At 52.9% G+C, this 56,381-nt stretch carries 56 protein-coding genes, 3 tRNA genes, 1 rRNA gene and 1 pseudogene (1 of these 61 running past the window's edge); 12 read left to right on the top strand and 49 right to left on the bottom strand.

The features are described 5' to 3' along the window. Positions 1 to 1,290: the 3' portion of a putative bifunctional diguanylate cyclase/phosphodiesterase gene (locus USF70_RS00305; protein ID WP_047061211.1), read on the top strand. 642 nt of this gene lie to the left of the window's left edge; the window shows 1,290 of its 1,932 coding nt (coding positions 643-1,932); its start codon lies off the left edge, out of view; the stop codon is at positions 1,288 to 1,290. Positions 1,291 to 1,353: 63 nt separating this feature from the next. Continuing rightward, complete coding sequence (catA, locus tag USF70_RS00300) at positions 1,354 to 2,031, top strand: type A chloramphenicol O-acetyltransferase (RefSeq protein ID WP_320735154.1); 678 nt, start codon at positions 1,354 to 1,356, stop codon at positions 2,029 to 2,031. A gap of 148 nt (positions 2,032 to 2,179) precedes the next feature. Here catA and USF70_RS00295 read toward each other — a convergent pair whose 3' ends face one another. From USF70_RS00295 to USF70_RS00240, 12 genes are all read right to left on the bottom strand, one after another. Further along, positions 2,180 to 4,012 carry an ATP-dependent nuclease gene (locus tag USF70_RS00295; RefSeq protein WP_320735153.1) on the bottom strand — a complete coding sequence of 611 codons (1,833 nt, stop codon included), beginning with the start codon at positions 4,010 to 4,012 and terminating at the stop codon, positions 2,180 to 2,182. Positions 4,013 to 4,869: 857 nt separating this feature from the next. Further along, positions 4,870 to 5,364 (bottom strand): hypothetical protein, encoded by a 495-nt coding sequence (locus USF70_RS00290; RefSeq protein ID WP_320735152.1) that lies wholly within the window; start codon positions 5,362 to 5,364, stop codon positions 4,870 to 4,872. Then, positions 5,348 to 5,680 carry an STAS-like domain-containing protein gene (locus tag USF70_RS00285; protein ID WP_048287128.1) on the bottom strand — a complete coding sequence of 111 codons (333 nt, stop codon included), beginning with the start codon at positions 5,678 to 5,680 and terminating at the stop codon, positions 5,348 to 5,350. The genes USF70_RS00290 and USF70_RS00285 overlap by 17 nt, the downstream gene beginning before the upstream one ends. Beyond that, positions 5,670 to 6,950, bottom strand: a complete 1,281-nt coding sequence (locus tag USF70_RS00280; RefSeq protein WP_320735151.1) for an ATP-binding protein — start codon at positions 6,948 to 6,950, stop codon at positions 5,670 to 5,672. The genes USF70_RS00285 and USF70_RS00280 overlap by 11 nt, the downstream gene beginning before the upstream one ends. A gap of 569 nt (positions 6,951 to 7,519) precedes the next feature. Then, positions 7,520 to 7,846: a hypothetical protein gene (locus USF70_RS00275; protein WP_023301282.1), complete on the bottom strand. Its 327-nt coding sequence runs from the start codon at positions 7,844 to 7,846 to the stop codon at positions 7,520 to 7,522. Positions 7,847 to 8,082: 236 nt separating this feature from the next. Then, on the bottom strand, positions 8,083 to 8,868 hold the full coding sequence (locus USF70_RS00270; protein ID WP_320735150.1) for a hypothetical protein: 786 nt from the start codon (positions 8,866 to 8,868) through the stop codon (positions 8,083 to 8,085). After that, positions 8,865 to 9,038, bottom strand: a complete 174-nt coding sequence (locus USF70_RS00265) for a hypothetical protein (RefSeq protein WP_320735149.1) — start codon at positions 9,036 to 9,038, stop codon at positions 8,865 to 8,867. The genes USF70_RS00270 and USF70_RS00265 overlap by 4 nt, the downstream gene beginning before the upstream one ends. 411 nt (positions 9,039 to 9,449) lie before the next feature. Further along, positions 9,450 to 11,213: a primase-like DNA-binding domain-containing protein gene (locus tag USF70_RS00260; RefSeq protein WP_040172835.1), complete on the bottom strand. Its 1,764-nt coding sequence runs from the start codon at positions 11,211 to 11,213 to the stop codon at positions 9,450 to 9,452. Then, a complete protein-coding gene (locus USF70_RS00255) occupies positions 11,210 to 11,524 on the bottom strand; it encodes a DUF4222 domain-containing protein (protein WP_320735148.1) in 315 nt (104 codons plus the stop codon). The genes USF70_RS00260 and USF70_RS00255 overlap by 4 nt, the downstream gene beginning before the upstream one ends. Before the next feature lie 10 nt (positions 11,525 to 11,534). Continuing rightward, a complete protein-coding gene (locus tag USF70_RS00250; protein WP_020686326.1) occupies positions 11,535 to 11,738 on the bottom strand; it encodes a hypothetical protein in 204 nt (67 codons plus the stop codon). Between the two features lie 115 nt (positions 11,739 to 11,853). Next, entirely contained in the window at positions 11,854 to 12,729 is an 876-nt protein-coding gene (locus tag USF70_RS00245) for a tyrosine-type recombinase/integrase (RefSeq protein WP_014830795.1), read from the bottom strand. Continuing rightward, a complete protein-coding gene (locus USF70_RS00240) occupies positions 12,722 to 12,910 on the bottom strand; it encodes a host cell division inhibitor Icd-like protein (RefSeq protein ID WP_071850044.1) in 189 nt (62 codons plus the stop codon). The genes USF70_RS00245 and USF70_RS00240 overlap by 8 nt, the downstream gene beginning before the upstream one ends. 129 nt (positions 12,911 to 13,039) lie before the next feature. On the opposite strand from USF70_RS00240, the gene USF70_RS00235 reads away from it, so the two are divergent. Beyond that, on the top strand, positions 13,040 to 13,219 hold the full coding sequence (locus USF70_RS00235; RefSeq protein WP_095455415.1) for a hypothetical protein: 180 nt from the start codon (positions 13,040 to 13,042) through the stop codon (positions 13,217 to 13,219). A 349-nt stretch (positions 13,220 to 13,568) separates the two neighbouring features. Here USF70_RS00235 and USF70_RS00230 read toward each other — a convergent pair whose 3' ends face one another. From USF70_RS00230 to proB, 8 genes are all read right to left on the bottom strand, one after another. Continuing rightward, positions 13,569 to 14,177 (bottom strand): Bro-N domain-containing protein, encoded by a 609-nt coding sequence (locus USF70_RS00230; RefSeq protein ID WP_006809971.1) that lies wholly within the window; start codon positions 14,175 to 14,177, stop codon positions 13,569 to 13,571. Positions 14,178 to 14,198: 21 nt separating this feature from the next. Continuing rightward, complete coding sequence (locus USF70_RS00225; protein ID WP_074143186.1) at positions 14,199 to 14,411, bottom strand: helix-turn-helix transcriptional regulator; 213 nt, start codon at positions 14,409 to 14,411, stop codon at positions 14,199 to 14,201. 209 nt (positions 14,412 to 14,620) lie between these two features. Then, the gene (locus USF70_RS00220; RefSeq protein WP_224787900.1) at positions 14,621 to 15,304 is read right to left on the bottom strand and encodes a hypothetical protein; all 684 of its coding nucleotides are present in this window, start codon (positions 15,302 to 15,304) and stop codon (positions 14,621 to 14,623) included. A 9-nt stretch (positions 15,305 to 15,313) separates the two neighbouring features. After that, a complete protein-coding gene (locus USF70_RS00215) occupies positions 15,314 to 15,685 on the bottom strand; it encodes a hypothetical protein (protein ID WP_248248773.1) in 372 nt (123 codons plus the stop codon). 141 nt (positions 15,686 to 15,826) lie between these two features. Further along, positions 15,827 to 17,041 (bottom strand): tyrosine-type recombinase/integrase, encoded by a 1,215-nt coding sequence (locus tag USF70_RS00210; RefSeq protein ID WP_320735147.1) that lies wholly within the window; start codon positions 17,039 to 17,041, stop codon positions 15,827 to 15,829. 166 nt (positions 17,042 to 17,207) lie between these two features. Further along, positions 17,208 to 17,283, bottom strand: a tRNA-Thr gene (locus USF70_RS00205). 111 nt (positions 17,284 to 17,394) lie between these two features. Beyond that, a complete protein-coding gene (proA, locus tag USF70_RS00200) occupies positions 17,395 to 18,648 on the bottom strand; it encodes a glutamate-5-semialdehyde dehydrogenase (protein WP_320735146.1) in 1,254 nt (417 codons plus the stop codon). 11 nt (positions 18,649 to 18,659) lie between these two features. Then, on the bottom strand, positions 18,660 to 19,763 hold the full coding sequence (proB, locus tag USF70_RS00195) for a glutamate 5-kinase (RefSeq protein WP_023310508.1): 1,104 nt from the start codon (positions 19,761 to 19,763) through the stop codon (positions 18,660 to 18,662). A 304-nt stretch (positions 19,764 to 20,067) separates the two neighbouring features. On the opposite strand from proB, the gene phoE reads away from it, so the two are divergent. After that, complete coding sequence (gene phoE, locus USF70_RS00190; protein ID WP_033144705.1) at positions 20,068 to 21,120, top strand: phosphoporin PhoE; 1,053 nt, start codon at positions 20,068 to 20,070, stop codon at positions 21,118 to 21,120. Between the two features lie 151 nt (positions 21,121 to 21,271). Here the strand turns inward: phoE and crl are convergent, their stop codons facing one another. The 3 genes from crl to gpt form a co-directional block, all read right to left on the bottom strand. After that, positions 21,272 to 21,673 carry a sigma factor-binding protein Crl gene (crl, locus tag USF70_RS00185; RefSeq protein WP_023310506.1) on the bottom strand — a complete coding sequence of 134 codons (402 nt, stop codon included), beginning with the start codon at positions 21,671 to 21,673 and terminating at the stop codon, positions 21,272 to 21,274. A 57-nt stretch (positions 21,674 to 21,730) separates the two neighbouring features. Continuing rightward, positions 21,731 to 22,975 (bottom strand): esterase FrsA, encoded by a 1,245-nt coding sequence (gene frsA, locus USF70_RS00180; RefSeq protein WP_048976530.1) that lies wholly within the window; start codon positions 22,973 to 22,975, stop codon positions 21,731 to 21,733. A gap of 104 nt (positions 22,976 to 23,079) precedes the next feature. Then, positions 23,080 to 23,538, bottom strand: coding sequence for a xanthine phosphoribosyltransferase (gene gpt / locus USF70_RS00175; RefSeq protein WP_010427903.1), 459 nt, complete (start codon positions 23,536 to 23,538; stop codon positions 23,080 to 23,082). Positions 23,539 to 23,798: 260 nt separating this feature from the next. On the opposite strand from gpt, the gene pepD reads away from it, so the two are divergent. Then, entirely contained in the window at positions 23,799 to 25,256 is a 1,458-nt protein-coding gene (gene pepD, locus USF70_RS00170; RefSeq protein WP_320735145.1) for a cytosol nonspecific dipeptidase, read from the top strand. A gap of 77 nt (positions 25,257 to 25,333) precedes the next feature. Here the strand turns inward: pepD and dinB are convergent, their stop codons facing one another. The 8 genes from dinB to USF70_RS00130 form a co-directional block, all read right to left on the bottom strand. Next, entirely contained in the window at positions 25,334 to 26,392 is a 1,059-nt protein-coding gene (gene dinB / locus USF70_RS00165; RefSeq protein WP_023334616.1) for a DNA polymerase IV, read from the bottom strand. Between the two features lie 107 nt (positions 26,393 to 26,499). Further along, the gene (gene nqrM / locus USF70_RS00160) at positions 26,500 to 26,703 is read right to left on the bottom strand and encodes a (Na+)-NQR maturation NqrM (RefSeq protein ID WP_058842155.1); all 204 of its coding nucleotides are present in this window, start codon (positions 26,701 to 26,703) and stop codon (positions 26,500 to 26,502) included. Further along, a complete protein-coding gene (gene nqrF, locus USF70_RS00155) occupies positions 26,703 to 27,926 on the bottom strand; it encodes an NADH:ubiquinone reductase (Na(+)-transporting) subunit F (RefSeq protein ID WP_048979301.1) in 1,224 nt (407 codons plus the stop codon). The genes nqrM and nqrF overlap by 1 nt, the downstream gene beginning before the upstream one ends. Positions 27,927 to 27,936: 10 nt before the next feature. Then, entirely contained in the window at positions 27,937 to 28,533 is a 597-nt protein-coding gene (gene nqrE / locus USF70_RS00150; protein ID WP_008500255.1) for an NADH:ubiquinone reductase (Na(+)-transporting) subunit E, read from the bottom strand. 6 nt (positions 28,534 to 28,539) lie between these two features. After that, complete coding sequence (locus USF70_RS00145) at positions 28,540 to 29,178, bottom strand: NADH:ubiquinone reductase (Na(+)-transporting) subunit D (RefSeq protein ID WP_014882676.1); 639 nt, start codon at positions 29,176 to 29,178, stop codon at positions 28,540 to 28,542. Continuing rightward, complete coding sequence (locus tag USF70_RS00140) at positions 29,171 to 29,965, bottom strand: Na(+)-translocating NADH-quinone reductase subunit C (RefSeq protein ID WP_033144700.1); 795 nt, start codon at positions 29,963 to 29,965, stop codon at positions 29,171 to 29,173. Before USF70_RS00140 ends, USF70_RS00145 begins: the two co-directional genes overlap by 8 nt. Next, positions 29,958 to 31,193, bottom strand: a complete 1,236-nt coding sequence (locus tag USF70_RS00135) for an NADH:ubiquinone reductase (Na(+)-transporting) subunit B (protein ID WP_246947070.1) — start codon at positions 31,191 to 31,193, stop codon at positions 29,958 to 29,960. The genes USF70_RS00140 and USF70_RS00135 overlap by 8 nt, the downstream gene beginning before the upstream one ends. 3 nt (positions 31,194 to 31,196) lie before the next feature. Further along, positions 31,197 to 32,540 (bottom strand): Na(+)-translocating NADH-quinone reductase subunit A, encoded by a 1,344-nt coding sequence (locus USF70_RS00130; RefSeq protein WP_087822954.1) that lies wholly within the window; start codon positions 32,538 to 32,540, stop codon positions 31,197 to 31,199. A gap of 298 nt (positions 32,541 to 32,838) precedes the next feature. On the opposite strand from USF70_RS00130, the gene dpaA reads away from it, so the two are divergent. Further along, the gene (gene dpaA / locus USF70_RS00125; protein WP_033144698.1) at positions 32,839 to 33,579 is read left to right on the top strand and encodes a peptidoglycan meso-diaminopimelic acid protein amidase; all 741 of its coding nucleotides are present in this window, start codon (positions 32,839 to 32,841) and stop codon (positions 33,577 to 33,579) included. Here dpaA and USF70_RS00120 read toward each other — a convergent pair. Both USF70_RS00120 and lpcA read right to left on the bottom strand, forming a co-directional pair. After that, positions 33,550 to 34,317: a class II glutamine amidotransferase gene (locus tag USF70_RS00120; RefSeq protein WP_023310496.1), complete on the bottom strand. Its 768-nt coding sequence runs from the start codon at positions 34,315 to 34,317 to the stop codon at positions 33,550 to 33,552. The genes dpaA and USF70_RS00120 overlap by 30 nt on opposite strands. A 46-nt stretch (positions 34,318 to 34,363) precedes the next feature. Beyond that, positions 34,364 to 34,942 carry a D-sedoheptulose 7-phosphate isomerase gene (gene lpcA, locus USF70_RS00115; protein ID WP_010427884.1) on the bottom strand — a complete coding sequence of 193 codons (579 nt, stop codon included), beginning with the start codon at positions 34,940 to 34,942 and terminating at the stop codon, positions 34,364 to 34,366. Positions 34,943 to 35,181: 239 nt separating this feature from the next. Here lpcA and fadE point away from each other — a divergent pair, with 239 nt between their 5' ends. Beyond that, complete coding sequence (gene fadE / locus USF70_RS00110) at positions 35,182 to 37,626, top strand: acyl-CoA dehydrogenase FadE (RefSeq protein ID WP_320735144.1); 2,445 nt, start codon at positions 35,182 to 35,184, stop codon at positions 37,624 to 37,626. Between the two features lie 108 nt (positions 37,627 to 37,734). Beyond that, on the top strand, positions 37,735 to 38,505 hold the full coding sequence (locus tag USF70_RS00105; protein WP_320735143.1) for an amidohydrolase: 771 nt from the start codon (positions 37,735 to 37,737) through the stop codon (positions 38,503 to 38,505). 51 nt (positions 38,506 to 38,556) lie between these two features. On the opposite strand, the gene USF70_RS00100 is transcribed toward USF70_RS00105, so the two are convergent. The 9 genes and pseudogenes from USF70_RS00100 to dnaQ all read right to left on the bottom strand — a co-directional run bounded on the left by USF70_RS00100 (position 38,557) and on the right by dnaQ (position 47,651). Beyond that, the gene (locus USF70_RS00100; RefSeq protein ID WP_232938595.1) at positions 38,557 to 40,158 is read right to left on the bottom strand and encodes a gamma-glutamyltransferase family protein; all 1,602 of its coding nucleotides are present in this window, start codon (positions 40,156 to 40,158) and stop codon (positions 38,557 to 38,559) included. 9 nt (positions 40,159 to 40,167) lie between these two features. Next, a complete protein-coding gene (locus USF70_RS00095) occupies positions 40,168 to 41,043 on the bottom strand; it encodes an ABC transporter permease (protein WP_029739694.1) in 876 nt (291 codons plus the stop codon). 2 nt (positions 41,044 to 41,045) lie between these two features. Then, entirely contained in the window at positions 41,046 to 41,987 is a 942-nt protein-coding gene (locus tag USF70_RS00090) for an ABC transporter permease (RefSeq protein ID WP_008500268.1), read from the bottom strand. Positions 41,988 to 42,005: 18 nt separating this feature from the next. Beyond that, positions 42,006 to 43,520 (bottom strand): ABC transporter substrate-binding protein, encoded by a 1,515-nt coding sequence (locus tag USF70_RS00085; protein ID WP_232938564.1) that lies wholly within the window; start codon positions 43,518 to 43,520, stop codon positions 42,006 to 42,008. 2 nt (positions 43,521 to 43,522) lie between these two features. Then, positions 43,523 to 44,605 (bottom strand): annotated as a pseudogene (locus tag USF70_RS00080) (ABC transporter ATP-binding protein). Then, a complete protein-coding gene (locus USF70_RS00075) occupies positions 44,602 to 45,615 on the bottom strand; it encodes an ABC transporter ATP-binding protein (protein ID WP_232938568.1) in 1,014 nt (337 codons plus the stop codon). Before USF70_RS00075 ends, USF70_RS00080 begins: the two are co-directional and overlap by 4 nt. Further along, positions 45,612 to 46,331 (bottom strand): FadR/GntR family transcriptional regulator, encoded by a 720-nt coding sequence (locus tag USF70_RS00070; protein WP_023334601.1) that lies wholly within the window; start codon positions 46,329 to 46,331, stop codon positions 45,612 to 45,614. Before USF70_RS00070 ends, USF70_RS00075 begins: the two co-directional genes overlap by 4 nt. 379 nt (positions 46,332 to 46,710) lie before the next feature. Then, positions 46,711 to 46,787, bottom strand: a tRNA-Asp gene (locus tag USF70_RS00065). A gap of 132 nt (positions 46,788 to 46,919) precedes the next feature. Then, the gene (dnaQ, locus tag USF70_RS00060; RefSeq protein WP_055703371.1) at positions 46,920 to 47,651 is read right to left on the bottom strand and encodes a DNA polymerase III subunit epsilon; all 732 of its coding nucleotides are present in this window, start codon (positions 47,649 to 47,651) and stop codon (positions 46,920 to 46,922) included. A gap of 64 nt (positions 47,652 to 47,715) precedes the next feature. Here dnaQ and rnhA point away from each other — a divergent pair, with 64 nt between their 5' ends. Further along, positions 47,716 to 48,183, top strand: a complete 468-nt coding sequence (gene rnhA, locus USF70_RS00055; protein WP_023334599.1) for a ribonuclease HI — start codon at positions 47,716 to 47,718, stop codon at positions 48,181 to 48,183. Here rnhA and USF70_RS00050 read toward each other — a convergent pair. Then, on the bottom strand, positions 48,180 to 48,899 hold the full coding sequence (locus USF70_RS00050) for a class I SAM-dependent methyltransferase (protein ID WP_023310484.1): 720 nt from the start codon (positions 48,897 to 48,899) through the stop codon (positions 48,180 to 48,182). The two genes, rnhA and USF70_RS00050, sit on opposite strands and share 4 nt — an antisense overlap. Positions 48,900 to 48,931: 32 nt before the next feature. Here USF70_RS00050 and gloB point away from each other — a divergent pair, with 32 nt between their 5' ends. Beyond that, positions 48,932 to 49,690, top strand: a complete 759-nt coding sequence (gene gloB, locus USF70_RS00045) for a hydroxyacylglutathione hydrolase (protein WP_262771911.1) — start codon at positions 48,932 to 48,934, stop codon at positions 49,688 to 49,690. Positions 49,691 to 49,758: 68 nt separating this feature from the next. Next, a complete protein-coding gene (gene mltD / locus USF70_RS00040; protein WP_032661729.1) occupies positions 49,759 to 51,123 on the top strand; it encodes a murein transglycosylase D in 1,365 nt (454 codons plus the stop codon). Positions 51,124 to 51,176: 53 nt separating this feature from the next. On the opposite strand, the gene USF70_RS00035 is transcribed toward mltD, so the two are convergent. The 3 genes from USF70_RS00035 to USF70_RS00025 form a co-directional block, all read right to left on the bottom strand. Further along, positions 51,177 to 51,950, bottom strand: coding sequence for a class I SAM-dependent methyltransferase (locus USF70_RS00035; RefSeq protein ID WP_087822945.1), 774 nt, complete (start codon positions 51,948 to 51,950; stop codon positions 51,177 to 51,179). Between the two features lie 75 nt (positions 51,951 to 52,025). Then, on the bottom strand, positions 52,026 to 52,826 hold the full coding sequence (locus tag USF70_RS00030; RefSeq protein WP_024909448.1) for an endonuclease/exonuclease/phosphatase family protein: 801 nt from the start codon (positions 52,824 to 52,826) through the stop codon (positions 52,026 to 52,028). A 136-nt stretch (positions 52,827 to 52,962) separates the two neighbouring features. Next, a complete protein-coding gene (locus USF70_RS00025; protein WP_033144686.1) occupies positions 52,963 to 54,138 on the bottom strand; it encodes an MFS transporter in 1,176 nt (391 codons plus the stop codon). 104 nt (positions 54,139 to 54,242) lie between these two features. Here USF70_RS00025 and yafC point away from each other — a divergent pair, with 104 nt between their 5' ends. Continuing rightward, positions 54,243 to 55,148, top strand: a complete 906-nt coding sequence (yafC, locus tag USF70_RS00020) for a DNA-binding transcriptional regulator YafC (protein WP_033144685.1) — start codon at positions 54,243 to 54,245, stop codon at positions 55,146 to 55,148. 29 nt (positions 55,149 to 55,177) lie between these two features. On the opposite strand, the gene dkgB is transcribed toward yafC, so the two are convergent. From dkgB to rrf, 3 genes are all read right to left on the bottom strand, one after another. After that, positions 55,178 to 55,981, bottom strand: coding sequence for a 2,5-didehydrogluconate reductase DkgB (gene dkgB / locus USF70_RS00015; RefSeq protein ID WP_320735142.1), 804 nt, complete (start codon positions 55,979 to 55,981; stop codon positions 55,178 to 55,180). 160 nt (positions 55,982 to 56,141) lie between these two features. Beyond that, positions 56,142 to 56,218 (bottom strand) — tRNA-Asp (locus tag USF70_RS00010). 55 nt (positions 56,219 to 56,273) lie between these two features. Beyond that, positions 56,274 to 56,381, bottom strand: a 5S ribosomal RNA gene (rrf, locus tag USF70_RS00005); the annotation flags it as partial.

The following is a 56,381-nucleotide window of genomic DNA, read 5'->3' as shown; positions in this document are numbered from 1 at the left end:
CTGCAAATTCAGAACTCGAAGCTGGAATATGATGTTTATCATGACTCCCTCACCGGCATGAAAAACCGCCTTTTCTTCTGGGACGATCTGAACAAAATTAATCTTCAGGCAGATAAAAACCACATCCCCGTCACGGTGATGTTATTTGATTTAGACCGCTTCAAAGAGGTCAACGATACCTATGGCCATGATGCCGGAGATTTGCTGTTGAATCAGGTATCCAGACGCCTCACCTCAATGAGCAGCGCCACTGATACCTTTTATCGTTTGGGCGGAGACGAGTTTGCCCTGCTTTCCAGTGGCCTCACTGAAGCAGCCGCCGTTTCGCGCGCCAAAGAAATCAGCGAACATATCAGCCAGCCCTATACGATTAATAACCAGCTGATAAAAATTGCTACCTGTGTGGGGATCGTTTTATCTGATAATGAACGGCGCTCTGACTACCTTTATAAATTTGCCGATCTGGCACTCTACGAAGCCAAAAAAGAGGGTTCACAACAGATAAAAGTTTTCCGTCAGTGGATGCTGCAAAAGTTACAGGAAAGCAGAACCCTTGAACATGATATGGCACTGGCGATCGATAACCATGAATTCGTTGTTTATTACCAGCCTATTGTCGATTCATTCAGCAATGAAATTTACGGCTATGAAGCGCTTATTCGCTGGATACACCCGGTGAAGGGGATACTGTCACCCGATTACTTTATTTCCGTCGCTGAGAAAACGGGGATGATCAACCAAATCGGCAAAACCGTGCTGGAGCTTGCCTGCCGGGAAGCGGTTTCCTGGGCGGTTCCGGCAAGGATCTCTGTGAACGTCTCACCCGTTCAGCTGGGCACAAAATCCTTTACGGCAATGGTACAGTCCATCCTGAAGGAGACAGGACTTCCGGCAAACCGTCTTGAATTAGAGGTTACGGAGTCATCGCTCTTCAGCGACAGCAACACGCCGATCACTATTCTCAAAAAGCTGAGAACGCTGGGTGTAAGAATTTCAATCGATGATTTCGGGACGGGTTATTCGTCGCTGTCACGGCTGAGTGAACTGAATTTCGATAAAATTAAAATCGACAAATCCTTTGTGAACCCGATATCCACGCAGGATGATGCCCTTAATATCGTTAAATTGATAACCGGCATGGCGAAGAGCCTCAATATGAGGGTTATTGCAGAAGGTGTTGAAACCGAAGCGCAGCTTGAACGTCTTCAGGCGCTTGGCTGCGATCTCGTCCAGGGATACCTGTTCGGAAAACCACAGGCTGAGATTGACAGGAAGATTAGATACGGTTGAAATGGTTGCGCGGCTTTTTCTGGCCCAAAACCCTTTAGTCTATTGATAATCATAGGTTAAACAATGAAAAAAACAGCCCCGACCTATACACCTGTTGATTTATCTCGCTGGGCCAGGAAGGAGCATTTTGAAGTATTCCAGTCATTTGCTGAGTGTACAATTAACCAAACGGTTCTGATCGACATCACCGCGCTGCGAAAACATATCAAAGAGGTCGGCTGGAAGTTTTACCCGACAATTATTTCCCTCCTCTCTAAAATCATGAACCGGCATCCGGAATTCCGTATGACCATGAAGGACAATGAGCTTGTCATATGGAATGAAATTCATCCCAGCTATACCATTTTCCACCCTGAAACAGAGACCTTTTCGTCACTGTGGAGCCACTTCGACGGCAATATTCAGCACTTCCAGAACACCTATGCGGAAGACGTTGCGCGCTATGGCAATAACCTTTCTTACTGGCCGAAGGAAGAGTCCCGGGAAAATGTCTTTTTCGTATCGTCTATTCCCTGGGTAACGTTTACGAACTTTACGATGAACATTGCGCACATGAAGAACTTCTTTTCCCCGATGTTCACGTTTGGAAAATACTACGAACAGGATGGGAAAGTGCTGTTGCCTATGGCGGTACAGGTACATCACTCGGTGTGCGATGGTTTCCATGTGGCAAGGATGTTTAATGAGCTGCAGGAGATGTGTGTTGGTTTGCCGGAATTGTCGGTGAGACTAAATGGCTGATACGCCAGAAGACTATTTTAGAAGATAATAGGAGTAAAACATGAATGCAACTAATTGTTTAATAATAGAAAAAATAAAAGAAGACAATAAGGCGCCCTCTAAAATGCCCCCATCACCATTGATTGTGAATATTGGGGGCACTTACAAGTTAGCTTGCTAATTTGGCGCAGAGCCTATCATATATGGCCAAAAACTCATCGCCATCTTGGGTAAAGAAGCTTTCCCTTAATTCGTCAAATGTTAGCGAACAAAAATGTTTATGAGTAACCTTTTTTCCTCCTAATCTTATTGTCAAAGCGTGATTTTTACATATTGCTTTTACATCACACCACTCATCTAAAATTAGTGATGAACCAGGAACCAACCTCTCTAAAGATTTTCCTGTGAAATAGTTTTCTATTTCTCTCCTTCGTAACACATTAAAATCCACATTTTCTACAAAGCCCATCTGCTCAAGTTCTTTTTTATTTGGAGATTCATGCTCTTTACTTTCCTTATCTGAATCCAACACAATAAAAAATGGCTTGTTGAATTCTTTAATAAGATCAAGCGTCACCCAGTGCTTGATACTGCTACACCCCCCAATAGGAATAGTTAAAATACCAAGCTCTTCGAAATGATTTGGGATAAGCGTTTCTTCATGGTACTTTTTACTAAGGTATTTAAATGCTGTACAATCATCTATACCTTCGAGTAAAAGTAATAATTTAGATTTCTCTATAGCCGGAAAGAAAGTGCTATCGGGTTTTATACCTAGATCATTAGCTATCTCCAAAACGTTATCTACTTCAGCATGATAACGATAGTCACCATTTTCTTTTATGACGTGATGTAAATGTCTTTTACATGATTTAGCTACTATGACTGGCGAATGTGTTGTAATGATAACCTGATATCCACTTTTGGTAATGTCAAAGAGTTTATCAAAAAGATTTTCTTGTGCTGATGGATGAAGAAAAGTTTCTGGTTCCTCAAATCCGAATATTATATTTTGATGTTCAACTTCTTCAGCAAGGCTTTCAAAATAAGCCATCATAGTGATACGTCTAAAACCATCACCGCGATTGCTAAGAGGAATAGCCCCTTTATCAGAGATTGACTCAAATGATGTGCTTATTATTTTTGACCAATCGAAATCAACTCTAGCTCTTACCTGCTCAGTTGCTGGTACTACTGCATTTATTTTAGCTGTTATTTTGTCTAATACTTTTTGTAAACGTAAGCGTATAAGTGTTTCCGATTCAGAAGTGTCAATTTCATTTTTTATTGTAGAAAGTGCTAATTCCCTAAAATAATTTTGTATTTTTGTATCACTTTCGTCTAGCGATGAGTCTGCTACAAAGTATTCAAACCTAGGCATTAATCTCTTTACTTCTGCCTCGACTTTTTTAATCCTATTTTGTCCTTGAGTAGGAACTTTATCGAATATGTAATGATATTCATAATTCATCTCAATATAATATGACAATAACTTTTCACGTTTTTCTGTATTGCTAAAAGCTTCAACATCTTTTTTAGTAGCAATGCCTTTTTCTGTTTTAATACCAGCTTCGGTACAGGCCTTTATCAGTTGGGTTTCAGTCATTCCAAAAAAATCTTTATCTCCATAACTACGTCTTTGTATTGATATTTCAGGGGAAACTTTCCCAACTTTAGTCCCATCCCAAGTTTTTCTATACAAAATCAAACCATCTTGATTAACAAATCCTTCTTTTTGAAAAGTAGTTAAAACTGTGTCGTCTATTACAATACCATCATCATTTGGTAAAAAGCATAGAGTGATTTCACAATATTTCTCAGTTTCGTTATTCAGAAATTGCGGGTAAAAAGTTCTGTTATTGATGAAGAGATCCAATGCCTTGAGAATCGTTGATTTACCCGCATCATTTTTACCTACTATGACGTTAAGTTCTTTGATAGGAACTGTTATTTCTTCTTTAATCCCACGAAATCCTTTAATGCAAACTTTTTCTAATCTCATTATTTTTTCCTCAGAGGAGCTGTGTGAGCAATAAAAAGTTAGCACATAGTCTTTTATCTTTGAATACCTGTAATTTTATATATCTATGACTTAACTCAACTTTTGCAGAAGTAAAAATTTTCTAACCTGACAAAAATCGCACTACACCGCACCCGCCTGCGGTTTTCAGATCGCAAAAATTTTTCAGTTGGGATTTTTTACAAATGATAGCGCGAGGCCTTGCCACAACTGGGGATATACAGCGAGCAGGGAACTGAAAAGAGTGAAAAGAATTTCAGCTTTTTTCAGTTTAGCTTTACTCCAACATCTTCATCAATTGAGTTAAGATATTGATAGTAAAGAGATATAAAATTTTAAGTGAGATTTTTTATGTTAACTAACGGTACACTTAAAAGTTAACAAACTGATTCTTATATATATTTTTTTCTTAAGCAGCTGAAATTTAATGAACCGAAGCCAGGAAAATTTTAGTTACTCCCGGCGAACCGTTCACTGGCTCTCTTTGGCTGCCAGTAGAAGTTCTAATGCTTTTTGTCGCTCGTCCGGTGGCAGGGCATCCATTAGCTCTTTAATCCGTCCCTGGCCGCGCAAAGCGTGGGATTAATCGTGTGTGAATTGAGGATGGTGCGATAATAGGAACAAAACAAACACCACGAAGCCATTGATAAATATGATTTTCATTGCGTTTTATTTTATGAGATACCCCCAAAAGTACCCCCAACTCATTTAACATCCTTCCCTATTAAGCAGATAAAACTGTGGGTAACAATATGTTAGATGAGGTTTGAGACAAGTTTAACCTTTCAAATTTTATACACATGTAACTCGTTTGCGCCTTGTGCACAAGGCGCTAGTTATTAAGGTAGACTATCTGGATCAGTATGTGGTGTGTTACGTTTTGATGTAAATATGGATTTGATTTTTTTCAAGTAACTATCAAAAAACCATTTTGTATAATTACCTTCAATTTCCTCTAAAACTGAATATTTCATCTCATGAAGTTCATTTTTATAATCACACTTTTTACTTAACAAATCTAAAGGTGTCGATCTGAGAGAGGATAACTTCTCATCGCATAATAATTTCTTACCAATTCTTTGTGACAAATGAGATAACTGCATTTCAATCAATGAAACACTTGAAGCCAAAAAATTATCCAACTCTAATTCTTTAGTATCTCTTGAAGAAAGCTTGTCTAAAACTTTATCAAATAGAGATTCTATTTGTTGGCAAATCTTATCCTTTTGCCTAGATATGTCATTCCGCTTGAATGCTCTATTATTGAAATAAGACGCAACAAGCCAACCAATTATAGCAATCCCAATACTTGTATAATTAACCTCTGCCTGCATCGCTCTCTGCCTTATTCAATCTTTCATCAATCAAGGTCTCGATACTCTTAATATCTTTATGAGTATAGGTCAGTTTTTTCTTAAGTTGGCTTAATGTATAGCCTTCTACTCGGATCAAACCACCAAACGCTTCATCAATAAATGAACGCCCATAACGATTATATCCAGTCAACTCAACATGAACTAAATCATACTCTTTGAGAAAGCCTGCCAGATATTTACGGAAGTTTTCCCCACAGCCAGCCCCATCGTCAGGATAGCGCCCGTAAGGTTTACTGTTGAAGTCTTTGATAACATTGATATTTTTAGTCTTCATAGCTGACCTTGATGTTCCACTGAATTAAAGTACCTGGTACTTTATGAGTTAACTCGTTAATTTTATCACCTTTCTGATTAGAAAGCTTAAACATACCTAAGTTACTGTAAATCCAGAGATTTCCATGTTCATTATTTAGTACCAAGGCTTTGATACTCTTACTCCCTTGACCATGTTTATCATTGGCAGTACCGGTTACGTCTCCAATCATAGAAATTGCTATTTTTACTGCATCAGAAACAATACCCACTTTCACTTTAGAGCGTTCTGTATAACCTAAACCTATTCTCTCAAGCTCTTCTTTAACAGCAACTTTTAGGCCTGGATATTCTGATTTAAGCGTACTCATAAACCATGTCTTCTGCATTACTGTTTCAGGTATACCAACACCTTCATCATATATAGCAAGATAAAGTTGATCATGAATTACGTGACATGCAAGCCACCATTGCTTTTCATCATTGTTTTTATGTGGATAGGCGTGTAAACCAACGTTATTTATTGCTTCCTGAACAGCATCTGCATATGTGTGTTCTGTTTCAGGTTTCATCTTGTTTTTATAAATTTCTTTCTGAATGAAATCTATAATCTCATCTCTATATTCCCCACCAACCCCACTAATAATTGGTAGATTTTCAACATTTTCGAAGACAGGTTTTATTTTTTCGCCCCGACATAAAGCGACATGACCTGAGTCTCTTAAAAGCTGATTAACCTTAAAATCTGTTGAAAATAATATTCTGTACGATAAACCTTTACGAATTGAAGTCTCAACACTGGCATAAAGGATTACTAATGCCGCCATTTTCATTGTCTTTGTATTTGTAAAATCCAAATACAATCTCTCATCAGGATTATATATTTTATTCCTAACCTCATATATCGAGCGAAGAGAGCGTACAAAAAACAGAGGCTTATCTGGTGAATATATTGAAAACTCAGATGGAAACCGAATTAAGGTATTATCTTTTTTCTTTTGAGACTTTTTTTGCTGACGAAACTGCGAATATTCTTTCCCTTGACGAGAAACTCTTCTCTGCCACCTTTCAAAGGCTAGCCTAATTTTTACATCTTTTTCCTTATTAGCCTTGTTTACCATGCGTTCCCTACCAAGATGCTGATCTTTTCGTACTACGAATGATAGTATAGTTACACCAAGATTGGTATACAGACCACACATCCAGCACAAAAAAAATCCGCTGGCAAAGCCACAAAAAAACACTTTAAAATCAAATAGATATATATGAGTGACCATAATAGCACCGTTCATAACCATCCTCAAGAATGGTCTGGTTTTGTTGTAGCCTAAAAATGCTAAAGTCTTATCGTGCCTTAAATCAGCATCGAAGTTAGAATCTCAAATTAATCCACAAATAGGTTCGTTGCTGAAAAAATGCTATCCAAGAAGAAAAGTCATTAGACTTGAAATTATTAACCATCACCTAACAACCACTCAATAAAACTCACAAATATATTCAATCATTATTCCAGATAACATTTACCGAAGAAACCAACGGTAACTTAGAAAGCTCAGCTACAGATATCTATCTGTGTTGTGCCAACGTCAACCAAATCTTAAAGCCACTTTATGGGCGAACATCTGAAGTTTTCTGAAGTGGCAGCCGTTGACACAGGCATAACAAACCATAACAGGCTGACACCTGCCCTGCTTCGCATCAGGATTAACAAAAGTTAACAGCCAAGGCTCAACAAATCTCAACGCCAGCCCTTTACACTTCTGCTGTAGTTGCTGTTCGTAGGCGTCAGGATCCGTTAGGTTGGGTTGACACTTTTCCCAGTTTCTCGCGAAAAAGTGTCAAGTTTGAGGGGCTGGGGGGTTTACAGTTTTTCGCCGTCCAGCAGGCAGAGTGACATTAAACCAGTTTTGTTCCAGTCATCCAGCGTATCGGGGTGCATTGTGGCAACGTAAGCCAGCTCAGAACGAAGAAACCGTAAAGCGCCTGCTGCACGGTCTTTGCCATAGAAGCTGTGGGTTTCTTCATCCGGCCGGAAGAGAATCAGCAATTGTTCATCGGGCTCGTGCTGAACATCAAAACCCAGCTCAGCGGCTGCTGCCTCTATTCGCTGGCCAGCATTAATATCAGCCGGCAGCTCTTTCCCGCCGTCATGCCCCCATACCCACGCGGCGGCCTGCGCCCACGTCATTGCATTGTGACGCTCACCAGCACCAGCACCAGCACCAGCACCAGCACCAGCACCAGCACCAGCAGAATTTTGTTTAACCTGCGATGCTTCGACATCCACTTTATCGCCTGAAATTACAATTTCACCGCGGGCTATCCAGCCGTAAACAGTTTGCCGGCTGACGCCCATATGCCTGGCGTAGGCTGATTTACTTAATAGCATCGTGATGTTTCCCTCCGGGCAGAAAAAAGCCGCCCTCAGGCGGCCTGCTTCTCTTCTGAATGTGTCTGCCGCTGGCTGCCTTTGAGCATCGCGCTGACATGTTCGCTTAACTGATCAAGGCCGGTCATGCGGGGCAGAACTTCTGATGGATCGTCGTTCTTCCCGTAAACGAGATTGTTATACCAGGTTCGGACAGCTGTAATTTGTGCGACGTCCTTCCTTACCGCGTCGACCAGATCGGCAACCGCGTTAATCACCTGCCCGTTCTCTGATGCAATACGGGAGAAGCCGAGACGTTTTAGCTGTTCCGTATCGAGTCCCGAACACACTGCGTGCGCCCTTAGTAAGGCGTCCGCCAGCTCCTGATGCTTTCCACTGTGCATCGACAGCAGCATTTTTTCCTGGCTGCGGCGATCCAGTCGGGCGAATGCCTGGCGCATTTCACTGTCACGCATGAATCCCTGAATATCATCAGATGCCAGTGGATTAACCGGAGCGAGCTTGTTCTTCAGGTAATCGAGAATGTTTGCGGCCTGCTCGCTTACTGCTGCCACCCCGCGGGTAAAGTCTTTGAGCGTGTCCGGGTTCCGGGCTTCACCTGCCCTGCGATTTTTTGCCTGTTCGTTCAGATCCGGATCGTTGCGGATAACGTCCAGCAAATCCGCCTCAGCTTCGGCCTGCTGCGCCGTTGTCCTCAGGCTGGTGAGTTCGCCCGCCATACCACGGAATAAAGCGGCCATCTGAGTATTTGGCGCAACAACCTTACCGGCATAACCCGCCAGCTCGATGCTGTGTTTCCCAATTTTGATTGAGTAGCTCATTGCTCTGCCTCCATTTTTGATAGCCCCGCATCAAATACCTTGCGCGCAACAGCATGGATTGACGGCGCGATCCCTATGCCCGACTTCTGGCGCTCCCTCTCCTGGATGGTTTTCAGAGCCTGAATCTGCTCCCCGTTCAGCAGAACGGGCTTAACGTTAACCTTGCTCATGATGCCCTCTGTTATAGCGATCGTTAAAGTTTCATTAATCGCAACAATCCAATAATGAATTGCGATTTATGAAACGATATTAATGAATTAGCAGGGGTCTACAACGTGAAAAGAGTGGATGCGTTTTAAAGAATTTGCCCTCAAGGTATACATGGTGTTCATAAAGGCAATAAATTGCTTATAAAACATGAGATTAACCTATGAACACCAGCCTACACTTTTGGATTTCAGGTGTACACGGTATACATCATTCTGTTTAATAAACCATCAGATGATTAATGAGAGAATGAACACCATGTACACCCTGTGTATACCTGAAAACAAGGTATACATGGCTTACTTCACTGATTTATATATAAATTATTCTCTCGATGTATACCATGTATACCTTTCCCCATATTTATCTGAACTTCATTCTTTATGACCGGCTACAGGATGCGTCTGAGGTAACCAGTCTTCCGCACTTTCCGAAAGTTCGACGTTAGTCACCATGCCACGGGCTCTCCGTTCCTTACGGTACTCGTGATTAAACTCCCTCATCGCGCTTTCCATCCCCTCTGCGAATTTATTCAGCGTCAGCGGTTTGTCGAATCCATTGGCCTCAAGGAATGCCAGATAAGCGTGATAGAGATAAATTCGCGGATAGTGAGGCGGATTGCGGTTTCCTACCATCATTCCCGCACAATCAGCCAGGCGCTCAAGGTGAGCGCAGAAGGCATATAGCGGATCTGTTTTCTGCTTTACCTCCAGTGCTTCTTCGCTATTCCGTTGCTCCAGCAGCAGCGCCCGCGCTTTTTCCGGGTTCGCAAAGTTCGCCAGCAGCCGGCGAACAACCACCGGAATTTCAGCGGATATCTTTTCTGCCAGGTCGGGATCCTTATCCTCTTCGCTGACGCGCCGGTTAAACTGGAAAATTACGCGGCGCCGGGAAACGCCGCCGGCGCGTTCGGTGAAAATCATCGGCGTGTTGTTCGTGGCCACAACCACCGCCCGCAGAACGGCGGTGTACTGGTGCTCGTGTTTCGGGTCGATCTCCACCGCATCCCCGCCGGTGATTGCCTTTATCCCGGTGCCCTCACCTGAATATTTGGGCTGATCAGGAAGCGTTATCATGCTCTTGCCGACGAACTGCGCCCGCCCGCGCGCGCTGTCGAGCGCCGCCATGTTCCCGCTGGCGGTGTTATGCGCGCCGGCCAGCATCGTGGCGATATGGGTAAAGACGCTTTTCCCGCTGCCGCCCTCCCCGGTTATCTCGAGGAACAACTGCCAGTCGTACCGGTTCGCCAGCACCATAAAGAGCGCTGCAGCGATGCGCTGCATCTTAATTGCGTCTCTATCTGATGCGTAACTTAGCCACTTATGGAAGTTCGGCGCATGGTCGCGGAGGTTTTCGCCCGGCACCGCTGGCGTATAGGTCACGCCGTTATGGTTGGTCAGCCAGTTATCCTGGCTGTGTTCGGAGAAAACGCCGGTTTCCATATCGTAGACGCCGTTTGCAAAGGGGATCAGGCTGCGCCGCGGCTCCCCCATTACCGGGATAACGATTTTCAGGGCGTCGATAACGTTGTTGATCGCGCGCTTGCTGAAGTTGGTTTTGTTCTCGTTGTAGATAGCCACCATTTCGCGGCTCAGCTCGAGCAGAGACGTTTTCTCCCAGATGCCGGCGCGGTAGACGTACACGCCTTCGCTGTTTTCATGGATCGCAATGCCGGTGTAACGCGCGGCCAGTATGAGCGCCTTTTCGTTATCAGCCAGATCGCGGAGGTTTACATCCGTCAGCGGTTTACCGATCACCATGCTTTTGCCGGCTTCCGCATCGGCTTTGAGGCGCGGCAACTGTGGCGTCCAGTCCTCCAGAAGCTGATAACCTTCAGAGTAGAATTGCGCGCGCTCCACGCCGGCCACCGCCAGCTTTGTCGCGAGAATGGTTATCTGCCGTTCGGTCAGATGCCCGCCGCGGCAAACCCGGGCATAGAGCCGGCCATCATCCACAATCCGGATATTTTCCAGCTCTGCCAGCTGCTTTTTATCCAGCACAACCGGCGGCACCGTATCGCCAATCGGGTTCATTTCCTGCCATGCTTTGGCGAACGTCCAGGCATCGGCGCCGGCAAAGATGATTGACTCCTCCATGAGATCCGCCGGCTGCTTTTTAAGGTTTGGTGCATTCTTCATTTTCTGTTCCCTCGCTCCCTGATGATTTCCCGCATAACCCGAATTCGTTCGATGCCCTGCACCCGCATAATTCGATCGATATCTCTTCCCCCGGTGCCCGGCGCAGAAGAAATAAATTCAAACTCCCGCGCCAGTCTTTCTGGCGTGCAAAAACACGGTGAGCTGTACCCTTCGCGGCAATATGTCACTCTGTCGAATCGGTAACTTTCGATAATTACCAGGTTGCCACGACTGTCCTTCCATTTATCGCCCGGCCTGATTTCAGGGTGAGCGCGGCCACCAGCAGCTAAGCCGGAATTTTTAATCGTCATATTTTTTACCTCACGCCGCTGGCGGGATTACCTGATAACCAATTTTCCTCAGAAAGCGCGCAGCACTCTCCACCGTAAAAATGATCTCGTCGTCCATAAGGGGGCGCATCGACTGAAGACCATTTGACGTGTCCACCAGATAGCGGCCGCCGGCCGGGAAACTGAAAACGTTTTTGCCGTCGGCCCGGCGAACCAGATCGTAAACAGGAGTCATAATTTCTCCTCCCCGTCCCTTAATGACTGGCTGGCAAAACAATATCGCGCGCTATTTAATGGCTCAGTTACGTGACCGCTGAACGCGCCGAGACGGCAAAATTGGATAACCATTTTCATACAGATACCTCCATGGCCAGACGGGATTGAATGGCGGAGGCCTTACTGCCTAACTGGAGGTAAGTTCGGGTAATTGCCGGGTTACTGTGCCCGAGCATTTCAGAGGCGACCAGCAAGCCCTGTTCGCCGCCGGCGGACATGAGATTAAAGGCGGCAATTTTGCGGCTGGAATAGGCGCTCAGGCGCAGACGCGTGTTTACGACGCGCGTAAACCACAGCATTACGTTGTGCAGTTTCTTCCAGATTGTCTGGCGGCTCACGCTACCTTCCAGAGACTGGCAACGGTTACTTTCAATCTGGCTGCGGGAAAATACCAGGTCATCACCGATAAGATTGCGCTCCATGCGTTCGCGCAGTCGTTTGATGATGCCCGGCGGCAGCTGTTTGGTGTCGTGCTTCACTTCAGCCTTTGCCACCAGCTCAAACACGATCGCCTGTTCTTCTTCCGTCATGCCGGCGGCCAGTTCATCGCAGCTCACGCTATCCCAGTGCATGTACCCAATGTGATCGCCAGCAAGCCGGGCAGCGTCCTTGCGCTGCTGGCGAACAATCTCGATCCCCTTCCGGGTAGCTCTGGCTTCTGCTGCTTTGGTCTGCTTCGCTACGATGATTGTTGCAATGCCGGTTTCCCAGTTGATGCACGAGTAACGGAAGTTGCACACGTCGCTGGTACGCCAGCCGGTAACGGTTGCAATATCCCACCAGAGTAAAACCCAGTCCGGCTGGGTCTGCTGGATGCGTTCGCGCAGTTTGCGCTGCTCTTCCCGTTCATAAACAGGGGTCATGGTGCGGGTGCCTTTCGTGGTAGTGGCTTTTACCACGTTTCCGCGCAGCTCGCGTGCTTTTGCTGTCAGGGTCTGGAGGTTAAACATGCTGTACCTCCTTAAGACGAAAACGACACGCCAGAATACAGACACATCCTGCAGGCGTTTTTTCGCGTGCTTCGTGTTCGGTGGAAGCAGTAACGTTGACGATCTGATTTGTGAATTCACCCAGGGTGAGAAAACGCCATGTAAATTCAGGGCGTGTTTGGGTAGACTTAGTGCAAGCCATAATGTTAGTACCTCTAACGTTGTGGTCAGACGCCCTGAAAGTGTTCCCGCACTTCGGGGCGTTGTTTTTTTTAACTTCTGTGTGTAATGTGTCATCACACATAAACACATTACATCGGGTGTAATTAACGTGTCAACACACAAAAACGAGAGACGTGGTAATCCTCCATTCCAGTTTCGGCTGGATCCAGAACTGCGAGAAATGATGGAACGGGCACAACAGCAAGATGGTGATGAATCACTAGCTGCGTGGCTGAAGAGGATCGTTCGCAAAGAACTCCAACAGCGTGGAATTGCCCCTAAAGAGTAAATAATGAAAAAAATCCTGCTTGGTCTTATCGTCTTATTAATAGCAGTATTCGCACTCAAATCATGCCTCAGCAGTGAGAGCGCTTGCGGAAGTAACGAAAAAGACGTACTGAAGCAAAGTTGCGAAAAATTACTAAACAAAAATTGATTATCGCAGGGGGCGACGGAGAGAGCCTCGCCCTTGCTACGGGTAATAATTAATTGGCTGCTTTCGGTGCGAGCGAAGCCCTGCCCCAGATGGGCATAAATGTTCTTCATGGCATTAACCTTTTCGAATTGTTTAGTGAGCTGTCGCGACAAACTTATTTTGAGTGCTCAACATCGCAAGAGCACGCAAGTTATTCACGAACTCAATTTTTTTCATCCGTTAAAGGGCGAACTTCAGTAAACGGCTCATGACCATCTTCGCCTAACAGCTCGGGCTGATACTTACGCCATAGCTGGCTCTCCTCCCGCACAAGAGCCTCTTTTACTGCCTTACACTGCTGCAACTTATACCCGCGTTTGCTGGCCTCCTGCTGATAAGCAGCCATGCGCCGGCTGAAGTCGTTCAGGAACACGAACGGCACTCCATAGAAGCCAGTTTTACGAATTGAGGGAATGACCTCACGGAATACCCAATTACTGAACTGGTGCGCAAAGGTGCCGGGAGTAGTCGCCTTACGACTACGTGAGATCAGTTTGTAGAATCCTGACTCGCAGACAGTTCGCATAGTCTGCTTTCCACCAGGGGTGGGTATTAAACACTCCCCCTTTTCATCATCATCCAGACGTCGCAAAGCAACCTTGTGATCAGTTATTTCCAGAGCTGCGCATACATCTGCCGCGACAAACCATGGCTCACCCAGTATCTTAACAATTCGTACTTTTGCATCCTCAAATTTAATGACCGAAATATCATCACTGCTGTTTTCAGGGTGAGCAAAACCCTGCCCGGCACGGGCATTTTTGATAGTCATATTAGTTTTCCCCGGGCTAAGTTACAGTTGTGGCTTTGTGGAAATTAACGCATCACGCTCTTCGATCCTCTGGCTTATCCATTCGTCAATTTCACTTTCAACAAATGCGATAGATCGGGCTCCAATTTTAACTGATTGTGGAAAGCGATTTTCTTTAAGGAGACGATAGATCCACGCTTTGCTATAGCCTGTTCGTTTCTGTACTTCTGCAAATCTAATTAATGAATAAGACATATATACCTCGTGTCGTCTAATGAAGTTCACGAGAATAATTTAATCAGAACTAGAACTATGATTGTGGAAACCGATATAAGATTGTTGGAAGGGATGACAGATAGCCTACAGGCCATAAAATCGTTTTTTTAAGTGCGTTTGGAAATGACTAAAGCATGAACGCGAGACTTTGGAAGTTGAGACCCGCGTTCACATTAACTTTGGAAATGCTAACCATCGCTTTCTGGAAATGTGACTTCCAAAGCCTCCTTTATGAGGTTTGTCATCTGTTTTTCCGTCACTACCATCCCTTGATATCCCAGAGTAGCCAGGTTCTGTGCAACCGCACGAGCAATTGCCAGTTTGTTCAGGCGCTCACCATTTCGATAGCTCTTACTTGATTTTTCGAGGGCGATAGCCATACCTGCAATCATCATCAATGCAGTGTTTTTACCGGGGAACTCCCCCCATTGATCTAGATAGACCTGATTTGTTTGTTCATTTACAGTTGGTTGCTGTAAGGGTAAAGGCCAGTTGAAATTATGTTCTGTAACCCATTTTTCAACCTCACTACGCACGAGCATACAATCACGCCGATCATGATCCATGTTATCGTAGTGGGAAATATCCCTTGCGGTTAGTTTTGAATTATCAATCGCATCCCAGAGAGATTCTTTATAAGCTTCATATTCGTGAGATTTTTCACCTGTAATATTTTCTCTTGGATTTGCGCCAACAATTAAACGTGCAGAGTCACTAAGAGAGATGCTATCTCTTGAAAGATATGGAACAAGCCAACTTGGTAAATTTTTCTTTAAACCAATGTTATATTCCAATAAATTATCATGCAGATTAAGGCCTAACGTTTTCTCAATCTCTGAACGATTAAATCCTATAAAATCAAATGAATTCATAGCATCACCTTAAAATGGAATATCATCATGAAAATTGAGATCTGAAGAGCTAGAGGTTTGCTCTTGGCCATCTTGTGTCATAGATGGAGTCCATCCCTCGTAAGGAGGTTCATCCATAGTAGGGTTTGCCATAACACTGCTAAGCATTTCATAGGCACTAAAAGAAGGATCACCGAAGGTTGGTCGTCTGGTGATTCCACGAGAGTCTTGTATTAATAGACTCGGCGCGTATTCTTGTTCTTCATCAAGTTTAATGATTATCCAATTTGCGATTTGATCCCTTGTCATATCAGGGAATTTTGCCTCAATTCGAGCAATCAATTCCCTAATGCTTATAAACTGCTGTTTTTTTGCTTTGAGCTCTACTGCTGGATTAAGCATACGCCACCTCGCGTCCTCTATCTGGTGGCATTGCCAGCCCGCAGAGGTGCGCGGGTTTTCGGTGATCAGCCTAGACAATGCCTAATTATTGTTCGTCTACAGAAGTCTACTACTGTCAATTAACACTGTCTATACATACAGTTAAGCTCTTTTCCCAAACGTTCCGTGCACTACATTTTCGCCGTTTTCCAACGCCTCCATATAGTCGGCATACCACTGGAGCATTTCGCGGCGGCCATCCAGATACTGAGCGTGGTTGTACGTTCCTCGTATAGAGTTTTTGTCGACGTGTGCCAGCTGCGTTTCAATCCACGCGGTGTTGTAGCCCTGTTCGTGCAGGATGGTACTCATGGTGTGCCGGAAACCGTGCCCGGTGACTTTTCCGTTATAGCCAATCCGCTTAAAGACTTGGTTTATGCTGGCTTCACTCATTGTTTTTCGCGGATCGTTACGGCCTGGGAACACAAGCGGGTAATTGCCTGTTAGCTCTTGGATCTGACCAATAAGCGTAAGAGCTTGCCTGGACAATGGCACCACATGAGGGCGACGCATTTTCATGCGTGAGGCGGGTATTTCCCAGACCGCCTTACTGATATTGATTTCATCCCAAAATGCCCCACGGAGTTCGCCGGGACGCAATCCGGTGATAATCAGCAAACGAGCAGCCAAAACTACTAACTCGCTTCCTGAATATCCTGACAACGCATTGAAGAAATCAGGCAATTCTTTAGGTGTGAGGAAAGGAAAATGATTGGACTCGTGCCCTTGCATCGCGCTGGTGAGATCCGGGGCGGGGTTATACTCAGCTCGACCGGTGACTATTGCGTAACGGAAAACTTCCCCACAGCGCTGCCTAACTTTTCTTGCCTTTTCGGTAGCGCCGCGCCCCTCAATGCGCCGTAGCACATTCAACAGTTCAAGCGGTTTGATTTCGGCTATTGGTTTTTTGCCAATGTATGGGAACACATCTTTATTGAAGGCTTCGAGGATGTCTGAAGCATAACCAGCAGACCATTTTTTTAGTTTGCTGCTGTGCCATTCATGGGCAATATCTTTGAAGGTGTTGTTTAACTGAATTTCACGGGCAATCTTCTCCTCCCGTTTCGCTTCCATAGGATCGATACCCCCAGCGATACCCCTTTTCGCTTCTTCACGTTTTGCCCGAGCATCGGCCAATGTGACTTCAGGATACACACCAAGCGCTAACAGCTTCTCTTTGCCGGCTACACGATACTTGAGCCGCCAGTATTTGCCGCCATTAGGTTTAATCAGGAGATACAAACCACCACCATCAGCCAGCTTGTAAGGCTTATCTTTAGGTTTGGCGGCATCCACCTGCCGGGCGTTTAGTTTCACTTGGGGGTACCTCCTCTAGACCGAACAGCATATACCCCCATAAGTACCCCCAAACGACCGTAGATTTCAGGGAACTTTAGTAGACGTAGAAATACTGAAAGGGGCTGTAAAGCGCAGAGTATAAGGGGTTTCAGTGAACTTTAGTAGACTTGGGGAGACGTTAGAATGGTGCCGATAATAGGAGTCGAACCTACGACCTTCGCATTACGAATGCGCTGCTCTACCAACTGAGCTATATCGGCCCTGAGAGGCCGGTTACGAGCGTAACCACGGGGCAAAAGGTTAGATCTATCCGGGTGATGCGTCAATGCCCTTTTGAATCAAACGGCTATTTTTGCATCACCCGTGATTATTTACGCACGAATCGTATCGTCACCGAAGCCGATCCACTTGTACGTGGTCAGCGCTTCCAGCCCCATCGGGCCGCGCGCGTGCAGTTTCTGCGTGCTGACCGCCACCTCAGCGCCGAGGCCGAACTGGCCGCCGTCGGTGAAGCGGGTGGAGGCATTCACATATACCGCTGAAGAATCCACTTCTTTCACGAAGCGATCGGCATTGCGCAGGGTACGCGTCAGGATCGCGTCAGAATGCTGCGTGCCGTGTTCACGAATGTGCGCAATGGCGTCGTCGAGATCGGCAACGATTTTCACGTTCAGATCCAGTGACAGGAACTCATCGTCGTACTGCTCCGCTTTGACGGGAACAACGTTAGCCGAGCCATCCTTCAGCAGTGCGAGCGCGCTGGCATCAGCATGCAGCGTCACGCCGCTCTCTGCCATCTGTTTGCTCAGGGCCGGCAGGAAGCTGTTCGCAATATCCTGATGCACCAGCAGCGTTTCTACGGTGTTACAGGTGCTTGGACGCTGGGTTTTCGCGTTAACGATTATCTTCAGCGCCGGTTCAATCTCCGCGCTGTCGTCCACCACGATATGGCACACGCCGATACCGCCAGTGATCACCGGAATCGTCGACTGCTCGCGGCACAGCTTGTGCAGGCCCGCGCCACCGCGTGGGATCAGCATGTCGATATATTTGTCCATGCGCAGCATTTCGTTGACCAGCGCGCGGTCTGGGCTCTCGATCGCCTGTACGGCCCCCGCCGGTAAGCCAAACTCTTCCAGCGCCTGCTGAATGACTTTCACCGTGGCGGCGTTGGTGCGCCAGGTCTCTTTCCCACCGCGCAGAATAGCGGCGTTACCGGTTTTCAGGCACAGGGAGGCAACATCAACCGTCACGTTTGGACGAGCTTCATAAATAACGCCAATGACGCCGAGCGGCACGCGACGGCGCTCCAGGCGTAAACCGCTGTCGAGCAGCCCGCCGTCGATCACCTGCCCTACCGGGTCGGCCAGATTGCAGACCTGACGCACATCGTCGGCGATGCCTTTCAGGCGTGCCGGGTTCAGCGCCAGACGGTCGAGCATCGCTTCGCTCAAGCCGTTGCGACGCGCTTCCAGCAGATCCTGCTCGTTGGCGAGCAAAATTTCCTGAGACTGGGATTCAAGATAATCAGCGATTTTTTCCAGCACGCGGTTTTTCTCGCGGCTGGAAAGGAGCGCCAGTTTGTAAGAGGCAGCCTTCGCGGCAGCGCCCATTTGTTCCAGCATGTTCTGGCTCCTTAACGAATAATCATGTCATCGCGATGCACGGCAACCGGGCCATATTCATAGCCCAGAATGGCGTCGATCTGCTGCGAGTGGTGACCCGCGATGCGGCGCAGCGCGTCGCTGTTGTAACGGCTTACGCCGTGGGCGATGTCGCGACCTTCGAGGTTACGGATACGGATCACTTCACCACGGGAGAAGTTGCCTGTCACGCTTTTAATTCCTTTAGGAAGCAATGAACTTCCTCGTTCCAGAATCGCGGCGGTTGCCCCTTCATCGACAACGAGTTCGCCAGCAGGAGGCGCGCCAAATATCCAGCGCTTGCGGTTTTCCAGCGGGGATTCCTGGGCGTGGAAGCGGGTGCCGACGGAGATGCCTTCCATTACGTCGCCAATCACGCCGGGGCGGCTGCCCGCCGCAATGATGGTGTCGATACCGGCGCGGCATGCGACGTCAGCGGCCTGCAGCTTGGTCCCCATACCGCCCGTTCCGAGGCCTGAAACGCTGTCACCGGCGATAGCGCGCAGCGCATCGTCGATGCCTTGAACGTCGGTAATCAGCTCGGCTTCCGGATTCGAGCGCGGGTCGGCGGTGAACAGCCCCTGCTGATCGGTCAGAAGCAGTAATTTATCGGCACCGGCCAGAATCGCGGCCAGCGCCGAGAGGTTATCGTTATCACCCACTTTGATTTCAGCGGTAGCAACGGCATCGTTCTCGTTAATGACCGGAACAATGTTGTTGTCCAGCAGCGCGCGCAGGGTATCGCGGGCGTTCAGGAAGCGCTCTCTGTCTTCCATATCCGCACGCGTCAGCAGCATCTGCCCGACGTGAATGCCATAGATGGAGAACAACTGTTCCCAGAGTTGAATGAGTCGGCTTTGCCCCACGGCGGCCAGCAGCTGCTTGGAAGCGATCGTCGCGGGGAGTTCGGGGTAACCCAGGTGTTCACGCCCGGCGGCAATCGCCCCGGAGGTCACAATCACAATACGATGCCCTGCGGCATGTAGCTGAGCGCACTGACGTACAAGCTCAACAATGTGGGCGCGATTTAGGCGGCGCGATCCGCCTGTTAAAACACTGGTACCGAGTTTTACCACCAGCGTCTGGCTGTCACTCATGATTCTCTGCCGTTCAACGATAAGGGAAAGTAATGTCGAACGAACGTTTTAACAGGAGTCAGCCCCGTTGCCAACTGCCTTAGCACATCGCGAAACACTTTGTTGCGCGGGATCAGGAAGCCTAGCGGGAAATTTTGACAATTTTATTACCGAAATAATAAATCACAGTTTTTTAAAATTATTCTTAGTTTGTCATAAAAGTTTCATTCCAGAACGATAAAACCCTTCCTGTTTTTTCACGGGACTTAAGCATGAGCTTATCGTCCAGCGAATTTTTTAGCGCGTTTATAAGACAGGATCGAAAATGAAAAAGAGCACTCTGGCATTAATGGTTATGGGCGTAGTGGCTTCTGCATCCGTTCACGCAGCTGAAGTTTATAATAAAGATGGTAATAAACTGGATGTGTACGGCAAAGTGAAAGCCATGCACTACATCAGTGATGATGCCACCAAAGATGGCGATCAGACTTACGTTCGTTTCGGTTTTAAAGGCGAAACGCAGATTAACGATCAGCTGACGGGCTATGGCCGTTGGGAATCTGAATTTGCAGGTAACAAAGCCGAGAGCGACTCTACTCAGAAAACGCGTCTGGCGTTTGCGGGCCTGAAGCTGAAAAACTTTGGTTCACTGGATTATGGTCGTAACCTGGGCGCCCTGTATGACGTCGAAGCATGGACCGATATGTTCCCTGAGTTCGGCGGCGACTCTTCCGCGCAGACCGATAACTTCATGACCAAGCGTGCTACCGGCTTGGCCACCTACCGTAACACCGATTTCTTCGGCGCGGTTGACGGTCTGGATATGACGCTGCAGTACCAGGGCAAAAACGAAAACCGTGACGCCAAAAAACAGAACGGTGACGGTTTTGGTACCTCTCTGACCTATGACTTCGGCGGCAGCGATTTCGCCGTCAGCGGCGCCTACACCAACTCTGACCGCACCAATGCTCAGAACCTGCTGGCGCGTGGCCAGGGTCAGAAAGCAGAAGCCTGGGCAACCGGTCTGAAATATGATGCGAACGATATTTATCTGGCTGCAATGTATTCTGAAACCCGCAATATGACGCCAATTTCCGGCGGCTTTGCAAATAAAGCGCAGAACTTTGAAGTTGTCGCACAATATCAATTCGACTTTGGTCTGCGCCCGTCCCTGGGCTATGTCCAGTCTAAAGGCAAAGATATCGAAGGTATTGGCGACGAAGATCTGGTGAAATATATTGACGTTGGCGCGACCTATTACTTCAACAAAAATATGTCCACCTTTGTTGATTATAAAATCAACCAGATTGACGACAAAAATAAACTGGGCGTGAGCAGCGATGACATCGTTGCTGTAGGTATGACCTACCAGTTCTGATAATGTGAAATAAAAAAAACCGGCTTGATGCCGGTTTTTTTATTGTCGGGATTAATGCGGTCTGGTGCCCTCTCCCCGCCCCTCTCCCACAGGGAGAGGGAGAATTTGTAGGCCGGGTAAGGCGAAGCCGCCACCCGGCGCTGTGACACCATCAGGCAGTCAGCTTCACCGCTTCGCTGGAAAAGTCATCCGCGGGTTCGAACTTGAGATCCAGGGTGGCCAGCAGTGCGCGTGCCTTATCGTGAAACTCTTTTAGCGTATATTCCAGGCGGTCAATCACTTCCTGATCTTTAATCGTGGTCGCCTGCCAGTTGCCGTCTTTATTAAACAGGCCAAACTGGTAGCTATACGTAAAGCGTTTTTCCTCTGCTTCCATTTCCATCCACCAGCCCCAGAATTCACGTTTTTCGGGTGCAGGCTTCACGTTGACGCATACAGCCAGGCAGTCGAAAAAAAAGCGATTCTCTTCACACTGCTCTTCTCGAATATACGGGCCGAGAGCCATAAACTTCTTAATCAGTCTACTTTTCGGGTGTCCACTCGGTAACGTCATTGCGATCTCCTTTTGTGAAGCCACTGTTTTACCAAACCAGCGAAATTTAGCAATCTATTAACACAATCTCTGAGCGATCCAGCGCGTAATCTCTTTCAGTGATTTGTCGAAATTCTGATAGACCGGGCTGAACGGCACCTCAAGCAATTTGCCATCCGCAGATGACGAAGTGATTAATCGCGACTCTTCTTCCGGGCTGAACGGATCGTTTTTCCAGAACCCTGACAGCATTGGTGTTGGGCAGCGACGTCCCAGCAACCCCTGCGTTTTTAACGAGTAACGATTGAGCTCAACGCGCAGCGCTTCGTCTGATGCATCATGCATGCCAAGACGGCTGGCCAGCACATCAAGGTACATTTCAGGTACGCTCCCCTGGCGTGCAGGATCGCTGAGCAGAGCGTGTACGACCGGGCCGAGGCAGGCGACGGCTTTCAGACGAGAAGATTCAAGATAAGCCAGACGCACCGCGACGTTCGCGCCGAAACGGAAGCCAAATGCCGCCACGCGGGTGTGGTCAACCCACGGAATGTTTTCCAGCGCTTTGAGCGCATGCTGATGCAGCAGGCTGGAATCCTGAGTCAGTTTCCATTTGGATGAAAAACCAATTGAAGGCATATCAAGCGTCAGCATCGCGATCCCTTTTGGTGCGAAGTAACGCTCATACAGGCTGTAATAATCAATTTGCAGCGAATCCAGCCCCCCACACATCAGCACGGTCGGGAACGGACCTTCACCTTCAGGCATATGCAGGAACCCGGTAACGGACGCGCCCCCTGCAATGGTGAACTCAAGTTCACGCATCCGGCCCGGCAGACGTTGAGCCGCCTCCTGATAGGCGCGATTCGCCAGCGCCTGAGCCTGCTCTGCCAGTTCATCCCCTTTTAAATGTGGGTACGCGGCAATGCCGTAAAGATTAGCGGCGTGCAGCCAGTGCTTGCCGCTGCGCGTGGCATCCTCTTCCTGGCTGGCCTTTTGCTGCCAGAGCATCGCCTGTTTAGACCACTCGTAGATCCAGTTTCCACCACGGTAGCCCACCACCGTATCGTAGAGTTCGCTGTCGGTACGTTCGGCTTCACTCATCACGATACGTGCCTGCACATCGAGGATTTCACGGGGGTCGATACCGCGCCAGATCCACATCAGGCGGTTAATCATGCGATACCAGTGAGGCACGTTTTTTCCGTCTAACGCGGACTGGACGGCAGGCTGGGTACCCGGATTGAAGCGACGCACCAGCGTCGACGTTTCAGGGTGTTTGAAACGGGGTTTGAAGAGAGTCTCGGTGAGATTCGCCTGCGTCATTGCGTTGCCTCCATGAATACGTCGTATAGAGACTATTGTAACGCGTGGCAGGCCAAAAAGAACAACGCCCGACATAGTCGGGCGTGTAAAGTTACGTACTGGTATTAACGGCCTGAAATAGGCGGTACGAAGACCACGCCCATATCCCATGGCTGTTCAATCCAGGTGTCCTGCGGGATATCAATCACGTAATCGTCAACCAGCGGGCGGCCAGCAGGCTTCGCGAAGATAGTGACGAAATGCGCTTTCGGATACATTTCGCGGATAGCGACCGCAGTACCACCGGTATCTACCAGGTCATCAATAACGATGAAGCCTTCACCGTCGCCTTCCGCACGTTTCAGCACGGTCAGCTCGCGCTGGTTGTCATGGTCATAGCTGGAGATGCAAACGGTATCGACATGACGAATACCCAGCTCACGTGCCAGCAGCGCCCCCGGTACCAGACCGCCACGGCTGACGGCAATAATGCCTTTCCACTGTTCGGAAGGCATCAGACGCGCAGCCAGTTTGCGTGCGTGAATCTGCAACATGTCCCAGGTGACGACGTATTTTTCGCTCATGTGAAGTGTCCCAGCCTGTTTTTATACGGCTTAAAAAGTGTTCGAGGGGGAAATAGGTTGCGCGAGATTATAGAGATCTGACGCACTAAAAACCAGTGTTTAGCGCCCTCTGCCTGAGTTTTTACATGCTTTATGCTACCAGCCAGCAGAGAAAGTGGTATTCTCAGTTTCATCTCGCAAGCCTGACTTGTGGTAACTATTAACCTGCTAACCCTGTGACCTGCAACCCTGTTTGCAGCGCCTCGACAAGGAGACTTATCGTGTCTGAACTGTCTCAATTATCTCCGCAGCCGCTGTGGGATATTTTTGCGAAAATCTGCTCCATTCCACACCCTTCCTACCACGAAGAACAGCTTGCCGAACATATTATGGGCTGGGCGAAGGAAAAAGGTCTGCATGCTGAACGTGACCAGGTTGGCAACATTCTGATCCGCAAACCGGCTACCGCAGGCATGGAAAACCGCAAACCGGTTGTGCTGCAGGCGCACCTGGACATGGTGCCACAGAAGAACAACGACACCGTTCACGACTTCACCAAAGACCCGATTCAACCGTACATCGACGGCGACTGGGTGAAAGCACGCGGCACCACGCTGGGTGCGGATAACGGCATCGGTATGGCCTCTGCGCTGGCCGTGCTGGCCGACGACAGCGTTGAACACGGTCCGCTGGAAGTGCTGCTGACCATGACCGAAGAAGCGGGCATGGACGGCGCGTTCGGTCTGCAGGCGAACTGGCTGAAGGCGGACATCCTGATCAACACCGACTCTGAAGAAGAAGGCGAGATCTACATGGGCTGCGCGGGCGGGATTGATTTCATCTCTACCCTGCCGCTCTCGCGCGAAGCGATTCCTGCTGGCTTCCAGACCTTCAAGCTGACGCTGAAAGGGCTGAAAGGCGGCCACTCCGGCGGCGATATTCACCTGGGTCTGGGTAACGCCAACAAGCTGCTGGCGCGCTTCCTGGCAGGCCATGCTGCCGAGCTGGATCTGCGTCTGGTGGACTTCAACGGCGGTACCCTGCGTAACGCGATCCCGCGTGAAGCCTTCGCCACCGTAGCGGTTCCCGCAGCAAAAGCGGACGAGCTGAAAAAACTCTCCACCGTATATCTGGATATCCTGAAAAACGAACTGTCGGCGAAAGAGAAAAACCTGACCGTGGTGCTGGAATCCGTATCTACGGATAAAGACGCGCTGACCGCGCAGTCTCGTGACACCTTCGTTCAGCTGCTGAACGCGACGCCAAACGGCGTGATCCGCAACTCTGACGTGGCGAAAGGCGTGGTGGAAACCTCGCTGAACGTGGGCGTGGTGACCATGAGCGACGACAGCGCGGAAATCATCTGCCTGATCCGCTCGCTTATCGACAGCGGTAAAGAGTACGTGGTGAGCATGCTGGAATCTCTGGGCACGCTGGCGGGCGCGAAAACGTCTGCAAAAGGCAGCTACCCGGGCTGGCAGCCGGATGCAAGTTCTCCGGTGATGGCGCTGGTGCGTGAAACCTATCAGCGTCTGTTCAACAGCACGCCGAACATTCAGGTGATCCACGCCGGTCTGGAATGTGGTCTGTTCAAGAAACCGTATCCGGATATGGATATGGTGTCCATCGGGCCAACCATTACCGGCCCGCACTCGCCGGATGAGCAGGTTCATATCGAAAGCGTCGGTCACTACTGGACGCTGCTGACTGAGCTGCTGAAAGCGATCCCAGTTAAGTAATACCCTCACCCCAGCCCTCTCCCACAGGGAGAGGGTGAAAAACGTAGGCCCGGTAAGCGTAGCGCCACCGGGCTTTTTTACAACCCCAGAACCAGCTGGCGCTCTAGCTGCGGATCCAGCAGCGTAACGTGCAACCCCACCAGCCTCACCCCTCGCCCGCCCCGGCGCTCTTCCCATGCCTTTTTCGCCGTCGCGATAAGATCGTCTTTATTCAGACGCGGCCAGACGTGTTCCTGCGTGGTCTGCTGGAAGTCGTTGAATTTAAGCTTGATGCCCTGACGGGCAATGAGCAGATCCGGCTTCACCTTGCTTAAGCGTCGTTCCAGCTCCGGGTAAAGCTGTTCCGTGATAATGGTTTCGCATTCGGACCAGTCATGAATATCTTCAATGAGGGTGCGCTCAACGCCGACGGATTTCCGCAGCCGCTCGCTGTTCACATCGCGATCGTCAATTCCCTGGCTGCGCTCCCACAGCACGCGGCCAAACTTCCCGAAGCGCTTGAGCAGCATAGCGAGATCGCTTCGCTGCACGTCTTCGCAGGTCCGTAGCCCCATGCTTTCCAGCTTTGCGGCGGAGACTTTTCCCACGCCGGGTATTTTGCCGAGCGGCAGCGTTTTCAAAAACGCCGGCACCTCGTCAGGCGTGATGACGTACTGACCGTTGGGCTTATTTAAATCGGAGGCAATTTTGGCGAGGAATTTAACGGGCGCGACGCCCGCCGATGCCGTCAGATTCAGCTCGTTGAAAATCGTCTGGCGGATCTCCTGCGCCATCAGCGTGGCGGAGCCGTGGCAGTGCACGCTGTCGGTCACATCCAGATAGGCTTCGTCCAGCGACAGCGGCTCTATCAGAGAGGTATAGCGGGAGAAGATTTCCCGAATATGGAGGGAAGCCTCTTTATAGGCTTCAAACCGGCCGGGCAGAAGCGTGAGATGAGGGCAAAGCTTTAAGGCCATCGCCGTTGGCATCGCGCTGCGCACGCCAAATTTGCGCGCAGGATAGTTGGCGGTGCTGATGACACCACGCTGAACGCGGCTGCCGCCAATGGCGATGGGAATATCCCGCAGCGCCGGGTTGTCACGCATCTCCACTGCGGCAAAAAAGCAGTCCATATCGACATGGATTATTTTGCGCATAGTAAGCCCTCACTCATCACTGGATAAGTATACAGTAAATAAATGAGGGTTGAGAAGTGTGTGTGGGAATTGTCGGGTGGCGGCTTCGCCTTACCCGACCTACACGACTAAATAATGCGCTGCTGCTCGCGGGCCATTCTTTTTTTCCGCGCATCGCACGGCTCCGGGCAGTCGCAAACCTTTTCCATCCCAATAGAGGAAATACCGCCGCAGCTGCCCTGAATGCTTTTCCGCTTAACGATCCAGCCTAACGACATGCCGAAGACGACAAGCACAAAAACCACAAAGGTTGCCAGAAACGTCAGCATCATCAGCCTCCAAAGTCATCGAGCATGATGTTCTCATCTTCGACACCGAGATCTTTCAGCATCTTAATCACGGCGGCGTTCATCATCGGCGGACCACACATATAGAACTCGCAGTCCTCAGGCGCCGGGTGCTGTTTAAGGTAGTTTTCATACAGCACGTTGTGGATGAACCCCGTATAGCCCGTCCAGTTATCTTCCGGCTGCGGATCGGAAAGCGCCACATGGAAGGTGAAGTTCGGGTTTTCACGCGCCAGCTGTTCAAACTCATCTTCATAGAACATCTCGCGCAGCGAGCGCGCCCCGTACCAGAAGCTGATCTTACGCTGGCTACCCAGCCGCTTGAGCTGGTCGAAGATGTGCGAGCGCATCGGGGCCATACCGGCACCGCCGCCGATAAAGACCATTTCAGCATCGGTATCTTTCGCGAAGAACTCCCCAAACGGGCCGGAGATCGTCACCTTATCGCCAGGCTTCAGGGACCAAATGTATGACGACATCACGCCCGGCGGCGCGTCCGGCACATTCGGTGGCGGCGTGGCGATACGCACGTTGAGCATGATAATGCCCTTCTCTTCCGGGTAGTTGGCCATCGAGTAGGCGCGCAGCGTCGGCTCTTTCACCTCAGATACAAAGCGGAAGAGATTGAATTTGTCCCAGTCGGCGCGGTACTCATGCGGCACGTCAAAGTCCGCATAGGCCACAGCGTGCTCCGGGCACTCGATCTGAATGTAGCCTCCGGCGCGGAACGGGACATGCTCGCCTTCCGGCACCCGCAGCTTCAGCTCTTTTATAAAGGTGGCTTTGTTATCATTAGAGATAACCTCGCACTCCCATTTTTTGACGCCGAAGATCTCTTCCGGCAGCTCAATCTTCATGTTCTGGCGCACCGCGACCTGGCAGGCCAGACGACAGCCCTCTTTTGCCTCACGCTTTGTGATATGCGCCAGTTCGGTTGGCAGAATATCGCCGCCGCCCTCTTTTACCGTCACGCGGCACTGCCCGCAGGAACCGCCGCCGCCGCAGGCTGAGGAGACAAAAATGCCGTTACCGGAGAGCGTGTTGAGCAGCTTGTCTCCCGCCGGCGTGCGGATCTGATTCTGCGGCTCGTCGTTAATATCAATGACCACGTCGCCGGAATTTACCAGCTTCGCGCGCGCCGCCAGAATAAGCCCTGACAGCACCAGTACAATCAGCGTGAACATCACCACGCCAAGGATAATTTCCATCTGTTTGCCCTTATAGCTGCACACCGGAGAAAGACATAAAGCCCAGCGCCATCAGCCCGGTGGTGATAAAGGTGATCCCCAAGCCACGCAGACCCGCAGGCACGTTGGCATATTTCATTTTCTCGCGGATCCCCGCCATGGTGACAATCGCCAGCATCCAGCCGATGCCGGAACCAAAACCGTACACCACGGATTCGCTGAAGTTGTAATCACGCTGAACCATAAACGAGACGCCGCCAAAGATGGCGCAGTTCACCGCGATCAGCGGCAGGAAGATCCCCAGCGCGTTGTAGAGCGACGGGAAATACTTATCGAGGATCATCTCGAGGATTTGCACCAGCGCCGCGATCACCCCGATAAAGGTGATGAAGTTCAGGAAGCTGAGATCAACCCCTTCCACCAGCGCGCCGTCCCGCAGCACAAAGTTGTACACCAGATTGTTAATTGGTACAGATAGGCCGAGCACCACGGTAACCGCGATACCGAGACCAAATGCCGTCGACACTTTTTTGGAAACCGCAAGAAACGTACACATGCCGAGGAAAAACGCGAGCGCCATGTTTTCAACAAACACCGCCCGCACAAACAAACTCAGGTAATGAGCCATCGTCGGTTACTCCTTTTCCTGCTGTTCTGGCTTCAGCGTACGAATCAGCCAGATCAACAAACCGATAATGAAAAACGCGCTAGGGGCCAGCAGGAACAGGCCGTTTGGCAGATACCAGCCGCCGTTCTGCACCGTGTCCAGCACCGTGATGCCAAACAGCTTGCCGCTGCCAATCAGCTCGCGCAGGAACCCAACGGTCAGCAGGATCACGCCGTAGCCCAGGCCGTTGCCGATGCCGTCCATAAAGCTCGCCAGCGGCGGCATTTTCATGGCGTAGGCTTCCGCACGCCCCATGACGATACAGTTGGTGATAATCAGCCCGACAAACACCGAGAGCTGTTTGGAGGTTTCATAGGCAAAGGCGCGCAGCAGCTGATCGACCACGATCACCAGAGAGGCGATGATCGCCATCTGTACGATGATCCTCACGCTGTTGGGGATATGGTGGCGGATCATCGAGATAAACATGCTGGAGAACGCCGTGACCAGCGTGACCGCCAGCGTCATTACCACCGCCGTTTCCAGCTTGGTCGTCACCGCCAGAGCAGAACAGACACCCAGCACCTGGAGCGTGATCGGGTTATTGGCTAACAGTGGGCCAATGAGCACCTTTTTAACTTCTTTCAGTTCACCGGTATCAGCCATTGTTCAGCGCTCCTTCACGTACGTTTTTCAGGAAAGGACCAAAGCCCAGCTCGCCCATCCAGAAATCAAAACTGTGCTGCACGCCTTTTGAGGTGAGCGTGGCGCCGGAAAGCCCGTCAACGGCGTAGTCGTCACCGGGACGTGCCGCCCCTTTCATCACCTTCAGCGCAGGCAGGCCGTTATCGTCGAGCACTTTCTTGCCGACAAACTGTGCCCGCCAGTTAGGGTTTTCAACTTCGCCACCCAGCCCCGGCGTTTCGCCCTGGTCGTAATACGTAATGCCTTTGACCGTGCGGCCATCGGTATCAAGGGCCACAAAGGCATACATCATTGACCACAGACCGTTACCGTAAACAGGCAGTACCACTTCCTGAATGCGTTTTTGGGGATCGCGAACCAGATAGATTTCGGCCAGGTTGCTGCGACGCTTAATCCCGGCGGGATCTTGCGATGCCTCCAGCGTCAGGCTCATCTGCGGATCTTTCAGCGCCAGCGCCTGGTTGAATTTTGCCGGGTCTTTATCCAGCAGTTCACCCGTTTTTAAATCCACCAGACGCGCCGAAATACGTTCAGCAAAGACGGCCGAAACGTCGTCCGCGCTCATTCCTTCCTGCATCAGCCCGGCGACGGCCAGGATGTTGCGCTGTTTATCCAGCGCACGTTGCTCCTGCTGCAGGGGTTTTAACCCCACGGCAGAGCCGGCCACGACAATAGAACAGACCAGACAGAGCACCAGCACCACCAGCAGCGTTTTGCTGATGCTGTCGTTATTTTTAACCTCAGCCACGCGCCTTCCTCCGCTTGATATTGGCCCGCACCACCAGGTAATCGAAGAGCGGCGCAAACAGGTTGGCAAACAGAATGGCCAACATCATCCCTTCCGGGTACGCCGGGTTGACCACGCGGATCAGGACACACATCGCGCCAATGAGCACGCCATAACTCCATTTACCTTTGTCTGTAAACGAGGCAGAGACGGGGTCCGTCGCCATGAACATCATGCCGAACGCGAAGCCACCCAGCACCAGATGCCAGTACCAGGGCATGGAGAACATCGGATTGGTGGTCGAACCGATAACGTTGAACAGGGTGGCGGTCAGCACCATGCCGATCATCACGCCCGCAACGATCCGCCAGGAGGCCACGCGACCAAAAAGAATGATCGCGCCGCCAAGCAAAATCATCAGCGTGGAGACTTCTCCGATGGAGCCCGGAATGTTGCCAATAAAGGCATCAAACCAGGTGACTGGCTGACCCGTCGCGTTGTTAACCAGCGTTTCGCCGCCGTGTGCCGCCCACTGTGAAAGCGGCGTCGCGCCGGAAAAACCGTCTGCCGCCGTCCACACCAGGTCGCCCGATATTTGCGCCGGATAAGCAAAGAACAGAAACGCGCGTCCCGCCAGCGCCGGGTTGAGGAAGTTCCGCCCGGTGCCGCCGAAGATCTCTTTGGCAATCACCACGCCGAAGCTGATGCCAAGCGCCGCCTGCCAGAGCGGTAGCGTCGGGGGAACAATCAGGGCAAACAGAATAGAGGTCACGAAGAAGCCTTCGTTGATCTCATGTTTACGGATGATGGCAAACAGCACTTCCCAGAAGCCGCCCACGACAAATACCGTGATGTAAATCGGCAGGAAGAACACCGCGCCCAGCGTCATCATGCTCAGCCAGCCCGCGTCTGCGGCGAAGCTCACCCCTAACGACTGGGCCAGACGGTAGTGCCAGTCGGCCTGGATCACCTGCGCCAGCTGCTGTGCATCGTACATGTGGTGCAGTGCCGGAATGGTCTGCAGGCCGACGTTGTACATTCCCCAGAACATCGCAGGGAAGACCGCAAACCACACCAGGATCATCATGCGTTTCAGGTCGATAGCATCGCGAACGTGCGCCGCCCCTTTCGTCACCAGCCCCGGGGTGTAGAAAATGGTCGTCGTTGCTTCATATAACGGGTAGTACTTTTTGAGCTTCCCTTCGGTAAAGTGCGGCTCAATTTTTTCAAAGAGGTGTTTTAAGCCCATCGGTTATCCTTCCTGCTCAATGCGGGTTAACACCTCGCGCAATACCGGTCCATATTCGTATTTTCCCGGACAGACATAGGTACAGAGCGCCAGATCTTCTTCGTCAAGCTCAAGACAGCCCAGCGCCTGCGCGCCGTCGGTGTCGCCTGCAAGGAGATCGCGCAACAGCACGGTGGGCAGAATATCCAGCGGCATGACGCGCTCGTAGTTGCCAATCGGGACCATGGCGCGCTCGCCGCCGTGCGTGCTGGTTGAGAAGCTAAACAGCTTATTACGCAGGAAATGGCCCAGCGTGGTGCGGGTGACGGAGTATTTTTCCGCGCCTGGCAGAACCCAGCCAAACAGCTCTTTCTCCCGCCCTTCCTGCACAATGCTGACCTGCAAATGGAAGCGTCCCAGGTACGCGTGCGCATTGGCCGCATGGCGGCCGCTGAGGACCGAGCCGGAAATCAGGCGGTTTTCGCCCTCTTTCGTTTCCCCCACCAGCAGTTCATTGATGTCAGCACCCAGCAGCGTCTTCACCAGGCGCGGATTTGCAGCCTGCGGTCCGCCGATGGCGATTATCCGTTCAGCGCAGAGTTCACCCGTAGTAAAGAGCTTACCGATGGCGATGACGTCCTGATAGTTAAGGTGCCAGACCTGTTTCGTCAGGCTGACTGGCTCAAGGAAATGGATGTGCGTCCCGACCAGCCCCGCCGGATGCGGGCCAGAAAATTCATTAAACGTGACCTGCCCCAGCGGATGGCCGCCAGGCTTGCCGCCGCCGGCCTGACAAACGTGCACTTTTCCGGGCGTGAGGCGGGTTAGAATAGTGAGTCCTGCATCAAAAGCTTTTCGCTGCGCCAGGATAACCGGTTCCGGGTCCACGCTGAGCGGGTTGGTGTCGATAGCCGTGACGAAAATCGCGGCCGGCTCAGTGCCCGGAACAGGGGTTTTGCTGAAGGGACGCGTACGAAACGCGGTCCATAAACCGGACGCCAGCAGTTGAGTCTGAACGGCGTCACGGTTCAGCGACGCGAGCTCTGCGGCGTCGTAATGGGCAAATTCACGCTGTTCATCGCCTTCAATGCGGATAACCACCGACTGCAGAACGCGTCGTTCGCCACGGTTGATGGCCACAACGGTGCCGCTCGCGGGGGCCGTGAACATCACGCCGGGATTTTTTTTGTCCTCAAAGAGCGCCTGCCCTTTGATAACGCGATCGCCCTCCTGTACCAGCATTGAAGGACGCATACCCAGGTAGTCTTCGCCCAAAATGGCGACATGACGGACACTTGCGCCTGTCGAAACGTGCTGCGCTGGCACGCCTGCAATCGGCAGATCAAGTCCTTTTTTAATTTTAAACATGTGGTTAGCAGGTTTCCATGAACAACAATCCAGTGGGCGCAAAGTGTAACATTTTCCCCTTCCCGCGGGCAGGGAATCCGCCGTCGCGCGCGCCAAATTGCGAGCTAATGCGCAAAGTTCCTGGAGCCATCGCAATTTTGATGGTTTATAAAGTAAAACTAATTTGTAAACTCACCGCCCGGCTCTTGCGAAAATCTATAGCGGTGCTAATGTGAGCGCTCCTAACAGAATAATCTGATTTCGGGTCTCTTTTGCCGTCCTGGCAAGTTGGTCATGGTTTTATCAAGGAACTAGTAGTATGCGTAAAATCGCATTGTTCATTGCGATGCTTCTGATGCCGTGCATGTCGTTTGCCGGACTGCTCAGCAGTAATAGCTCAACGACGCCGGTCAGCAAGGAATATAAACAGCAGTTAATGGGATCGCCGGTTTATATTCAGATCTTCAAGGAAGAGCGCACTCTCGATCTGTTTGTCAAAATGGGCGAGACATATCAGCTGCTTGATAGTTACAAAATTTGTAACTACTCCGGCGGACTGGGGCCAAAACAGCGTCAGGGCGACTTCAAAAGTCCGGAAGGGTTCTACAACGTTCAGCGCAGCCAGCTCAAGCCTGACAGCCGCTTCTATAAAGCCATTAACATCGGCTTCCCGAATGCCTATGACCGTGCACACGGTTATGAAGGTAAATATCTGATGATCCACGGTGCCTGCGTGTCTATCGGCTGTTATGCGATGACCGACTCCGGCATTGATGAGATTTTCCAGTTCGTGACGGGCGCGCTGGTCTTTGGGCAGCCTAACGTACAGGTCAGCATCTATCCGTTCCGCATGACGGACGCCAACATGACGCGTCACAAGTACTCATACTACGCGGATTTCTGGAAACAGCTGAAGCCGGGTTACGACTACTTTGAGCAGACCCACAAGCCACCTGTGGTCTCTATCGTCGATGGCCGTTACGTGGTCAGCAAACCGCTGAGCCACGAAGTCGTCCATCCACAGCTGGCGTCAAATTACACGGTCCCCGAGACAAAATAGCACCCACTCGCCTGGCATAATCTTTTGCCAGGTTTCGTTGCCCGTCAGCGGCTGCGTTGCGATAACAGTGACCACATCGTTCGGTGTGGTCTCCTTCTGAAAGTCTATCTCCACATCCTGATCGAGCAGCGTCGCAACGCCAAACGGCGCACGGCGGGTGATCCAGAACAGATTCGTCGAGCAGAACGCCATCACATAGCGGCCATCAGAGAGCAGCATGTTGAACACGCCTTTTTCACGCAGTTCAGACGCCAGCGTCGCGATGTATTTGAACACGGCAGTCATGTTGCCGGGCGTGCGGGGATAGCGCTCCGTCAGCTTGTGCAGCAGCCAGCAGAAGGCTTTTTCGCTGTCCGTCTCGCCGACCGGGCGGAAATTGCCCGTCTCCAGCGACTTATAGCCCGTGAGCTGCCCGTTGTGCGCATAGGTCCAGTTACGGCCCCACAGTTCACGGGTAAACGGATGGGTATTTTCCAGCGCCACTTCGCCACGGTTGGCCTGACGGATGTGGGCGATTACCGAGCGGGACTTGATCGGGTAGTCCTGAACCAGTTTGGCAATCGGTGAGTTAAAGCTGGGCTGTGGATCTTTGAACGTGCGACATCCTTTGCCTTCGTAGAAGGTGATGCCCCAGCCGTCTTTATGCGGCCCGGTTCCTCCACCGCGCTGAACCAGCCCGGTGAAACTAAAGCAGATATCGGTTGGCACATTGGCGCTCATCCCGAGCAGTTCGCACATACGTCACCTCCACAACAGCGGGGGCAAGAGTGCCCCCAGCGAAGTCTTACTTAACCATCTCTTTTTCGATCAGCTGGATCAGGATGTGGATCACTTTGATGTGAATTTCCTGAATACGGTCAGCATAACCGAAGTGCGGAACGCGAATTTCGACATCCGCCGTACCGTCCATCTTACCGCCATCTTTACCGGTCAGGGTGATGACTTTCATCCCTTTTTCACGCGCGGCGGCGATCGCTTTGATCACGTTGCCGGAATTGCCTGAGGTAGAGATCCCCAGCAGCACGTCGCCTTCACGGCCTACCGCTTCAACGTAGCGGGAGAAGATGTGGTCGTAACCGAAGTCGTTGCCTACGCAGGAGATGTGGCTCACGTCTGAAATCGCAATCGCCGGGTAGCCCGGGCGGTTTTCGCGATAGCGTCCGGTCAGCTCTTCTGCGAAGTGCATAGCGTCGCAGTGGGAACCGCCGTTACCGCAGGAAAGCACTTTGCCACCGGCTTTGAAGCTGTCGGCCAGCAGGACCGCTGCGCGCTGAATAGCGTGAATATTGGCATCATCTTTCAGAAAGTTCGCCAGCGTTTCCGCCGCTTCGTTCAGTTCGTTACGAATAAGATCCTGGTACATGAGGATAATCCTTCAGTATTGATGAAATAACACAGTGGAGTGTACCGGATAGCGGGAAAAGCGAGAAGCTAAAGCCATGCGAAACGTCCGGCGTTTTGATTTTTTGTGCCGGCTAAAACGCGAACAATGTGAACCAGGTTGTAATTATTTTGTAAACACATTGCTAAAGGAAATAACATCAACTACAACCATATCATCACAAGTGGTCAGACCTCCTACAAGAAAGGGAGCTTTTCTTTATGATGATTTTGAGCATTCTCGCAACCGTTGTTCTGCTCGGTGTGTTGTTCTATCACCGCGTAAGTTTATTCCTGAGCAGCCCGATTCTTCTGGCCTGGACGGCTGCGCTTGGCGTCGCAGGTCTCTGGAATATCTGGCTTTTAGTCCCTCTTGCCATCATCCTTTTGCCGTTTAACCTGGCCCCGATGCGTAAATCAATGATCTCTGCGCCGGTGTTCAAGGGCTTTCGCAAAGTGATGCCGCCCATGTCGCGTACTGAAAAAGAAGCGATTGACGCGGGCACCACCTGGTGGGAAGGCGATCTATTCCAGGGCAACCCGGACTGGAAAAAGCTGCATAACTATCCGCAGCCGCGTCTGACCGCTGAAGAGCAGGCCTTTATTGACGGCCCGGTGGAAGAAGCGTGCCGCATGGCAAACGACTTTGCCATCACCCATGAAATGGCCGACCTGCCGCCAGAGCTGTGGGCGTATCTGAAAGAACATCGCTTCTTCGCGATGATCATCAAGAAAGAGTACGGCGGTCTGGAGTTCTCCGCTTACGCTCAGGCTCGCGTCCTGCAAAAGCTGGCGGGCGTCTCCGGGATCCTGGCGATTACCGTTGGCGTGCCTAACTCCTTAGGCCCGGGTGAACTGCTGCAGCATTACGGTACCGAAGAGCAGAAAGATCACTACCTGCCGCGTCTGGCACGCGGTCAGGAAATCCCTTGCTTCGCGCTGACCAGCCCGGAAGCGGGTTCCGATGCAGGCGCGATCCCGGATACCGGCGTAGTCTGCATGGGCGAGTGGCAGGGCGAGCAGGTGCTGGGCATGCGCCTGACCTGGAACAAGCGTTATATCACCCTGGCGCCAATCGCCACCGTGCTGGGTCTGGCCTTTAAGCTCTCTGACCCGGAAAAACTGCTGGGCGGCGAAGAAGATCTGGGCATTACCTGTGCGCTGATCCCAACCTCTACCCCAGGCGTTGAAATTGGTCGCCGTCACTTCCCGCTGAACGTGCCGTTCCAGAACGGTCCGACCCGCGGTCAGGACATCTTTGTGCCGATTGACTACATCATCGGCGGTCCGAAAATGGCCGGTCAAGGCTGGCGCATGCTGGTGGAATGTCTGTCCGTGGGCCGCGGCATTACCCTGCCGTCGAACTCAACCGGCGGTCTGAAGTCGGTCGCGATGGGGATTGGCGCTTACGCCCACATCCGCCGTCAGTTCAAAATCTCCATCGGCAAGATGGAAGGTATCGAAGAGCCGCTGGCGCGTATCGCGGGCAATGCCTACGTAATGGATGCCGCGGCTTCTCTGATTACCTACGGCATTATGCTGGGCGAAAAACCGGCCGTGCTGTCCGCAATTGTGAAGTACCACTGTACCCACCGCGCGCAGCAGTCGATCATTGACGCGATGGATATCGCGGGCGGTAAAGGCATTATGCTCGGCGAAGGCAACTTCCTGGCGCGCGGCTATCAGGGCGCACCGATTGCCATCACCGTGGAAGGGGCAAACATCCTGACCCGCAGCATGATGATCTTTGGTCAGGGCGCAATTCGCTGCCATCCGTACGTGCTGGAAGAGATGGCTGCCGCGCAGAATAACGACGTGGATGCCTTCGATAAGCTGCTGTTCAAACATATCGGTCACGTGGGCAGCAACAAGGTGCGCAGCTTCTGGCTGGGCCTGACGCGCGGTCTTACCAGCGCGACGCCGACCGGCGATGCGACCAAACGTTACTACCAGCATCTGAACCGTCTGAGCGCCAACCTGGCTCTGCTGTCTGACGTCTCCATGGCGGTGTTGGGCGGTAGCCTGAAGCGTCGCGAGCGTATCTCTGCCCGTCTGGGGGATGTGCTGAGCCAGATCTTCCTGGCCTCTGCGGTCCTGAAGCGCTACGACGACGAAGGCCGTCAGGAAGCGGATCTGCCGCTGGTGCACTGGGGCGTTCAGGATGCGATGTATCAGGCTGAACAGGCGATTGACGACCTGCTGGCGAACTTCCCGAACCGCTTCGTGGCGGGTGCTCTGCGCGCGGTGATCTTCCCGACCGGACGTCACCACCTGGCGCCGTCCGACAAGCTGGACCACAAGGTGGCGAAGATCCTGCAGGTACCGAGCGCAACCCGCTCCCGTATCGGTCGTGGTCAGTATCTGACGCCGACGCCGCATAACCCGGTGGGTCTGCTGGAAGAGGCGCTGCTGGACGTGATGGCTGCCGATCCGATTCACCAGAAGATCTGTAAACAGCTGGGCAAAAACCTGCCGTTTACCCGTCTGGACGAACTGGCAAAACAGGCGCTGGCCGGCGGCATTATCAATAAAGATGAAGCCGCTCTGCTGGTGAAAGCCGAAGAGAGCCGTCTGCGCAGCATTAACGTGGATGATTTCGAGCCGGACGAGCTGGCGACGCAGCCGGTAAAGCTCCCGGAGAAGCACCGCAAACCTGAAGCGGCGTAACGCGTTTCGCTTATACAAACCCCGCCTCGCGCGGGGTTTTTTATTGCCACATTTTCTCGTAATGACGTGCTACAGTGTCAAAAAGCGGTCTTTTGAGGAGTCTGTATCGTGCCTGGTTTGAAGATTTCTATTTTGCAGCAACCTTTAGTGTGGATGGATGGCCCCGCCAACCTGCGCCACTTTGATCGTCAACTGGAAGAGATTACCGGGCGCGATGTGATTGTCCTGCCGGAGATGTTCACGACCGGCTTCGCCATGGAAGCGGCACAACAGTCAATGCCGCAGGATGAGGTGGTCGCCTGGATGCATGCCAAAGCACAGCAGACCAACGCGCTGATCGCGGGTAGTGCTGCGCTGCAAACGGATCGCGGGCCGGTGAACCGCTTCCTGCTGGTGGAGCCGGAAGGGAAAGTGCATTTTTACGATAAACGCCACCTGTTCCGCATGGCGGATGAGCATCATCACTATGAAACAGGTCACGAGCGCGTGGTGTTCGAGTGGCGCGGCTGGCGTATTTTGCCGCTGGTCTGCTACGACCTGCGCTTCCCGGTGTGGTCGCGCAACCGCAACGATTACGACCTGGCGCTGTATGTTGCCAACTGGCCTGCACCGCGCTCCCTCCACTGGCAGTCGCTGCTGGTAGCGCGCGCGATTGAGAACCAGGCGTACGTGGTGGGCTGTAACCGCGTGGGAACCGACGGCAACGGGCATCACTACCGCGGCGACAGCCGGGTGGTGAATCCGCAGGGCGAGATCATTGCCACCGCCGAGCCGCATCAGGCGACGCGCATTGATGCCGAGCTGTCGTTGACGGCGCTGCAGGAGTATCGCGAGAAGTTTCCGGCCTGGCAGGATGCGGATCCGTTTAGCGTTGGGTGAAATTTTCCCCTCACCCCGCCCCTCTCCCAACGGGAGAGGGAGAATAAAACATTAACTCACCAGCGCCTGCCCGTCTTTGCGGCTTTCCGTCGCGGCCACGTAGTGCCCTTCCGGCAGGCGATAAATCACCTGCGCCCCGCCGAAGTTGTAATCCTGAAGCGGATCTTCCACCACGATCTGATGCCCCCGCTCGCGCAGCGCGGCGATGGTATTGCGATCGAAACTCGATTCAACGATCACCTCCCTGCCCTGCACCACGCGCCAGCGCGGGGCATCGATTGCCGCCTGTGGGTTTTGCCCGTGCAGCATAATGCGCAGCGCCATCTGCATGTGCCCCTGCGCCTGCATCGGCCCGCCCATCACGCCGAAAGACATCAGCGGCTGGCCGTTACCGTCCATCGCAAAGCCCGGAATGATGGTGTGGAACGGTCGCTTGCTGCCCGCCAGCGCGTTCGGGTGATTGGGATCCAGCACAAACCCGCAGCCCCGGTTTTGCAGGCTAATCCCCGTATCCGGCACCACAATGCCTGAACCAAAGCCCATGTAGTTGGACTGAATAAACGAAACCATCATCCCGCTGGCGTCGGCGGTGCTGATGTAGACCGTGCCGCTCTGCATCGGGGAACCGTAAACGAAATCAGAGGCGTGCTCGTGATTGATAAGCGCCGCGCGCGACTTCAGATAATGGTCGCTCAGCAGCTCTTGCGCCGCGAACGCCATATGGTCTTCATCCGCCACGTAGCGGTCGAGATCCGCCAGCGCCAGCTTCATCGCCTCAATGGACAGGTGCAGGGACTGCACGGAATCCGGGTGATGCTTCTCAATGCCGCACTGCTCCAGAATGCCGAGCGCAATCAGCGTGGCGATCCCCTGGCCGTTTGGCGGCAATTCCTGCACCGAACCGCCCGCGAAGTCGCGCGACAGCAGCTCTACCCAGTCCACGCGGTGGTTTGCCAGATCTTCAGCCGTCAGGTGCGCGCCGTGTTCTTTGGCGAAAGCGGCAATTTTCTGCGCCAGCTCGCCGCGGTAAAAGGCTTCACCGTTGGTGCGGGCAATCAGCTCCAGCGAGTTCGCCTGCGCCGGGTTACGGAAGATTTCACCCACGCGCGGGGCGCGGCCTTCCGGCGCGAAGCAGGCGCTGAAGCCCGGCTGATCTTTCAGCTTGCTATAGCCGCGCTGCCAGAGATGGCCAATCAGCGGGGAGACAGGGAAACCGTTGCGCGCGTAGTCAATGGCTGGCTGCGCCAGGGTGGTCAGCGGCAGCGTGCCGAAGCGTTCCGCCAGCGCGACCCAGCCGGATACCGCACCCGGCACGGTCACCGCGTCCCAGCCAATTTCCGGCACCGCGGTTTTACCGGCAAACAGATCCGCATGCCAGCTCGCAGGCGAACGACCGGACGCGTTGAGGCCGTGCAGCTTTTCGCCGTCCCAGACGATGGCAAAGGCGTCGCTGCCGATCCCGTTGCCGGTCGGCTCAACCACCGTCAGCGCCATCGCGGTGGCAATGGCCGCATCCACGGCGTTGCCGCCCAGCTGCAGCATTTTCATTCCCGCCTGCGCCGCCAGCGGTTGCGACGTGGCGACGGCGTTACGGCCCATCATTGGCGGGCGGCGTGAAGCGTAACCGGATGTAAAATCAAGCGCTTTGGTCATCATGACTCCTTAGTCGTGGCGCGGATCGAGCGCATCGCGCAGCCCGTCACCGAGTAAATTAAAGCCCTGCACGGCAAGGAAAATCGCCACGCCGGGGAAAACGGACATCCACGGCGCCTGCTCAAGAAACCCTTTCGCGGTGTTGAGCATGGAGCCCCAGGACGGATTGGGCGGCTGCTGCCCCAGCCCCAAAAACGACAGGCTGGCTTCGGCGATAATTGCCGAGGCAATCGCCAGCGTGGCCTGCACCAGGATCGGCGACATCACGTTCGGCAGGACGTATTTGATAATGATCCAGCGGTCCGGCAGGCCAATCGCCCGCGCGCCGTCGATGTACTCTTCGTTGCGAATGGCGATCACCTGCCCGCGCGTCAGACGGGCGAAGATCGGCATCGCCGAAAGACCGATGGCGATCATGGCGTTCGTCAGGCTCGGGCCCAAAAACGCCCCCAGCGCGATCGCCATGATCAGGAACGGACAGGCCAGCAGCGCCTCGATAAACCGCGAGATCACCCCGTCCCACATCTTCTGGAAGTAACCCGCCACCAGCCCCAGCGGCACGCCGATGACCACCGCGATAACGACCGACATACAGCCTGCCATCAGCGAAGTGCGCGCACCCCAGATAATGCGGGATAAAATGTCGCGCCCCAGCTCGTCGGTGCCGAACCAGTACATCGCCGACGGCGCTTTGCGCACCGCCAGGAAGTTGGCTTTGACCGGGTCGAACGGGGCAATCCACGGCGCCAGCAGCGCCACCAGCACAAAGAATCCCACCACCACCGCGCCAATCACCGCACTTTTGTTGGCGAGGAATTTCTTCAGCACCCGGTTCTGCGCGCGCGGCAGCGCGGGCGTAACGGTTTGCGTCGTCAGTTCCGCCATGGTTAACCTCGCATTTTCGGGTTGATAAGGACGTAAAGCACGTCGGCCAGCAGGTTCAGCATCAGGAAGCCGATCGCCACGATCAGCACTACGCCCTGCACCACCGCGTAGTCACGGTTAAATACCGAGTCGACGATCATCTTGCCGAAGCCCGGAATAGTGAAGACCTGCTCGGTCAGCACCGCGCCGCCCAGCAGCTCGCCGAACAGCAGCGTGGTGAGGGTGATGACCGGTACCAGCGCGTTGCGAAACGCATGCTTCAGGATCACCGCCTTTGGCAGCAGCCCCTTAGCGCGCGCGGTGCGGATGTAATCCGCCTTCAGGACCGCAATCATCGAGGCGCGGGTATGGCGCATCAGCGTCGCCGCAAGGCCCGTTCCGAGCACGGACGCGGGCAGCAGCAGCGTGCGCAGGTTCTGGAGCGGATCTTCACTGAACGGCACGTAGCCGGACGCGGGCAGCCACTGCAGGTTCACCGAAAAGACCAGAATCAGCAGGATCCCCAGCCAGAAGTGCGGGATCGAGATCCCCGAGATCGCCACGAAGTTCGCCCCGTGATCGACCCAGCTGTTTTTGTTCACCGCCGCGAGGATCCCCATGCTGATGCCAAACACCAGCGCGATAATCATCGCCAGCAGCGACAGCTCCAGCGTGACCGGCAGCTTGCTGGCGATCAGCTGCGTCACCGGTTCGTGCGTGCGTAAGGAGACGCCCAGATCGCCCTGCAGCGCCCGCGTCAGCCAGTGGAAATACTGCACGGGGATCGGCGCATCGAGGTTCAGCTCCGCGCGCAGCTGGGCGATGACCGCCGGATCGCGCTCCTCCCCGGCCATGGCGATTAGCGGGTCGCCGGGCAGCAGCTTTTGCAGCCCGAACACCATCATGCTTACCAGCAATAGCGTCGGGACGGCCAGCAGCAGACGTTTGCAAATCAGTTCCAGCATGGGTTCTCCTCGGGACCTTTATTTCGCCAGCGTTAAACCCGCCAGACGCACGATGCCGTCCGGGTACGGCTTAAAGCCCTGCACGCTTTTGTTCAGACCGAAAATGCGCGGCTCGAAGTAGAGGTAGGCAATCGGCATGTCGGTTTGCAGCTGCTTCACCACCTTGTCGTACAGCGGCTGGCGTGCGGCCTGGTCGGTGCTCTGGCGCGCCTGGGTCAGCCACTCATCGACCTGCGCGTTGCTGTAGCGGCCGTCGTTAAGCGTGCCTTTGCTGTTGATAAAGCCGTAGATGCTGCCGTCCGGATCCGGGCGTCCCGACCAGCCGGAGAAGCTCAGCTGATAGTCGCCGCTCTGCTGGCGATCGAGCAGCGTGGCGAATTCGGTCATCTGCAGGTTCAGGTTAAATCCGGCCTCGGCGACCATCGCCTGCAATACCTGTCCCACCTGCTGTGAGGTTGGGTTGTTCGGCACCAGCAGGTTGACGGTCAGCGGCGCGGTGACGCCTGCCGCCTTCAGCAGCGCTTTGGCTTTGTCGACGTCACGCGGCGGAACCGGCAGGTTAACGTGATACGGGCTGACCGGGGAAAACGCCTGGTTTGCCGGGGTGTAAAGCCCTTCGAAGACCACCTGGTTTAACGCATCGCGGTCGATGGCCTGAGAAAACGCCTCGCGCACGCGGGCGTCCTTGAACGGATCGTTGGCCGGCACCTTGCCGTTGTTGATGTTGAAGGTGATGCCCTGATAGCCGAGACCGGTTATCTTAGCCAGCGCCAGCTTGCTGTCGGCTTCGACCGTTTTAACGTCGCTGGCGGCGATGCCTTCGGTCAGGTCGAGATCGCCCGCGCGCAGGTTCGCGAGGCGCACGGAGGCGTCCGGGATCGGCAGATAGATAATTTTGTCGAAGTGGTAGGCGTCTTTGTTCCAGTAGTTGTCGAAGCGGGTCAGCACGATGCGATCCTGGGACACGCGGCTGTCGAACTTGTACGGGCCGGAGCAGACCGGGTGGGCGGCAAAGTCCGGCTTTTTCGCCGCCTCCGGGGCCATCATCGCGCCCGCGCGGTCGGTGAGCTGCATCAGCAGCGCGGCATCGGGGGTCTTCAGGTGCAGCGCAATCTGCATCGGGCCGGTGACCTCGACCGATTCAACGGAGGAGATCTCGCTCTTACGCAGGGAGCCTTTCAGGGTCAGGGCGCGGTCGAGGTTGTATTTTGCCGCGGCGGCATCAAATTTCTCACCGTCGTGGAAGGTGACGCCTTCGCGCAGATTAAGCGTCAGGGTTTTACCGTCGTCACTCCACGCCCAGTCTTTAGCCAGGCCGGGGACGACCTTCAGGTTTTCATCCACGTCCACCAGCCTGTCGCACAGGGAGGCAAAGACGAAGCGGCCATAGTAGGTGCGCGCCAGATGCGGGTCGAGCATGTCCGGGTCAGCGCCCAGGCCGATCCGCAGCACGCTTTCAGAATGGGCGGGCAGCGCCGCGCCAAGCAACATAACACTTCCCAGTACGGTCAAAAGAGAGTTACGCATTGTCATTATCATGAGTTCCTTGAAGGAAGGGACGAGTGAGTGGCCGCGTATTCAAACAGCGCGCGGCGGCGCAGAAAGGCGGCGGATGGCGGTGCGATCTGAATAACGCTGCGATCGCGGTTGATCTCCTGCCAGCGATGACAGGCAACCTGACGTCCGCCATCGAGCACCTGATTGATCGGCTCAACCTGGCGGCATTCATCGGTGACGTACGGGCAGCGGGTGTGGAAACGGCAGCCGGACGGCGGGCTGGCCGGGTTGGGCAGATCCCCCTGCAGCAGCGGCGCGTCGCGTTCAGCACCCGGCTGCATCTGCGGTGCCGAGGCGATCAGCGCCTAGGTATAGGGATGCAGCGGCGCGTCAAAAATCTCGTCGACGGTGGCAAGCTCGACGATTTGCCCAAGGTACATGACCGCCACGCGGTCGCTCATATGGCGGATCACCGCCAGGCCGTGGGCGACAATCACCATCGTCAGCCCCAGCTGGTGCTTCAGGCTCTCCAGCAGATTAACCACCTGCGCCTGAACGGACACATCCAGCGCGGATACCGGCTCATCGCCCAGCAGCAGCTTCGGTCCCGAGGCCAGCGCGCGCGCAATGCCGATACGCTGGCGCTGCCCGCCGGAAAACTCGTGCGGATAGCGCCCGGCCCAGGCGGCAGGCAGGCCCACGGTTTTAAGCAGCTCGGCAACGCGATACTGGCGATCCGCCTTTTTCATGTTCTGGTGCAGCCACAGCGGCTCCCCGACGATCTGCTCCACCGTCATGCGCGGGTTGAGCGAGGCGAAGGGATCCTGGAAGATAATCTGCAGCTCGCGCCGGAGCTGATTGAGGCGCGCACCCGATGCATGCGTGATCTCTTCACCCTGGTAAAACACGCGCCCTTCGCTGGCGGCCAGCAGGCGCAGCAGCAGGCGGCCGAGCGTAGATTTGCCGGAGCCGGACTCGCCGACAATCGCCAGCGTTTCGCCCGGCATCACGGCAAGCGAAACGCGATCGATCGCCGTGACAAAGCGTGCCGGAGTAAAGAGTTTTTTGGGGCCGGGGAAAAGCTTGCTGAGGTCACGGGCTTCAAGAATGGGCGTGGTCATGCGGTCTCTCCCAGGGCAATGTGGTGTTCGAGCGGCACGCGGAAGCAGGCTACCTGATGGCCCGCGCCGAGCGCGGTGAGCTGCGGTTTTTCATCATGGCAGCGCGACTGCGCAAACGGGCAGCGGGTGGCAAAACGGCAGCCTTTCGGCATGGATTCCGGGAGCGGGACCGCGCCGGGAATTGTGGAGAGCTGGCCCTTGCGTGCTCCCAGCGAGGGGATCGACCCCATCAGGCCGATGGTGTACGGGTGCTGCGGGTCGGCGAATATTGCCTCCACGCTCCCCTGCTCCACCACCTGTCCGGCATACATCACGGCGACCTGCTGGGCGACTTCTGCCACCACGCCTAAATCGTGGGTGATCATCAGCACCGCCGTGCCGGTTTCCTCTTTTAAGGCGTTGAGCAAGGCGAGGATTTGCGCCTGGATGGTGACGTCGAGCGCGGTGGTTGGCTCGTCGGCAATCAGCAGTTTAGGGTGGTTAATCAGCGCCATGGCAATCATCACGCGCTGGCGCATGCCGCCGGAAAGCTGGTGGGGATATGCTTTCAGGCGCATCTCTGCCGCCGGGATCTGCACCTTCTCGAGGATCTGCAGCGCGGCCTTCATCGCCTCTGCGCGCGAGACGTTCTGGTGTCGCATAACCGCCTCGCTCAGCTGATCCCCCAGCGTGAACGCCGGATTGAGCGAGGTCATTGGCTCCTGAAAAATCATCGCCAGCTCGCTGCCGCGCAGATCGGCATACTCCCGCGGTGAGAGCTTTCGCAGATTGTGGCGGCGAAACTGCATCTCGCCGCTGACAATCTGCGCGCTGGCGGGCAGTAACCCCATCAGCGCCAGTGAGGTAATACTTTTCCCGCAGCCGGACTCCCCCACCAGCGCCAGCGTTTCGCCCGCCCTGACGGTCAGCGAGATACCATCAAGCACGCTAACCGGCGAGCCAGCAAACGTAACGTTGAGGTTTTGCACTCGCAATACGGGTGTGGCGTCCTTAAAGGGTATTGTCGTCATGGCGTGAAGTCGTCCTCAAGGTGGATCGCCTGAATCAGGGCGGTTTGCAGGCTGAGCAGGTGTTCGCGCATGGCGGCCGCGGCTTCATTAGGCTGGCGATGGATAATCGCAGACATGATCTTATGGTGGTGGTCGTTATAGCTGTCGACACGTTCGGGGGTGCGTGCCAGCTCGCGCAGATGCTGCCAGCCCGGTTCGCGCCGCACGGCATCAATGGCATCAAACAGGCCGAGCATCAGACGGTTGCCCGCCGCCTCGGCAATCGCCCGGTGAAAGGCGCTGTCCCAGAGTTCGTTGAGATCGCGGTCGTCCGGACTGACCTTGTCGATGCGTTCCAGCATGCGCTGCATGAGCGCGAGGTTTTCCCTGGTGGCACGCAGTGCCGCAAGCCGGGCTAAGCCGGGTTCGAGCTGCAGACGAGCTTCCATCACTTCCAGAAGGTTGGTTTGCTGAACCAATCCCTGAAGGGCCAGCGGTTCGACAGGTGCCGCCGGGCCAATAAAGGTCCCTTTGCCCTGCTTACGCCAGATGCGCCCCTCTTCTTCCAGCACGTCCAGCGCACGACGTACTTCACGTCGTCCTACGCCGAGAGTGTCCGACAGCTCACGTTCCGTGGGCAGCGGTATGCCTGGTGTTGACTCATGCTGGTTGATAAGCCCGCGCAACTGCTCAAGCGCGGTGCTGGAATTGGCCAGAAACCGTGACGGTTTTTCCATATTGGTTCGCTCGCTTTCATCATGACTTTATTTTTATTAACGATAAGTTATTGATATGGAATGAAGCTTATCGTGCTAATGATTAAGCAATAACCAAACCAATACGAAATTGGTTCGGTATATTTTTGGAAAGCAGGAGATAACCAGATGATTCTGCGTGAATTATTTTTACAGAAAGAAACATTCTGAATGAGGTGCGAAGAGAGGAGTGATGGAGAAATGCACAATTACAGTGCAAATAATGCACCACATCCGTGCAATTGTTAATAAATTGCACTATGAGTATTAACTTTTTGTTAACGATAAGGGAGAGAATGAGATTACTGAAGGCTGAAACGACGAAAGCCTGAATCATTTCTGATTCAGGCTTTCTGAATAGTGGCGGAACGGACGGGACTCGAACCCGCGACCCCCTGCGTGACAGGCAGGTATTCTAACCGACTGAACTACCGCTCCACTGCTCCCGTTTGGGGAACGAGGCGCATATTACGGTGCGCCTCCGATCTCGTCAACGCTTTTTCTCACGTTTTGAATCGTTTGCTGCAAAAATCGCCCAAACGATGATTTTACAGGCATTAAGGCGTTTTTTCAGGCGCGCCACAAACAGCTTCCGCCCTTCTTCTGGACCAGATCAAGCCGGGATTCGTGGTTAAGAAGCTCTTCGTCACTGGCTAAAATAACCCGCAACCGACTGGCCTGACGGACAACACGCTGAATGCCCGCTTCGCCTTGCGTCTGCTGGGATTCATTTTCCATACTGAACTTCATTGACGTCTGCCCGCCGGTCATCGTCAGATAGACATCGGCCAGGATCTGGGCATCGAGCAACGCCCCGTGGAGCGTTCGCTTGGTATTGTCTATCTCGTAGCGCGAGCAGAGTGCATCCAGGCTGTTACGCTTGCCGGGGAACATCTTCCTTGCCAGCGCCAGGCTGTCCGTCACCTTACAGAAGGTGTTCGTCTTCGGAATATCACGATTAAGCTTGCTGAATTCATAATCCATAAAGCCGATATCGAACGATGCGTTATGGATGACAAGCTCGGCACCCTTGATGTATTCCAGGAACTCGTCAGCGACATCCGCAAAAGTCGGCTTATCCAGCAAGAACTCATCGGCAATCCCGTGAACGCCGAACGCTTCCGGATCAACCAGCCGATCGGGTTTGAGGTAGACGTGGAAGTTGTTCCCCGTAAGACGACGGTTCACCACTTCAACGGCGCCGATCTCGATGATCTTATGCCCTTCGTAGTGCGCGCCGATCTGGTTCATACCGGTGGTTTCGGTATCGAGGACAATCTGGCGAGTAATTGCAGTGCTCATAGCGGTCATTTATGTCAGACTTATCGTTTAACTGAACGTTTCGAATACAGGAAGTCTACCAGAGATGCGTAAACAGGTAGAAATTTTCACCGATGGATCTTGTCTCGGTAACCCAGGACCCGGCGGCTACGGCGCGATTATGCGCTATCGCCAGCACGAAAAAACCTTTAGCGAAGGCTATTTTCTGACCACCAACAACCGAATGGAATTGATGGCGGCCATCGTGGCGCTGGAGGCGTTAAAAGAACATTGTGACGTGGTGCTAAGCACCGACAGTCAGTACGTGCGTCAGGGGATCACCCAGTGGATCCATAACTGGAAAAAACGCGGCTGGAAAACCGCCGATAAGAAGCCGGTCAAGAACGTCGATCTCTGGAAACGTCTTGATGCTGCGCTGGGCCAGCACCAGATTAAGTGGGAGTGGGTTAAAGGCCACGCAGGCCACCCGGAAAACGAACGCTGCGACGAACTGGCGCGTGCTGCGGCATCCAATCCCGCACATGAAGATGCGGGCTATCAGCCCGACGTCTAATCGGTTTTTTTGTACTGCCGCGTGGCCCCCACGGTCTGGCGGATGGGCGTTTTCGACTTGCTCTGCTTCATGGGGTTAAGCGTAAGGGGAATGGTTCGCTTACGCGCAACGATAAACTGCAAACAGCCCAACGCGGGGAGATGGGTGCTCAGTACCACGCCCCCCTGCCGCGCCCAGGGCAGCACCTGAAAACCACCGTAGCAGAGCACTTCAAAATTCAGCAGTGAAAGCCAGTCGAGCTGACGCATCATCGTGAACATCCGGCTGTTGTAAGGTGGAGTCCGGCGTAGCACCGGTACCAGCTTACGCAGGCCCATCAGGCTTAGCGGATTGAATCCGCTAAGTACCAGCCAGCCGTCATCAATCAGCACGCGATCGGCTTCGCGAAGCAGACGATGCGGATCGCTGCACCAGGGTAGCGTATGAGCGAGCAAACATGCATCGACGGATTTTTCCGCAAACGGCAGATGCAACGGGTCTGCTTTCACCTGAACCGGCGATCCGCCGAGAGAGACGTTAACCTGATGCGAGATAGCGCAGCTTTCGGTATTGATTTCCGCGCTGAGATTGCCAATCTTAAGCAGGTGAAAGCCATACATTTTCGCGAGCCAGGGCTTCAGCTGCTGTTCTAACGCTTCGCGATAGTATTCACCCCAGGGCAATTCCGCCCAACGTTCCGGTGCTGCGACAGTCTGAGGTATCCTTGCCGGTTTCATCAAAACACCCGCCACGCTCTAAGAGGTAATGTATGAATCTTATCAGTATTCCAGCGTTTCAGGACAATTACATCTGGGTTTTGGTTGACGACGATCGCCGCTGCGTCATTGTCGATCCCGGAGAATCCGCCCCTGTACTGCACGCCATAAAAGAGAACGGCTGGCAGCCAGAAGCCATTCTGTTGACGCATCATCATAACGATCACACTGGCGGCGTGCCTGAACTGCGCGCTCATTTTCCGCATCTTGTGGTTTACGGACCGGCAGAGGCACAAGATAAGGGAATCACGCATGTAGTCGAAGAAGGCGAAAATATCCTCATACGCGAGTGGGAGTTTTCCGTATTTGCCACACCGGGTCACACTTTGGGACATCTGTGTTTCTACAGTAAGCCTTATCTTTTTTGCGGCGATACGCTCTTCTCCGGAGGCTGCGGAAGACTGTTTGAAGGCACGTCATCTCAAATGTATCAGTCTTTACAAAAGATTAACGCGCTACCCGATGAGACGGTCATTTGTTGCGCCCATGAGTATACATTAGGAAATATGAAGTTTGCAGTGAGCCTCTTACCCGAGGATCGAGCGATTCAGGATTATTATCACAAAGTGAAGGAGTTACGTGCAAAAAACCAAAAAACACTCCCCGTAATTCTGAAAAATGAGCGCCAAATTAATTTATTTTTACGCACAGATGATATTGATTTAATTAATAAAATTAACCAAGAAACAAATTTGCAACAACCAGAACAGCGATTTGCATGGTTAAGGTCAAAGAAAGATAACTTCAGATAATTGCGGGTTGCCTTTTCAAAATTTCGCCGTTATCATCGCTCGTCTTTTAAGCAACTATTGACACACACATGAAGGCAAAAGCGATATTACTCGCCTCTGTCCTGCTTGTAGGTTGCCAGTCGCAAAACGGCAGCAACGTACAACAGCACGCACAGAGCCTTTCTGCAGCTGGTCAAGGGGAAGCAGGGAAGTTTGCAAGTTCGGCGCGCTGGATGGACGATGGAACATCTTACGCGCAGGATCAAGACTTGTGGACCTCTATTGGCGACGAGCTAAAGATGGGAATTCCGGAAAATCCCCGGATTCGCGAACAGAAACAGAAGTATTTAAGTAATAAGAGCTATCTCCACGATGTAACGTTACGGGCAGAGCCGTATATGTACTGGATAGCCGGGCAAGTTAAGAAACGTAACATGCCTATGGAGCTGGTACTCCTACCCATAGTGGAGAGCGCTTTTGACCCACACGCGACGTCTGGCGCCAATGCCGCAGGCATTTGGCAGATCATTCCGAGCACCGGGCGAAACTATGGTCTGAAACAGACCCGCAACTATGATGCGCGTCGCGATGTTGTCGCTTCAACGACAGCCGCTCTCGACATGATGCAACGTCTGAACAAGATGTTTGACGGCGACTGGCTATTAACGGTCGCAGCGTATAATAGTGGCGAAGGTCGTGTACTGAAGGCAATGAAAGCGAATAAAGCACGGGGTAAATCCACCGATTTTTGGTCGCTCTCACTGCCACAGGAAACAAAGATTTACGTACCGAAAATGCTGGCATTGAGCGATATTCTCAAGAACAGCAAGCGTTACGGTGTACAACTGCCAACACCAGACGAAAGTCGTGCACTGGCGCGTGTTCGCCTCAGCAATCCAGTTGATATTCAACAGGTTGCTGATATGACGGGTATGTCGGTAAGTAAATTGAAAACCTTTAATGCTGGCGTTAAAGGCTCAACCCTGGGGGCAAGTGGCCCGCAGTATGTAATGGTTCCGCAGAAACATGCTGAGCAGTTACGCGAGTCTTTAGCTTCTGGTGAAATCGCCGCCGTTCAGTCAACGCTGATCGCGGATGCATCATCAGTTAACAGCCGCAGCTATAAGGTTCGTTCAGGTGATACGCTTTCGGGCATTGCGTCACGTCTTGGCGTGAATGCGAAAGATCTGCAGCAGTGGAATAATCTGCGCAGTTCCGGCCTGAAAGTGGGTCAGACTCTGACGGTAGGTGCAGGTAGCAGCGCACAGCGTCTCGCCAGCAACAGCGATAGCATTACCTATCGCGTACGCAAGGGCGATTCACTGTCCAGTATCGCAAAACGGCACGGCGTGAACATCAAGGATGTGATGCGCTGGAACAATGATACTGACAATCTGAAACCTGGCGACCAGCTGACGCTGTTTGTGAAGAACAGCGCGACGCCAGACTCCTGATAGCACGATCGAAAGATAAAAAGGCACCGATTCCCCTCGGTGCCTTTTTTTATTTATTCCGCTTTTTGCGCTTCGGCCATGATGGTATCGCTGGTAAACGATCCATCGGCCTGCAGTTCAAAGTACGCCTTTACCTCCGCGGACGCACTCTCCTGATACAGTCTGATCGCCTGGCTCAATGCTTCCGGGGTGCGCATACGCGCGATCCAGGAGCTGAACTCCAGCGGTAAGCGATCGGTAATCAACGCGCGCGCGATCAGCCCCGCTTCAGTGATAAGCGACAACCACTCTCCGCTGGCGTAGTTTTGCACGTGCGAGGTATCGCGCAGCGCTTCTACCGTCTGCAGCCAGATATTGCGCACCGGGTGTCCAGGAGACATTACATCCATAATGATGAAGGTGCCGCCCGGCTTCAGAACACGTTTGACCTCGCGCAATGCCTGGCCGACATCGTGCCAGTGGTGCGCGGAATAACGGCTGATCACCACCTCAAACGATGCATCATCGAACGGTAAGGATTCGGCATAGCCCTGGCGCGTATTGATGTTGTTCAGCCCTTTCGCTTTTGCCGCCCCGGCAACGACGTCCAGCATCTGGCTGGATAAGTCATACGCGGTAACGTGCGCGACCCGCTGCGCAGCGGTAAAGCTGGCATGCCCTGCCCCGCAGCCTAAATCCAGCACGTGTGCCTGCGGGAACGCCGCCAGACGTTCACCGAGACGCACCAGATCGCGGCCAGAAGCATGCACGGCGCTGCTCAAATAGGCACTTGCCTGAGAACCAAACTGTTTTTCTACGTTGTCATGATGGGAGCGTGTTGTTGTCATCGTACTGTCCTTTGTGAGTGAAAAATAAAGGGCAGCACCCGCACAGGCCTGCCCCACGGCAGACCTGACACACCATTATTTATCAGGTTTGCCGGGACTGAATTCGACTAGTAGAGGGTTATGATCCGAGGCGCGCGTCACCAGAACCGAGGCATCATGCACGCTCAAACCACGATAGAAGACAAAATCGAGAGGACGACCAAAGGCTTTTTTGCGCTGGTCATCGCTAAAACGAACTTCACGCAGCGACATTTCGCGCGCAAAGCGATACAGCGCATTCATGCGCGGACGACTCCAGGCATTGAAATCGCCGGCCATAATGATGGGCCCGCTGTGATGGGCAATCTGATCGCCGATCGGAAGTAACTGCTTACTGTAGACATCCACGCCCAGACTGAAATTTACCGCATGGATATTCACGACCATCAGCATTCGGGTATCCGGCAGCGGATAGACCGTCACCAGCGCCGATTTTGCCAGACGCAGGATAGGTTCACGTTCGCGCAGTGGACAACAATAGACCGGATGTGCTGCTGAAAGCGTCATCACACCTGAGGGGTGTTGTGGCAGGACAAACGCAGGCACCTGGTCGGCGGCAAGATAGTTCGTGGTGGCAAAGCGTACCAGTTCAGGGGTGGTTTGTGCCTCCTGGAGCAGAACCAGGTGGGCATCTTTTCCAAAATTCTTGAGTACCGATAACCATTCGGCACGCTGCTGCTTAAAGATATTCCACACCAGTACACGGATTTTCTCATCGCTGCTTAACGGTGTGCCGGCGGGTAATGCCTGGCTTATGCTCGCAAATGACCCCGGAGGCAAGATCCTCTCCGCGGGCATTCCGGCAACATAACGCATGGCATAGGTATTTTTTCGCACTTTTGGAAACAGCCTCTGTAACATGAACCAGCCCGGAAAACGGACTGGTTCTAATGTTATAGGGACTTTAGGTCATACTTTCAACGCAATTTCTGAGAAACCGCTTTCCAGTTTTGTAAGCAAGCACTTACTGATGTTAACCCAGCGCGTCCCTGGCTGGCTTATCGAGACGTCCACTCAGTCCAATCAGCAGGAAGGCGACCAGGACAATCACCGCGCCAATCCACGGGGTCTGGGCTAATCCAACATGCGCTACGGTTTGCCCGCCAATGATGGAGCCCAGCGCAATGCCGATATTAAATGCGGCAATGTTCAGACCGGACGCCACATCCACGGCATTTGGCGTATAGAGCTCGGCTTTCTGGACAACGTAAACCTGAAGCCCGGGGACATTACCAAAGGCAAAGATCCCCATGACCAGCACAGTGACCAGCGCGGCGTAGTGTACCGAAGCCGTGAACTGGAAAATCATCAGCAGAACCACCAGGGCGGCGAAGATGAATTTCAGCGCCGGTACCGCACCATGCTTATCTGCAAGCTTGCCGCCCCAGATATTGCCAATGGCAACGGAAATACCGTATCCCAGCAAAATCCAGCTCACGGCATTGGGTGAAAAGCCTGCCAGATCCTGCATCATCGGCGCCAGGAAGGTGAAAGCCGTGAATACGCCGCCATAGCCCAATGCAGTTACCGCGTAGATAATCAGCAAACGCGGATGCGTGAGCACCTTCAGCTGATCGCGCAGGCTGGCGCTCGCCCGGCCTGGGATATTCGACGGTACCAGCAGCAGGCTGGTCACCAGGGCGATGGCACCCAGTAAGGAGACGGCCAGGAACGTTTCACGCCAGCCGAAGTGTTGTCCGATAAACGTTCCCAGCGGTACGCCCGTAACGAGTGCGACGGTCAGTCCACCAAACATGATCGCAATCGCTGAAGCCGCTTTCTCTTTGGGCACCAGGCTGGTTGCAATGGTGGAACCAATCGAGAAGAACACGCCGTGTGCAAGGCCGGTTAACAGACGCGCAATCACCAGCGTGGTGTAGTCCGGCGCCTGCCAGGCCAGAATGTTGCCAGCGGTGAACAGCACCATCAGCGCGACTAACAGCTGCTTACGCGGAAAACGTCCGGTCAGGGCCGTCAGCACTGGCGCACCGACGGCGACGCCCAGGGCGTAGATAGACACCAGCAATCCGGCGGAAGGCAACGAGATCGCAAGCTGGTTAGCAATAGTGGGAACCAGACCCACGATAACAAATTCGGTCGTGCCAATTGCGAAGGCACTGATCGTCAGGGCAAGTAGCGCCAGTGGCATAAAATACTCCGTATCATCAGGATTAAGATGACAGGCAGTATGCGCCAGTGCTTAAATAACAAAAATGGTCAAAATCTCAATAGAATTTTGCAGGTGGTGCAAAAATGAAAGCAACATCGGAAGAGCTGACAATCTTTGTCGCCGTCGTTGAAAGCGGCAGCTTTAGCCGCGCGGCCGAACAGCTGGGTCAGGCTAACTCAGCCATCAGCCGTTCGGTAAAAAAACTGGAGATGAAGCTTGGAGTGAGTCTGCTTAACCGAACGACGCGGCAGCTGAGCCTGACGGAAGAGGGAGAGCGTTACTTCCGCCGCGTGCAGTCGGTATTGCAGGAGATGGCTGCAGCGGAGACGGAGATTATGGAGACCCGCAGCACGCCGCGTGGGTTGCTGCGCATTGATGCGGCCACGCCGGTTGTGCTCCATTTTCTGATGCCGCTGATCAAACCTTTCCGCGAACGCTATCCGGAGATGACGCTATCGCTGGTCTCCTCAGAGACGTTTATCAACCTCATCGAACGGAAAGTGGATGTGGCTATCCGGGCGGGAACCCTGACAGATTCAAGCTTGCGTGCCCGCCCTCTGTTTGCCAGCTACCGCAAAATTATCGCATCGCCAGAGTATATTGCCGAGCATGGGAAACCGGAGACGGTTGAAGAATTGAAGCAGCATCTGTGCCTTGGCTTTACGGAGCCGGTGTCGCTGAACACCTGGCCTGTCGCCTGTCATGATGGTCAACTTCATGAAATTACCTGCGGATTATCCTCAAACAGCGGGGAAACGCTGAAGCAGCTGTGTCTCGAAGGAAATGGTATCGCCTGCTTGTCAGACTATATGATTGACAAGGAGATAGCCCGGGGTGAACTGGTGGAATTGATGGCCGATAAACGCCTGCCGGTCGAAATGCCTTTTAGCGCGGTGTATTACAGTGACAGAGCGGTGAGTACGCGTATTCGTGCCTTTATTGACTTCCTGAGTGAACATATAAAAACAGCTCCCGGAGGAGCCGTGTGAGGGTTCAGGTTACAGAGGGCGGGTCAAACTTAATCCCAGTCAGGAGCTAAACCTTCCGGGCTGACCAGGCGATCGTTGCACTCCAGCGCTGCGATCGCTTTTTTATCGTCTGCATCCAGATGAAGATCCGCTGCTAACAGGTTGCTGGCCAGGTTTTCACGCTTAGTTGATGATGGGATCACTGCATAACCTTCACCCATTGCCCATGCCAGAATCACCTGCGCATCAGTGGCGTTATGTTTCTCTGCAATACGCGTAATTACTTCATCTTTCAGAGCTTTACCGTAGGCCAGCGTCATGTATGAAGTGATGTGGATCCCGTTCTGTTTTGCCCAGTCCACGACTTTACGGTTTTGCAGGTATGGCGACAGCTCAATCTGGTTAGTCGCAATATTTTCTGCGCCAACAGCAGCAATGGCTTTTTCCATCAGCGGAATGGTGAAGTTGGAGATCCCAATTTCGCGGGTTAAGCCCTGCTTTTTCGCTTCCAGCAGCGCCTGCATGAATTCCTCTACTGAGACGGCATCATTCGGTGATGGCCAGTGGATCAGCGTCAGATCTACGTAGTCAGTACGCAGTTTTTTCAGGCTCTCCTTCAGGCTAGGGATCAGCTTATCTTTGCTGAGATTCTCAATCCAGATTTTCGTGGTGATAAACAGTTCGTTACGCGGCACACCACTCTCTTCGAGAGCTTGTCCAACGGCAGCTTCGTTTTCATAGATCTGTGCCGTATCAACTGCACGATAACCCAGTTCGAGTGCGGTTTTAACCGATGCGATAACAACGTCGTCTTTCAGGCGGAAAGTGCCAAGACCAAATGCAGGGAGAGTCATACTATTCCTCAATCATTATGTTCGTAAACTGAGGAAGATTATCGCTGGCGTTGTTATAGAGAAAAAGATCGCAAAACGCAGAGGATTTTTGCTAATTTCGCAATAATTAAACGTCAGATAAGAAAAAAGCCCTGAGCGTGAGCTCAGGGCTTTTAATAAGTGGCGGAACGGACGGGACTCGAACCCGCGACCCCCTGCGTGACAGGCAGGTATTCTAACCGACTGAACTACCGCTCCACCGAAGACTGCTGTAACCACCGGATTTATGCACCGGCTTACTACTTAATTTGATGCCTGGCAGTTCCCTACTCTCACATGGGGAGACCCCACACTACCATCGGCGCTACGGCGTTTCACTTCTGAGTTCGGCATGGGGTCAGGTGGGACCACCGCGCTAAAG

The organism is Enterobacter sp. 237C8 (assembly GCF_034106865.1).
In the GTDB taxonomy this organism is placed as follows: Bacteria; Pseudomonadota; Gammaproteobacteria; order Enterobacterales; family Enterobacteriaceae; genus Enterobacter; species Enterobacter asburiae_B.
This window is presented reverse-complemented; position numbering and strand designations above follow the sequence as displayed.

What these genes read in the sequence shown, in the direction of transcription:
- USF70_RS00280 (WP_320735151.1), bottom strand. Translation starts at nt 6,950, where the DNA reads ATGAACGGTGCTATTATGGTCACTCATATATATCTATTTGATTTTAAA.
- lpcA (WP_010427884.1), bottom strand. Translation starts at nt 34,942, where the DNA reads ATGTACCAGGATCTTATTCGTAACGAACTGAACGAAGCGGCGGAAACG.
- nqrM (WP_058842155.1), bottom strand. Translation starts at nt 26,703, where the DNA reads ATGATGCTGACGTTTCTGGCAACCTTTGTGGTTTTTGTGCTTGTCGTC.
- phoE (WP_033144705.1), top strand. Translation starts at nt 20,068, where the DNA reads ATGAAAAAGAGCACTCTGGCATTAATGGTTATGGGCGTAGTGGCTTCT.
- USF70_RS00050 (WP_023310484.1), bottom strand. Translation starts at nt 48,899, where the DNA reads ATGAAACCGGCAAGGATACCTCAGACTGTCGCAGCACCGGAACGTTGG.
- nqrE (WP_008500255.1), bottom strand. Translation starts at nt 28,533, where the DNA reads ATGGCTCATTACCTGAGTTTGTTTGTGCGGGCGGTGTTTGTTGAAAAC.
- catA (WP_320735154.1), top strand. Translation starts at nt 1,354, where the DNA reads ATGAAAAAAACAGCCCCGACCTATACACCTGTTGATTTATCTCGCTGG.
- USF70_RS00255 (WP_320735148.1), bottom strand. Translation starts at nt 11,524, where the DNA reads ATGACGATTAAAAATTCCGGCTTAGCTGCTGGTGGCCGCGCTCACCCT.
- proB (WP_023310508.1), bottom strand. Translation starts at nt 19,763, where the DNA reads ATGAGTGACAGCCAGACGCTGGTGGTAAAACTCGGTACCAGTGTTTTA.
- USF70_RS00215 (WP_248248773.1), bottom strand. Translation starts at nt 15,685, where the DNA reads ATGCTTAATCCAGCAGTAGAGCTCAAAGCAAAAAAACAGCAGTTTATA.
- USF70_RS00295 (WP_320735153.1), bottom strand. Translation starts at nt 4,012, where the DNA reads ATGAGATTAGAAAAAGTTTGCATTAAAGGATTTCGTGGGATTAAAGAA.
- nqrF (WP_048979301.1), bottom strand. Translation starts at nt 27,926, where the DNA reads ATGGAAATTATCCTTGGCGTGGTGATGTTCACGCTGATTGTACTGGTG.
- USF70_RS00070 (WP_023334601.1), bottom strand. Translation starts at nt 46,331, where the DNA reads ATGGAAAAACCGTCACGGTTTCTGGCCAATTCCAGCACCGCGCTTGAG.
- dinB (WP_023334616.1), bottom strand. Translation starts at nt 26,392, where the DNA reads ATGCGCAAAATAATCCATGTCGATATGGACTGCTTTTTTGCCGCAGTG.
- USF70_RS00250 (WP_020686326.1), bottom strand. Translation starts at nt 11,738, where the DNA reads ATGACTCCTGTTTACGATCTGGTTCGCCGGGCCGACGGCAAAAACGTT.
- dpaA (WP_033144698.1), top strand. Translation starts at nt 32,839, where the DNA reads ATGCGTAAAATCGCATTGTTCATTGCGATGCTTCTGATGCCGTGCATG.
- crl (WP_023310506.1), bottom strand. Translation starts at nt 21,673, where the DNA reads ATGACGTTACCGAGTGGACACCCGAAAAGTAGACTGATTAAGAAGTTT.
- USF70_RS00035 (WP_087822945.1), bottom strand. Translation starts at nt 51,950, where the DNA reads ATGACAACAACACGCTCCCATCATGACAACGTAGAAAAACAGTTTGGT.
- USF70_RS00265 (WP_320735149.1), bottom strand. Translation starts at nt 9,038, where the DNA reads ATGAGCAAGGTTAACGTTAAGCCCGTTCTGCTGAACGGGGAGCAGATT.
- USF70_RS00145 (WP_014882676.1), bottom strand. Translation starts at nt 29,178, where the DNA reads ATGGCTGATACCGGTGAACTGAAAGAAGTTAAAAAGGTGCTCATTGGC.
- USF70_RS00240 (WP_071850044.1), bottom strand. Translation starts at nt 12,910, where the DNA reads ATGGCTTGCACTAAGTCTACCCAAACACGCCCTGAATTTACATGGCGT.
- USF70_RS00120 (WP_023310496.1), bottom strand. Translation starts at nt 34,317, where the DNA reads ATGTGCGAACTGCTCGGGATGAGCGCCAATGTGCCAACCGATATCTGC.
- USF70_RS00260 (WP_040172835.1), bottom strand. Translation starts at nt 11,213, where the DNA reads ATGAAGAATGCACCAAACCTTAAAAAGCAGCCGGCGGATCTCATGGAG.
- USF70_RS00290 (WP_320735152.1), bottom strand. Translation starts at nt 5,364, where the DNA reads ATGCAGGCAGAGGTTAATTATACAAGTATTGGGATTGCTATAATTGGT.
- mltD (WP_032661729.1), top strand. Translation starts at nt 49,759, where the DNA reads ATGAAGGCAAAAGCGATATTACTCGCCTCTGTCCTGCTTGTAGGTTGC.
- gloB (WP_262771911.1), top strand. Translation starts at nt 48,932, where the DNA reads ATGAATCTTATCAGTATTCCAGCGTTTCAGGACAATTACATCTGGGTT.
- USF70_RS00275 (WP_023301282.1), bottom strand. Translation starts at nt 7,846, where the DNA reads ATGACGTGGGCGCAGGCCGCCGCGTGGGTATGGGGGCATGACGGCGGG.
- USF70_RS00230 (WP_006809971.1), bottom strand. Translation starts at nt 14,177, where the DNA reads ATGACTATCAAAAATGCCCGTGCCGGGCAGGGTTTTGCTCACCCTGAA.
- frsA (WP_048976530.1), bottom strand. Translation starts at nt 22,975, where the DNA reads ATGACGCAGGCGAATCTCACCGAGACTCTCTTCAAACCCCGTTTCAAA.
- USF70_RS00135 (WP_246947070.1), bottom strand. Translation starts at nt 31,193, where the DNA reads ATGGGCTTAAAACACCTCTTTGAAAAAATTGAGCCGCACTTTACCGAA.
- USF70_RS00130 (WP_087822954.1), bottom strand. Translation starts at nt 32,540, where the DNA reads ATGTTTAAAATTAAAAAAGGACTTGATCTGCCGATTGCAGGCGTGCCA.
- dkgB (WP_320735142.1), bottom strand. Translation starts at nt 55,981, where the DNA reads ATGACTCTCCCTGCATTTGGTCTTGGCACTTTCCGCCTGAAAGACGAC.
- USF70_RS00285 (WP_048287128.1), bottom strand. Translation starts at nt 5,680, where the DNA reads ATGAAGACTAAAAATATCAATGTTATCAAAGACTTCAACAGTAAACCT.
- USF70_RS00025 (WP_033144686.1), bottom strand. Translation starts at nt 54,138, where the DNA reads ATGCCACTGGCGCTACTTGCCCTGACGATCAGTGCCTTCGCAATTGGC.
- dnaQ (WP_055703371.1), bottom strand. Translation starts at nt 47,651, where the DNA reads ATGAGCACTGCAATTACTCGCCAGATTGTCCTCGATACCGAAACCACC.
- USF70_RS00100 (WP_232938595.1), bottom strand. Translation starts at nt 40,158, where the DNA reads ATGACCAAAGCGCTTGATTTTACATCCGGTTACGCTTCACGCCGCCCG.
- USF70_RS00270 (WP_320735150.1), bottom strand. Translation starts at nt 8,868, where the DNA reads ATGAGCTACTCAATCAAAATTGGGAAACACAGCATCGAGCTGGCGGGT.
- rnhA (WP_023334599.1), top strand. Translation starts at nt 47,716, where the DNA reads ATGCGTAAACAGGTAGAAATTTTCACCGATGGATCTTGTCTCGGTAAC.
- USF70_RS00095 (WP_029739694.1), bottom strand. Translation starts at nt 41,043, where the DNA reads ATGGCGGAACTGACGACGCAAACCGTTACGCCCGCGCTGCCGCGCGCG.
- USF70_RS00075 (WP_232938568.1), bottom strand. Translation starts at nt 45,615, where the DNA reads ATGACGACAATACCCTTTAAGGACGCCACACCCGTATTGCGAGTGCAA.
- proA (WP_320735146.1), bottom strand. Translation starts at nt 18,648, where the DNA reads ATGCTGGAACAAATGGGCGCTGCCGCGAAGGCTGCCTCTTACAAACTG.
- fadE (WP_320735144.1), top strand. Translation starts at nt 35,182, where the DNA reads ATGATGATTTTGAGCATTCTCGCAACCGTTGTTCTGCTCGGTGTGTTG.
- USF70_RS00090 (WP_008500268.1), bottom strand. Translation starts at nt 41,987, where the DNA reads ATGCTGGAACTGATTTGCAAACGTCTGCTGCTGGCCGTCCCGACGCTA.
- USF70_RS00245 (WP_014830795.1), bottom strand. Translation starts at nt 12,729, where the DNA reads ATGTTTAACCTCCAGACCCTGACAGCAAAAGCACGCGAGCTGCGCGGA.
- gpt (WP_010427903.1), bottom strand. Translation starts at nt 23,538, where the DNA reads ATGAGCGAAAAATACGTCGTCACCTGGGACATGTTGCAGATTCACGCA.
- USF70_RS00225 (WP_074143186.1), bottom strand. Translation starts at nt 14,411, where the DNA reads ATGTCTTATTCATTAATTAGATTTGCAGAAGTACAGAAACGAACAGGC.
- USF70_RS00085 (WP_232938564.1), bottom strand. Translation starts at nt 43,520, where the DNA reads ATGACAATGCGTAACTCTCTTTTGACCGTACTGGGAAGTGTTATGTTG.
- USF70_RS00220 (WP_224787900.1), bottom strand. Translation starts at nt 15,304, where the DNA reads ATGAATTCATTTGATTTTATAGGATTTAATCGTTCAGAGATTGAGAAA.
- yafC (WP_033144685.1), top strand. Translation starts at nt 54,243, where the DNA reads ATGAAAGCAACATCGGAAGAGCTGACAATCTTTGTCGCCGTCGTTGAA.